Origin of the sequence: Sorangium sp. So ce124, from assembly GCF_051525235.1 — a bacterium.
Lineage (GTDB): Bacteria > Myxococcota_A > Polyangia > Polyangiales > Polyangiaceae > Sorangium > Sorangium atrum.
In genome coordinates this window covers 10,260,172-10,317,108 of sequence record NZ_CP150312.1, presented here as the reverse complement: position 1 = coordinate 10,317,108, position 56,937 = coordinate 10,260,172, and the positions used below count along the sequence as shown (strand labels likewise).

The 56,937-nt window shown below is 71.7% G+C and carries 51 protein-coding genes (2 of these 51 cut by a window edge); 11 read left to right on the top strand and 40 right to left on the bottom strand.

Translation table 11 applies throughout. The features are described from left to right. The 3 genes from WMF19_RS38805 to ychF form a co-directional block, all read right to left on the bottom strand. Positions 1-459 carry the 5' portion of a hypothetical protein gene (locus WMF19_RS38805; protein ID WP_272102758.1) on the bottom strand. 180 nt of this gene lie to the left of the window's left edge, so only the first 459 of its 639 coding nucleotides appear in the window; the start codon lies at positions 457-459; its stop codon lies beyond the left edge, outside the window. Between the two features lie 157 nt (positions 460-616). Then, positions 617-1,021: a hypothetical protein gene (locus WMF19_RS38800; protein WP_437894967.1), complete on the bottom strand. Its 405-nt coding sequence runs from the start codon at positions 1,019-1,021 to the stop codon at positions 617-619. A gap of 177 nt (positions 1,022-1,198) precedes the next feature. Next, positions 1,199-2,290: a redox-regulated ATPase YchF gene (gene ychF, locus WMF19_RS38795; RefSeq protein ID WP_272102756.1), complete on the bottom strand. Its 1,092-nt coding sequence runs from the start codon at positions 2,288-2,290 to the stop codon at positions 1,199-1,201. Between ychF and WMF19_RS38790 the strand changes: the two genes are divergently transcribed. Further along, entirely contained in the window at positions 2,289-2,699 is a 411-nt protein-coding gene (locus WMF19_RS38790) for a hypothetical protein (RefSeq protein ID WP_437894966.1), read from the top strand. The genes ychF and WMF19_RS38790 overlap by 2 nt on opposite strands. 24 nt (positions 2,700-2,723) lie before the next feature. Here WMF19_RS38790 and WMF19_RS38785 read toward each other — a convergent pair whose 3' ends face one another. The 8 genes from WMF19_RS38785 to trxA all read right to left on the bottom strand — a co-directional run bounded on the left by WMF19_RS38785 (position 2,724) and on the right by trxA (position 10,240). Beyond that, positions 2,724-3,842, bottom strand: coding sequence for a DegT/DnrJ/EryC1/StrS family aminotransferase (locus WMF19_RS38785; protein WP_437894965.1), 1,119 nt, complete (start codon positions 3,840-3,842; stop codon positions 2,724-2,726). Beyond that, positions 3,839-4,513 (bottom strand): acyltransferase, encoded by a 675-nt coding sequence (locus tag WMF19_RS38780; RefSeq protein WP_437894964.1) that lies wholly within the window; start codon positions 4,511-4,513, stop codon positions 3,839-3,841. Before WMF19_RS38780 ends, WMF19_RS38785 begins: the two co-directional genes overlap by 4 nt. Continuing rightward, a complete protein-coding gene (locus WMF19_RS38775) occupies positions 4,510-6,165 on the bottom strand; it encodes a hypothetical protein (RefSeq protein ID WP_437894963.1) in 1,656 nt (551 codons plus the stop codon). Before WMF19_RS38775 ends, WMF19_RS38780 begins: the two co-directional genes overlap by 4 nt. Before the next feature lie 6 nt (positions 6,166-6,171). After that, entirely contained in the window at positions 6,172-6,444 is a 273-nt protein-coding gene (secG, locus tag WMF19_RS38770; RefSeq protein ID WP_272102752.1) for a preprotein translocase subunit SecG, read from the bottom strand. A 107-nt stretch (positions 6,445-6,551) separates the two neighbouring features. Then, positions 6,552-7,385, bottom strand: a complete 834-nt coding sequence (gene tpiA, locus WMF19_RS38765; RefSeq protein ID WP_437901717.1) for a triose-phosphate isomerase — start codon at positions 7,383-7,385, stop codon at positions 6,552-6,554. 5 nt (positions 7,386-7,390) lie between these two features. Then, positions 7,391-8,626, bottom strand: coding sequence for a phosphoglycerate kinase (locus WMF19_RS38760; protein WP_437894962.1), 1,236 nt, complete (start codon positions 8,624-8,626; stop codon positions 7,391-7,393). A 4-nt stretch (positions 8,627-8,630) separates the two neighbouring features. Beyond that, positions 8,631-9,656 (bottom strand): type I glyceraldehyde-3-phosphate dehydrogenase, encoded by a 1,026-nt coding sequence (gene gap, locus WMF19_RS38755; protein ID WP_437325166.1) that lies wholly within the window; start codon positions 9,654-9,656, stop codon positions 8,631-8,633. A gap of 260 nt (positions 9,657-9,916) precedes the next feature. Continuing rightward, entirely contained in the window at positions 9,917-10,240 is a 324-nt protein-coding gene (gene trxA, locus WMF19_RS38750; RefSeq protein WP_437277059.1) for a thioredoxin, read from the bottom strand. 359 nt (positions 10,241-10,599) lie between these two features. Here trxA and WMF19_RS38745 point away from each other — a divergent pair, with 359 nt between their 5' ends. Further along, positions 10,600-11,322 carry a polyprenol monophosphomannose synthase gene (locus WMF19_RS38745; protein WP_437325167.1) on the top strand — a complete coding sequence of 241 codons (723 nt, stop codon included), beginning with the start codon at positions 10,600-10,602 and terminating at the stop codon, positions 11,320-11,322. 37 nt (positions 11,323-11,359) lie between these two features. On the opposite strand, the gene WMF19_RS38740 is transcribed toward WMF19_RS38745, so the two are convergent. Beyond that, positions 11,360-12,751, bottom strand: coding sequence for a serine/threonine protein kinase (locus WMF19_RS38740; protein ID WP_437894961.1), 1,392 nt, complete (start codon positions 12,749-12,751; stop codon positions 11,360-11,362). A 156-nt stretch (positions 12,752-12,907) separates the two neighbouring features. Here WMF19_RS38740 and WMF19_RS38735 point away from each other — a divergent pair, with 156 nt between their 5' ends. Together WMF19_RS38735 and WMF19_RS38730 are read left to right on the top strand one after the other, a co-directional pair. Beyond that, positions 12,908-13,810 (top strand): slipin family protein, encoded by a 903-nt coding sequence (locus WMF19_RS38735; protein WP_272102745.1) that lies wholly within the window; start codon positions 12,908-12,910, stop codon positions 13,808-13,810. Next, positions 13,807-14,751, top strand: coding sequence for a hypothetical protein (locus tag WMF19_RS38730; protein WP_437894960.1), 945 nt, complete (start codon positions 13,807-13,809; stop codon positions 14,749-14,751). Before WMF19_RS38735 ends, WMF19_RS38730 begins: the two co-directional genes overlap by 4 nt. Before the next feature lie 10 nt (positions 14,752-14,761). Here WMF19_RS38730 and WMF19_RS38725 read toward each other — a convergent pair whose 3' ends face one another. The 3 genes from WMF19_RS38725 to WMF19_RS38715 all read right to left on the bottom strand — a co-directional run bounded on the left by WMF19_RS38725 (position 14,762) and on the right by WMF19_RS38715 (position 17,431). Beyond that, positions 14,762-15,976 (bottom strand): STAS domain-containing protein, encoded by a 1,215-nt coding sequence (locus WMF19_RS38725; RefSeq protein WP_437894959.1) that lies wholly within the window; start codon positions 15,974-15,976, stop codon positions 14,762-14,764. 274 nt (positions 15,977-16,250) lie between these two features. Continuing rightward, positions 16,251-16,868, bottom strand: a complete 618-nt coding sequence (locus tag WMF19_RS38720) for a hypothetical protein (protein WP_437894958.1) — start codon at positions 16,866-16,868, stop codon at positions 16,251-16,253. Positions 16,869-17,047: 179 nt separating this feature from the next. Continuing rightward, the gene (locus WMF19_RS38715; protein WP_437894957.1) at positions 17,048-17,431 is read right to left on the bottom strand and encodes a hypothetical protein; all 384 of its coding nucleotides are present in this window, start codon (positions 17,429-17,431) and stop codon (positions 17,048-17,050) included. A gap of 465 nt (positions 17,432-17,896) precedes the next feature. Between WMF19_RS38715 and WMF19_RS38710 the strand changes: the two genes are divergently transcribed. After that, positions 17,897-19,783, top strand: coding sequence for an APC family permease (locus WMF19_RS38710; RefSeq protein WP_437894956.1), 1,887 nt, complete (start codon positions 17,897-17,899; stop codon positions 19,781-19,783). A gap of 120 nt (positions 19,784-19,903) precedes the next feature. Here WMF19_RS38710 and WMF19_RS38705 read toward each other — a convergent pair whose 3' ends face one another. Continuing rightward, the gene (locus WMF19_RS38705; RefSeq protein WP_272102739.1) at positions 19,904-20,863 is read right to left on the bottom strand and encodes a gluconeogenesis factor YvcK family protein; all 960 of its coding nucleotides are present in this window, start codon (positions 20,861-20,863) and stop codon (positions 19,904-19,906) included. Positions 20,864-20,908: 45 nt separating this feature from the next. Continuing rightward, positions 20,909-21,208, bottom strand: a complete 300-nt coding sequence (locus WMF19_RS38700; protein ID WP_373372317.1) for a DNA methyltransferase — start codon at positions 21,206-21,208, stop codon at positions 20,909-20,911. 1,283 nt (positions 21,209-22,491) lie between these two features. Here WMF19_RS38700 and WMF19_RS38695 point away from each other — a divergent pair. Continuing rightward, entirely contained in the window at positions 22,492-23,379 is an 888-nt protein-coding gene (locus WMF19_RS38695) for a hypothetical protein (protein WP_437901716.1), read from the top strand. Positions 23,380-23,557: 178 nt separating this feature from the next. Here the strand turns inward: WMF19_RS38695 and WMF19_RS38690 are convergent, their stop codons facing one another. Further along, positions 23,558-24,478, bottom strand: a complete 921-nt coding sequence (locus WMF19_RS38690) for a transposase (protein ID WP_437894955.1) — start codon at positions 24,476-24,478, stop codon at positions 23,558-23,560. A 398-nt stretch (positions 24,479-24,876) separates the two neighbouring features. Here WMF19_RS38690 and WMF19_RS38685 point away from each other — a divergent pair, with 398 nt between their 5' ends. Together WMF19_RS38685 and WMF19_RS38680 are read left to right on the top strand one after the other, a co-directional pair. After that, positions 24,877-25,389 (top strand): hypothetical protein, encoded by a 513-nt coding sequence (locus tag WMF19_RS38685; protein WP_437894954.1) that lies wholly within the window; start codon positions 24,877-24,879, stop codon positions 25,387-25,389. 207 nt (positions 25,390-25,596) lie between these two features. Next, the gene (locus WMF19_RS38680) at positions 25,597-27,456 is read left to right on the top strand and encodes a hypothetical protein (protein WP_437894953.1); all 1,860 of its coding nucleotides are present in this window, start codon (positions 25,597-25,599) and stop codon (positions 27,454-27,456) included. A 39-nt stretch (positions 27,457-27,495) separates the two neighbouring features. Here WMF19_RS38680 and WMF19_RS38675 read toward each other — a convergent pair whose 3' ends face one another. The 7 genes from WMF19_RS38675 to WMF19_RS38645 all read right to left on the bottom strand — a co-directional run bounded on the left by WMF19_RS38675 (position 27,496) and on the right by WMF19_RS38645 (position 38,304). Beyond that, positions 27,496-28,356 (bottom strand): hypothetical protein, encoded by an 861-nt coding sequence (locus tag WMF19_RS38675; protein ID WP_437894952.1) that lies wholly within the window; start codon positions 28,354-28,356, stop codon positions 27,496-27,498. 139 nt (positions 28,357-28,495) lie between these two features. After that, positions 28,496-29,728, bottom strand: coding sequence for a hypothetical protein (locus WMF19_RS38670; RefSeq protein WP_437894951.1), 1,233 nt, complete (start codon positions 29,726-29,728; stop codon positions 28,496-28,498). A gap of 906 nt (positions 29,729-30,634) precedes the next feature. After that, positions 30,635-31,885: a serine/threonine-protein kinase gene (locus WMF19_RS38665; protein ID WP_437894950.1), complete on the bottom strand. Its 1,251-nt coding sequence runs from the start codon at positions 31,883-31,885 to the stop codon at positions 30,635-30,637. A gap of 239 nt (positions 31,886-32,124) precedes the next feature. After that, positions 32,125-33,873: an ABC transporter permease gene (locus tag WMF19_RS38660; protein ID WP_437894948.1), complete on the bottom strand. Its 1,749-nt coding sequence runs from the start codon at positions 33,871-33,873 to the stop codon at positions 32,125-32,127. Further along, positions 33,870-35,108 carry an ATP-binding cassette domain-containing protein gene (locus tag WMF19_RS38655; RefSeq protein WP_437894947.1) on the bottom strand — a complete coding sequence of 413 codons (1,239 nt, stop codon included), beginning with the start codon at positions 35,106-35,108 and terminating at the stop codon, positions 33,870-33,872. The genes WMF19_RS38660 and WMF19_RS38655 overlap by 4 nt, the downstream gene beginning before the upstream one ends. Then, positions 35,105-37,243: a hypothetical protein gene (locus WMF19_RS38650; protein ID WP_437894946.1), complete on the bottom strand. Its 2,139-nt coding sequence runs from the start codon at positions 37,241-37,243 to the stop codon at positions 35,105-35,107. The genes WMF19_RS38655 and WMF19_RS38650 overlap by 4 nt, the downstream gene beginning before the upstream one ends. Continuing rightward, positions 37,240-38,304, bottom strand: a complete 1,065-nt coding sequence (locus WMF19_RS38645) for an AAA family ATPase (RefSeq protein ID WP_437325185.1) — start codon at positions 38,302-38,304, stop codon at positions 37,240-37,242. Before WMF19_RS38645 ends, WMF19_RS38650 begins: the two co-directional genes overlap by 4 nt. Before the next feature lie 89 nt (positions 38,305-38,393). Here WMF19_RS38645 and WMF19_RS38640 point away from each other — a divergent pair, with 89 nt between their 5' ends. Together WMF19_RS38640 and WMF19_RS38635 are read left to right on the top strand one after the other, a co-directional pair. Continuing rightward, positions 38,394-38,927 carry a hypothetical protein gene (locus WMF19_RS38640; RefSeq protein WP_437894945.1) on the top strand — a complete coding sequence of 178 codons (534 nt, stop codon included), beginning with the start codon at positions 38,394-38,396 and terminating at the stop codon, positions 38,925-38,927. Between the two features lie 240 nt (positions 38,928-39,167). After that, a complete protein-coding gene (locus WMF19_RS38635) occupies positions 39,168-39,920 on the top strand; it encodes a hypothetical protein (RefSeq protein WP_437894944.1) in 753 nt (250 codons plus the stop codon). A 12-nt stretch (positions 39,921-39,932) separates the two neighbouring features. Here the strand turns inward: WMF19_RS38635 and cysK are convergent, their stop codons facing one another. After that, positions 39,933-40,889 carry a cysteine synthase A gene (gene cysK / locus WMF19_RS38630; RefSeq protein ID WP_272102725.1) on the bottom strand — a complete coding sequence of 319 codons (957 nt, stop codon included), beginning with the start codon at positions 40,887-40,889 and terminating at the stop codon, positions 39,933-39,935. Between the two features lie 55 nt (positions 40,890-40,944). Further along, positions 40,945-42,015 (bottom strand): sulfate/molybdate ABC transporter ATP-binding protein, encoded by a 1,071-nt coding sequence (locus WMF19_RS38625; protein WP_272102724.1) that lies wholly within the window; start codon positions 42,013-42,015, stop codon positions 40,945-40,947. Positions 42,016-42,514: 499 nt separating this feature from the next. On the opposite strand from WMF19_RS38625, the gene WMF19_RS38620 reads away from it, so the two are divergent. Next, positions 42,515-43,474: an NAD-dependent epimerase/dehydratase family protein gene (locus tag WMF19_RS38620; RefSeq protein WP_437894943.1), complete on the top strand. Its 960-nt coding sequence runs from the start codon at positions 42,515-42,517 to the stop codon at positions 43,472-43,474. A gap of 16 nt (positions 43,475-43,490) precedes the next feature. Here the strand turns inward: WMF19_RS38620 and WMF19_RS38615 are convergent, their stop codons facing one another. From WMF19_RS38615 to WMF19_RS38555, 13 genes are all read right to left on the bottom strand, one after another. Next, positions 43,491-44,231: a DUF434 domain-containing protein gene (locus WMF19_RS38615; RefSeq protein ID WP_437894942.1), complete on the bottom strand. Its 741-nt coding sequence runs from the start codon at positions 44,229-44,231 to the stop codon at positions 43,491-43,493. 632 nt (positions 44,232-44,863) lie between these two features. Further along, positions 44,864-45,115 carry a hypothetical protein gene (locus WMF19_RS38610; RefSeq protein ID WP_437894941.1) on the bottom strand — a complete coding sequence of 84 codons (252 nt, stop codon included), beginning with the start codon at positions 45,113-45,115 and terminating at the stop codon, positions 44,864-44,866. A gap of 138 nt (positions 45,116-45,253) precedes the next feature. Continuing rightward, positions 45,254-45,544 carry a PP2C family protein-serine/threonine phosphatase gene (locus tag WMF19_RS38605; protein ID WP_437894940.1) on the bottom strand — a complete coding sequence of 97 codons (291 nt, stop codon included), beginning with the start codon at positions 45,542-45,544 and terminating at the stop codon, positions 45,254-45,256. A 703-nt stretch (positions 45,545-46,247) separates the two neighbouring features. Beyond that, positions 46,248-47,111 (bottom strand): helix-turn-helix transcriptional regulator, encoded by an 864-nt coding sequence (locus tag WMF19_RS38600; RefSeq protein WP_437894939.1) that lies wholly within the window; start codon positions 47,109-47,111, stop codon positions 46,248-46,250. A 66-nt stretch (positions 47,112-47,177) separates the two neighbouring features. Next, on the bottom strand, positions 47,178-48,008 hold the full coding sequence (locus tag WMF19_RS38595; RefSeq protein ID WP_437894938.1) for a PP2C family protein-serine/threonine phosphatase: 831 nt from the start codon (positions 48,006-48,008) through the stop codon (positions 47,178-47,180). A gap of 193 nt (positions 48,009-48,201) precedes the next feature. After that, positions 48,202-49,773, bottom strand: a complete 1,572-nt coding sequence (locus WMF19_RS38590) for a PGRS family protein (RefSeq protein ID WP_437894937.1) — start codon at positions 49,771-49,773, stop codon at positions 48,202-48,204. Positions 49,774-49,790: 17 nt separating this feature from the next. Further along, positions 49,791-50,867, bottom strand: coding sequence for a hypothetical protein (locus WMF19_RS38585; protein WP_437894936.1), 1,077 nt, complete (start codon positions 50,865-50,867; stop codon positions 49,791-49,793). A gap of 195 nt (positions 50,868-51,062) precedes the next feature. After that, complete coding sequence (locus WMF19_RS38580; RefSeq protein ID WP_437894935.1) at positions 51,063-52,517, bottom strand: PGRS family protein; 1,455 nt, start codon at positions 52,515-52,517, stop codon at positions 51,063-51,065. Positions 52,518-52,648: 131 nt separating this feature from the next. After that, the gene (locus WMF19_RS38575) at positions 52,649-53,761 is read right to left on the bottom strand and encodes a PEGA domain-containing protein (protein ID WP_437894934.1); all 1,113 of its coding nucleotides are present in this window, start codon (positions 53,759-53,761) and stop codon (positions 52,649-52,651) included. 47 nt (positions 53,762-53,808) lie between these two features. Then, on the bottom strand, positions 53,809-54,798 hold the full coding sequence (locus WMF19_RS38570; RefSeq protein ID WP_437894933.1) for a hypothetical protein: 990 nt from the start codon (positions 54,796-54,798) through the stop codon (positions 53,809-53,811). 26 nt (positions 54,799-54,824) lie between these two features. Continuing rightward, complete coding sequence (locus tag WMF19_RS38565; protein WP_437894932.1) at positions 54,825-55,667, bottom strand: sigma-70 family RNA polymerase sigma factor; 843 nt, start codon at positions 55,665-55,667, stop codon at positions 54,825-54,827. Further along, the gene (locus WMF19_RS38560) at positions 55,664-55,963 is read right to left on the bottom strand and encodes a hypothetical protein (RefSeq protein ID WP_437853217.1); all 300 of its coding nucleotides are present in this window, start codon (positions 55,961-55,963) and stop codon (positions 55,664-55,666) included. The genes WMF19_RS38565 and WMF19_RS38560 overlap by 4 nt, the downstream gene beginning before the upstream one ends. A 51-nt stretch (positions 55,964-56,014) precedes the next feature. Continuing rightward, positions 56,015-56,937, bottom strand: partial view of a protein kinase domain-containing protein gene (locus tag WMF19_RS38555; RefSeq protein WP_437894931.1) — the 3' portion only. Its footprint extends 1,129 nt past the window's final position; 923 of the gene's 2,052 nt are visible here — the last part of the coding sequence; the start codon falls outside the window, past its right edge; it ends in the stop codon at positions 56,015-56,017.

Sequence of the window (56,937 nt, the reverse complement as noted above, 5' to 3'; positions counted from 1 at the left end):
CGACTGGTTCCAGAACCGGACGACGCCGGCCTCCAGGTTCCAGGACAGATCCACGACCTTCATCACCGGCATGAGCTGCGCGCGGAGCTTCCTCGACACGACGGCCCGGAGCTCCTCCTTCTCGCGCCGCCCGAGCTTTTCGCGCCCGCGCTTGGCGAGGTGCTCCCGCTCCGCCTCGGCGAAATGCGCCTTGAAGAGCGCCGAGGGCACCTGCCAGCGATCGGTCCTGAGGCCGAGGTTGATGTACGAGTTGAAGAAGATCTTGCCGTGATCGAGCTCGCAGTCGAGCGGATTCTCGATGGAGCACCACCCGGCGCGCTGCTCCGCGTCCTCCTCGACCGTGAGCGGCCGGAACGCGCGGAGCTGGATTCGCTCGACGAACCTGTCGCGGAACCCCTCGGTGAGCTCGCCGCGGACATAGAACTTCGAGAATGAGATGGATCCTTTGAGTGCGCCCAAATGATCGTCCTTTCGTCTCGTGAAGGGCGAAGGAGGTAGCCGAGCGGATCCAGGGGGTCAAAAAACCGGACGGCGCGCCGCGGCCATCGGCCACCATCGGCCAGGCGACGCCGACGAACGGCGACGGCCGCCAGGCGGGCTGGGCAGCGAGGCGCGGTCAGAGCGGCTGGACCAGCGGCGGGCGCAGCCAGCGGCCCGAGAACGGGCCAGTGAGGTAAAAGCGGTAGTGGAGGAAATAGGGCTCTTCGTCGGGCCCGCAGAAGACGACGGTGGATCGCAAGAAGCGGCCGAAGACGTCGTCGCCGGGCTCCGCGGACAGGCGGTGGCCGATGGCCGGCGCGGACACCGCAGGAAAGCGGGGCGGCGCGCCCTCCGAGAACCCGCGCGGCAGATCGCACGGAGCGGGCGGAACAGGCGCCCGCTCCGCGCCGACGCCCGGGTCCGGGGCGCCCGCCTCCTCGGGCGGGACGTCGGTGGAAGCCGCGACGCAGCCCGCTACGGCGCTCCCCGACGAGGCAAGGAGAACCAGCACACGCCACGCGCCGACGCTCGCCCTGGGCACCGTCCTGCCTCCGTCCGAGAAGCGCGAGTCCGCGGAGGGCCGGCGGTCGTGGCCGGCACACCGCGCCTGCGCGAACGCCGGAGGAGCAACGGCGGTGCCGCGCCGCCCGCGCAGCAGGGGCGCACCGAGCGCGCTCGCGGAGCCCGACGGCAGCGGGCGCGCTCGTGGGGCGGACGGTCAGACGTTGAAGAGGAAGTGCGCGACGTCGGCGTCCTGGAAGACGTACGTCTTGCCCTCGACGCGCAGCTTGCCGGCGGCGCGGATGGCGGCCTCGGTCCTGTGCTCGACGAGGTCGTCCACCCTGTAGACCTCCGCCCGGATGAAGCCCTTCTCGAAATCGCTGTGGATGACCCCCGCGGCCTGCGGCGCCGTACACCCGATCGGGATCGTCCAGGCGCGGATCTCCTTGGGACCGGCCGTGTAGTAGCTCTGGAGGCCGAGCAGCCGGTAGGCCTCGCGCGCGAGCGTCGAGAGCGCCGGCTCCTTCATGCCGAGGCTCTCGAGCATCTCCTTGCGCTCGTCGGGCGCGAGCTCGTTCAGCTCCGCCTCGAGCTTGCTGCAGACGGGCACGACGCCGCTGCCCTCGGAGGCGGCGCGCTCGCGCACCTTCGTCGCGAGCGGGCCCGTGCCGGAGACGTCGGACTCGTCGACGTTCGCCACGTAGAGGACCTTCTTCGCCGTGATCAGGCCGAACGTCTTCACGACCTTCCGCTGCTCGTCGTCGAAGGAGAGCCCGCGGACGGGCTTGCCGGCCTGGAGCGCCTCGAGGCACTTCTCCATGAGCGCGATCTTCGGGAGGAGCTCCTTGTCACCCTTGGCCTGCTTCCGCGTGCGCTCCAGCATCCCCTCGAGGGAGCCCAGGTCGGCCAGCATCAGCTCGGTCTCGATCGTGTCGATGTCGCGGAGCGGGTCGACCCCGCCGTCGACGTGCACGACGTCCGCGAGCGTGAAGCAGCGGACCACGTGGAGGATGGCATCTACCTCGCGGATATGACTCAGGAATTTGTTCCCGAGCCCCTCGCCCGTGCTCGCGCCGCGCACGAGCCCGGCGATGTCGACCACCTGCACCATGGCGGGGATGATCTTCTCGGTCTTGATGAACTTCGCGAGCGTCGTGAGCCGGTCGTCAGGGACAGGGACGGCGCCGACGTTGGGCTCGATCGTGCAGAAGGGGTAATTCTGCGCCTCGGCCTTGGCGGCCGTCAGCGCGTTGAACAGGGTGCTCTTGCCCACGTTGGGCAGTCCGACGATGCCAACCTCGACGCTCATGGCGCGCACGTCTAGCACAGGCAGGGTCGCGCGGCCCGACCCCGTGGGCAGCACCGCCCAGCGAGATTCCCGGTTTGCCGCGCCGCCGTCCGCCGTCAGCGCCGCGCGCGGCCGGGCGCGCGGCGCTGACGGCGAGGTGCTCGACGAACGCGCGCACCCGCGCGGGCAGGAAGCGCGACGGGAGGTACACCCGCGACGACCTGGCGGCGCACAGGGAGCCCCCGGCGAGCACCTCGCGCAGCCTGCCCGCGGCGACGTCGGGCGCGGCGAGGTGCGCGGGCAGCTCGGCCGGGCCGAGGCTTCACGCGCCGATGGTACGCTCCGGAGATCGGATTCACCGCTCGCGAGGCTCCGCGCGAAGGTGCCGCTGGACGAGGGCGCGCTGCGGATCATCGACGCGGCGCCTTGACGCCGCTGCGCCGAAGCGTCCGGCTCAGCCGAAAAACGAGGCGATAGCGGTCGCCACGCGGGCGACCTCCTCGCCTGTGAGCTCGGGAAAGATGGGGAGCGCGAGCGTGTCGCGCGCCGCCGCCTCCGCGACCGGAAGGGAGCCCTCCGGCGGGCCAAGGCGCGCGAAGCAGGGCTGGAGGTGGAGCGGCGCGGGATAATAGATCTCGGTGCCGATGCCCTGCTCCGCGAGCGAGCTCCGCAGCGGATCGCGCAGAGAGGCATCCTTCAGGCGAATGACATACTGATTGAACGTGTGCCCCGCAGCGCCGGCGTCCGGCAGCGCCAGCGGCAGATCTCGCCCCCCGAGCAGCGCGGCATACCGCGCGGCGTGCTCGCGCCGCCGCTCGAGGAGCGCGCCGAGCCGCGGGAGCTTGCGCCGGAGGAGCGCCGCCTGGAGCGCGTCGAGCCGGAAGTTGCCGCCGATGCGGGTGTGATGGTGCTTCCTCCGAGCGCCCTGCGCCCTGAGCGTCCGGACGCGCTCCGCGAGCTCGTCGTCGTCGGTGGCCACGAGCCCGCCATCGCCGAAACCGCCGAGGTTCTTGGTCGGGAAGAACGAGAAGCACCCCATGAGCCCGAGCGCCCCCGCGCGGCGGCCGCCGCGCTCGGCGCCGAACGCCTGGGCCGCGTCCTCGATGACCGGCAGGCCACGGCCGCCCGCGATCGCGAGGAGCTCATCCATGGGCGCGCAGTGGCCGAAGAGGTGGACGGCGAGGATCGCCCGGGTGCGCTCGGTCAGGGCGCGCGCCGTGGAGGCAGGGTCGAGGTTCAACGAGCCAGGGAGCACGTCCGCGAAGACCGGCGTGGCGCCGGAGCGATGGATGGCGCCCGCGGTCGCGAAGAACGTGTACGCGGGGCACACGACCTCGTCGCCCGCGCCGACGCCGAGCGCCATCAGCGCGACGAGCAGCGCGTCGGTGCCGGAAGAGACGCCGATCGCGTGCCGGACGCCGAGGTACGCGGCGCACTCCGACTCGAAGGCCTCGACCTCCGGACCGAGGATGTAGTGGCCGCTCCGGAGGACGGACTGGAACACGGCGGAGAGCTCGTCCTGCAGGGCGAGATCGCCGCGGGCTCGATCGAAGAAGGGAACAGGGGCGGTCATCCGTCGGTGTCCTCCGCGGAGAGGGGATCGCGGTAATGGCGCGTGGCCGCGGCGCGGGGCCGGGCGAGCGGCGCGTCCTCGTCGAGGTCGAGACAGCGGACGATGTCGCCGCGGCGCTCGTAGCGATAGCCGCTCTCGGGGCAGCGCAGGAGGCCGTCGCGCGAAGCGACGAGCTTGTGGCCGTGGCGGCTCATCCAGCCGGTGCGCCGGGCCGGCACGCCGGTGACGAGCGCATAGTCGGGCACGTCGCGCGTGACGACCGCGCCGGCGCCGACGAACGCATGGCGCCCTATCGTGATGCCGCAGACGATGGTGGCATTGGCGCCCACGGTGGCGCCGCGACGGATGCGCGTCGTGTCGAGGAACGCGCGGCGGTCGATCGGGGCACGCGGGTTGACGACGTTGGTGAGCACCGCGGACGGGCCGAGGAACACGTCGTCCTCGACCAGCGTGCCGTCATAAAGAGACACGTTGTTCTGGATCCTGACGCCATCGCCGATGACGGCGGTGCCCGCGACGAAGACGTTCTGGCCTAGGACGCAGGCGCGGCCGATCCGCGCCCCCGCCGAGATATGGCAGAAGTGCCACACCTTCGTCCCCTCGCCGATGTCGCAGGGCTCGTCGATGCACGCAGACGGGTGCGCGAAGAAGGGCTTTGCAGGCTCGCTCATGGCGCCCTGTCCGCGGGGCCGCTGGGGCCACCCTCCGTCAGCGCACCCAGCGCGCCGCCTGCCGGAGGCACCGGCCAGATCCCCCAGGCGCCGCGCGTCGCGAGCGGCGGGCCGGCGAAATCGATGACGGGCGGCCTGACGCGCCCGATGAGGTAGGCGGCGCCCAGGCCGGCGGCGCGGCGCGCGAGCGAGGCGGGGGCCTCGAAGCTCGAGCGGACAGGCGGATCACGGGGATCGATCGAGCGATCGGGGTACACCCCCTCGGGACGCCCGAGGGCGGCGAGCGCCGCGAGGTGGCCATAGTCGACGACCTCGAGGAGGAGGGGCGCGGAAGGAGGCGTGAGCTCCGCGGCGGCGCGGCCGATGGCGACCTCGTCCCTCCGCGGGTTGAAGTGCTCGCGGCGCAGGTGCGGCCGGAAGAAGGCGCCGAGGGCGAGCACCACCAGCAGCGCGCCGCCGAGGGCGCGCCGCGCGCCGGCCGAGGCGCCCCGGAACGCGCGCGCCGAGAGATCCCCGACGGCAAGCGCGAGCAAGAGCAGCGCGAGGAGGGTCGCTCGCTCGGGGTGGTGGGTGGGCGCGCCGTCGCGCACGAGGGCGAGCGAGAGCGCCGCGATCTGGAACGCGGCGACCGCGCCGGGGAGCGCGTACGGACGGGCCGCGCGAAGGAGCGGCGGGAGCGGGCGCGCTGCCCCCGGCGCAGCGCCGCGGCGGGCGCGCCAGGCGACGAGGGCGATGGCGATGGGCCACACGAAGAGCTCCGGCTCCTCGCGGACCATCGCGGCAGGGTACGCGAAGAGCCGCAGCAGGGCGCCGTCGCCGCCCGGGCCGATCGCGTTGCGGTAGGAGGCGACGCGGGCGAGGAAATGCAGCGCGTCGCCGTGGGCGGCGCGGTTCCACGCGATCCACGCGGCGGGCCCGGCGAGCGCGACGAGCGCGGCGAGCACGAGCTTCGCCTGCGCGCCGCGGCCCTGGCCGAGGCGGGCGGCGGCGAGCAGCGCCATCGCCGCGAAGGCGACGGCGACGGACCAGGGCTCGTAGCGGGAGAGCGTCGCGAGCACGAGCGCGAACGCGCCGAGGAGGGCGCGCCCGGCCGGCGGCGCAGGCCCGGCCGGCGGCGTGACGAGCGACGCCACCGCGAACAGCGAGAGGGCGGCGGTCGGCAGCTCGGGGACCGTCGCCACGCCGAGGCAAGCGCTCCAAGGAAAGGCGCCGGCGAGCAGCGCGCCGGCGAGCGCGGCGCGGCGGTCGCCCGTGATCCAGCGGGCGGAGAGGTGGACGAGCGCGGCCGAAGCGAGGCCGAGGGCGAACGCGATGGCGCGGGCGATCTCGAGGGTCGGCGCGAAGACGCGCCCAAGAACGCAGAAGAGCGCGCCGTTGAGCCAGAAAGGGACAGGCAGCCAGCTCGTCCCCGTCGGGTCGAGCCGGGGCGCGTGGGCCCACGCCTGCGCGAGGACCACGCGCGCGAAGTCGTCGTCGCTCACCGCCCGGAAGCCGAGCGCGAGGACCAGGGCGGAGACAACCGCCTTGGCGAGGGCGACGAGGGCAAGGTCGCGCGCGAAAGGGACGGAGACGGCCGACGCCGCATCCACGGACGACCCCACGTCGAGCGCCCTGCCCGCTTCCCTCCCCGGCGCGGGGGCGGGCCCTAGCACGCGAGCCTACTTTTCCTGGGACTTCTCGAACTCGCGCAGCTCGCGGTCGCCTGCCGACGAGAGGTAGGCGAGCGATACGCTCGTCGCCATGAAGACGGCGGCGCAGACGGCCGTGAGGCGGGTCATGAAGTTGCCTGCGCCGCGGCCGCCGAACACCTGCGCCGTCGCGCCGCCCATGGCCGAGCCCATCCCGCCCCCGCGGCCCTGCTGGAGGAGCACGACGAGGATCAGGAACAGACAGACGAACACGTGCACGATGTTGAGGAGCGTGTGAAGCATCGGCGTCTTTCAGCTGGGTGAGTCTGGCCCGCGCGAGGGGCCCAGGGGGGCAAGTGGGCGGCAGGACAGGCCGGCGCTCCCGTGGCGAGACGGGAGCGGCCTGCGATCTACCCCTGTTCCGCGCGCTCCGCCAGTCGGTGAGCGGCCTCGACGATCTTGGCGAAGCCAGCGGCGTCGAGCGAAGCCCCTCCGACCAGCGCGCCGTCGATGTCGTCCTGGGCGAGCAGCGCCTCGGCGTTGTCGGCCTTGACGCTGCCGCCGTAGAGGATGCGCGTGACGCCCGCGAGGTCCTCCGAGGCCTTCGCGAGCAGGCCGCGGATGAACGCGTGCACCTCCTGGGCGTCCTCGGCGCGCGCGACCTTGCCCGTCCCGATCGCCCAGACCGGCTCGTAGGCGATGACGCCGAAGCCGGGCTGCTTCGCGAGCTCGTCGAGGACGGCGCGGACCTGCCGCTCGACCACGGCGAGCGTGTCACCCGCCTCGCGCTGCTCGAGCGTCTCGCCGACGCAGACGATGGGGCGCAGCTCGGCGGCCATCGCCGAGGCGACCTTCCGGGCGACCGACTCGTCGGTCTCGGCGAACAGCTGCCGCCGCTCGCTGTGCCCGAGGATCACCCAGGTCGCGCCTGCGTCCTTGAGCATGCCCGAGGAGACCTCGCCGGTGAACGCCCCGGAGACCTCGGCGCTCATGTTCTGCGCGGCGATGCCGATCTCGCTCTTCGCCTCCGCGAGCTCATGAGCCACGGCGGCGATCGCCGTGAACGGCGGAGCGACCACGACCTCGGCCCGGGTGAGCTCGCGCGTCGCCTTGGCGACGGCCGCCGAGAGGGGACATGCGTCCTGGCCCCCGGCGTTCATCTTCCAGTTGCCGGCGATGAGCGGACGACGCGAGGCCGCCCGCGAGGCGGCGCCCGCCTCTCCGGGCGCGCCCCCATCGTTCACGGGCTTCACTCGCTCACCTCGGCCGACCGGAGCGCCTCGACGCCCGGGAGACGCTTGCCCTCGATGAGCTCGAGCGAAGCGCCGCCGCCGGTCGAGATGTGATCGAAGCCCTTGGCGATGTGCTCGCCGGCCTGCTTGACCGCCGCCGCGCTGTCGCCGCCGCCGACCACCGTGAAGCCGGTGGCGCCGCTCATGATGCGCGCGACGTCGAACGTGCCCTTGGAGAAGGCGGGCGTCTCGAAGAGGCCCATCGGGCCGTTCCAGAACACCGTCTTCGCCCTCTCGATCGCCTGACCGAACAGCTCGATCGAGCGGGGGCCGATGTCGAGCGCCATCGTGCCCTCGGGGATCGCGTCGACGGACGCGGGCTCGCCCTGCGTCGCGTCGATGCTCGAGGCGACGACGGCATCGACGGGCAGGAGGAGCTGGATGCCCCGATCGCGCGCCTTGCTCATGATCGTGCGCGCCAGCGGGAGCTTGTCCTCCTCGATCCGGCTCTTCTGCAGGTTCTTGCCCTGCGCGGCGAGGAAGGTGTTCGCCATCGCGCCGCCGATGCACAGGGTGTCGACCACGTTGAGGAGCGCCTCGACGACGTCGATCTTGTCGGAGACCTTGGCGCCGCCGAGGACGGCGACGTAAGGCTTCTCCGGGCGATCGACGAGCCGGGTCAGCGCCTTGAGCTCCTTCTGGAGGAGGAGGCCGGCGGCGCGCTCGCGCATGAGGCGCGGCAGCGCGTGCACCGACGCGTGGGCGCGGTGCACGGCGCCGAAGGCGTCGTCGACGTAGACGTCGCAGAGCTCGGCGAGCTGGCGCGCGAAGCCCTCGTCGTCCTTCTCCTCCTCCTCGTGGAATCGGAGGTTCTCGAGGAGGCAGATCTGGCCCGCCCGGAGGTCGTAGATGACCTTCTTGGGCGAGTCGCCGACACAGTCGTCCGGCAGGTGGACCTCGTAGCCCGTGAGCTCACTGAGCCGCCCCCCGCACGGCTCCAGCGAGAGCCCCTCGGTCTTGCCCGGCTTCGGGCGGCCGAGGTGCGACGCGAGGATCACCTTCGCGCCCGCCTCCATGACGAGCTTGATCGTCGGGATCGCCTCGCGGATGCGCGAGTCGTCCGTGATCTTGCCCGTCTTCTTGTCGAGCGGGACGTTGAAGTCGACGCGGATGAAGACGCGCTTGCCGCTGAGGCCAGCAGCGCCCGCGGCGGCGGCGAGGTCTTCGACGGAGCGGATTCCGGTGAGCTTCACGGCGCTAGACGCCCTTCCTCGCCACGAGCTGCGCGAGGTCGATCATGCGGTTCGAGAAGCCCCACTCGTTGTCGTACCACGAGAAGATCTTCGCGAAGCGATCGCCGAGGACCGTCGTCATGGTCGCGTCGAACGTGCTGGACGCCGGCGAGCCGATGAAGTCGCCCGAGACGAGCTCCCGATCGGTGTAGTCGAGGACGTCCTTCATCGGCCCCTGCTCGGCGGCCTGCTTCATCGCGGCGTGGATGCTCTCCTTCGTGACCGGCTTCTCGGTCTCGAGGGTGAGGTCCACGAGCGAGACGTCGACCGTGGGGACGCGGACCGCGAGCCCGTCGAACTTGCCCTTGAGCGACGGGATGACCTCGGAGAGCGCCTTCGCGGCGCCGGTGCTCGAGGGGATCATGTTGACCGCGGCGGCGCGCGCGCGGCGCAGGTCGCCCTTGCGGTGCGGGATGTCGAGCAGGTGCTGGTCGTTCGTGTACGAGTGGACCGTCGTCATCAGGCCGCGGACGATGCCGAAGTTGTCGAGCATCACCTTGGCGATGGGGGCGAGGCAGTTCGTCGTGCAGGAGCCGCACGAGATGACCGTGTGCTTCTGCGCGTCGTAGAGCTCGTCGTTCACGCCCATCACGACCGTGAGGTCGTGGCCCTTGGCCGGCGCGCTGATGATCACGCGCTTGGCACCCGCGTTGATGTGGCCGGCGGCCTTCGCCTTGTCCGTGAAGAGGCCGGTGCACTCGAGGACGATGTCGACGCCGAGGCTCTTCCACGGCAGCTCGGCCGGATCCTTCAGCGCGAGGACCTCGATCTTCTGGTCGCCGATGCTGATGTACTTGTCGCCTGCGCCGACCTTCGCCGCCTTGAACTCGCGGTGGATCGAGTCGTACTGGAAGAGGTGGGCGAGGGTCTTCGGATCCGTCAGGTCGTTGATGGCGACCAGCTCGATATCCTTCACGCCGCGCTCGTAGAGCGCGCGGACAATGCAGCGTCCGATGCGCCCAAAACCGTTAATTGCGATCTTCGTCGCCATCACGAACTCCTGGGAAAGTGGCCGGCGCGAGTCGTAGTCACCTCGCGCGCGACGGTCAAGCAAAGCCTCAGCCGCGGGGCGCCGGCGACGTGGAGCGCCGGCGGCGGCGGGGCCGCGGCCGGCTGGCCGGAGCGGCGCCTCGCCGGGAGGGCTTTCGGTCGATATTTGGGGTGGTTTCGGTCTGTGGGAAGGGGAGCGCCGGCGCGCTCGGGCTCTGTCGCGCCGGGCTCTATCGCGCCGGCGTCACGCGCGGCCGCGGATCAGACGCCGAGCTCCTTGAGGAGCTTCTCCTTGCTCGCGACGCCGGTGTACGAGCCCGCCTTCTCGCCGCCCCGGAACAGGATGCACGTCGGAACGGCGCGGACGTTGTATTTCTGGGCGAGCTTGGGCGCCGCGTCGATGTCGAGCGAGCCGACCTTCAGCGTGCCCTGGGACTCGGCGGCGATCTTTGCGACGATCGGCGCGAGCTGCTTGCAGGGTCCGCACCAGGTAGCCGTGAAGTCCACGAGCACGGGGATGGGGGAGTTGAGGACCTCGGACTCGAAATTCTCGTTGGTGAGGGTGAGGACGTGCTCGCCTGCCATGATTGTCTCCGTCGGTGCCGCGCTGTTCATGTTCGGGGCCGCGCGGGTGGTGCGCGGGGCGCGCCCCGTGAGTTGACCGAGGCCGCGCCAGCCTATCGGCCCGATGCAGAGCGGACGCCCTGTCGGGAAAGGAAAGTACCCGGCGCGCACGCCTCCGGCAACCCACAAGGCGCTCGCGGCGCACCCCGCGGAACCTTCCGCCTGCGCCATCGTTTTGGTAGATCGCCCGGCGGAGCGCCCCTGCTGGCCGACGCAGCGGAGGCCTGAGGGCGAGCGGACGCCCGCGAATCCGGCGCGCGGCGCTGCACGGTGCGCACGACCACGCGTGCGAGCGCCCGCTCGCGCGGCGCCGAGCCAGGATGGCCCCCCGAACCCTCATCATCACGCCGACGTACAACGAGCGAGACAACCTCGCCGAGTTCGTGAGCTCCGTCCTCGCGGCGGCCCCGGACGCGCACGTGCTCGTCGTGGACGACGCGTCGCCCGACGGGACAGGCGCCCTCGGCGACGAGCTCGCCGCGCGCGACGGGCGCGTCCGCGTGCTCCACCGCGCGGCGAAGCGCGGGCTCGGCACGGCCTACCTGGAGGGCTTCCAGCGCGCGCTGGACGGCGGCTATGACGTCGCGCTCGAGATGGACGCCGACCTCTCGCACGACCCGCGCCACCTGCCGGCGTTCCTCGACGCGATCGCCCGGGGCGCCGACGTCGTCCTCGGCTCGCGCAACATGCCGGGCGGCGGCGTGGAGGGCTGGGGCCTCGGGCGGCACGTGCTCTCGAAGGGCGGCTCCCTCTACGCGCGGGCCATCCTGGGCGTCGGCATCCGCGACCTCACGACCGGCTACAAGGCGTTCACGCGGCGCGCGCTCCTCTCGCTCGATCTCGGCAGCGTGCGCTCGAACGGCTACGCCTTCCAGATCGAGACGACCTACCGCGCGCTGCGCAAAGGGCTCCGCGTGGTCGAGGTGCCGATCGTGTTCGTCGACCGCCGCGCAGGCCGCTCGAAGATGAGCCGCCGGATCTTCGCCGAGGCGATCGTCGAGGTCTTCCGCCTGAAGCTCGACGCCGCGCGCGGCCGCATCTGATCGCGCGGCCCCGCCGGAGCGCGAGCGCGCGCTGGGCTCAGCGTTCCCCCGCGCGAGGCGGCCGCGACCCGGCGTGCGCGCGGCCCTGCTCGTCGGCCTCCAGCTCGTCGAGCTCCTCGTCCAGCGCGACGTCGCCGTCGTGGATGCGCGAGCGACCGGGGGCCTCCTGCTCCTCGAAGCGCACGCGCGCCGCCTCGGCCTGGCCGCGCTCGGCAGCGGCGTCGGGCTCCGGGCGCCCGCGGACGGCGCGGGTGGCGCGGCGCAGCGCGAGGTCGGCGACCCGCCCGGCCCTGCGCACGTTCGGCGCGGCCTTCTCGCGCAGCACGCGGCCGAACACCAGGGACAGCAGCGTCAGCACCGTCGGGACGATCACCCCGAGCGCGAGGCCGACGGCGATGCGCGCGACGGTGAGGCCGAACAGCGCGGCCACCAGCGGCAGGCCCACCAGGCCGCGATCGAGCGACGGGCGCCCCTCGTGCCGGCGCGCGCGCCGCTCCTCCTTGCGCGCGCGTCTCACCTCCCTGCGCTCGTCCTTGCGCGCGCGCTTCTCTTCCTTGCGCTCGTCCTTGTGCGCGCGCCTCTCCTCCTTGTGCGCCCCGCGCTCCGCGGGCTCGCGAGCGCGCTCGGGGGGCGCGCCGCCCGCTTCGAGCCCCGGAAGGAGCGGCGCGATACGCGCGGCGCGGCGGTCCGGGTCGGGCTCCAGCATCGCGGAGAGCGCCCGGACGAGGCGTGGATCCGCGCGATCGCCGAGGGCAGCAGGCACGTCGATCGCGAGCCCTCGGTGCGGCAGGTTCTCCGGCTCCTCGCCGGTGAGCAGGCAGAGCGCGGTCGCGCCGACGGCATAGACGTCCGACGCGGGCAGCGCGCGGCCCTGGAACTGCTCCGGCGCCATGTACCCGAACGTGCCGACCACGGTGCTCCCGCCCTCGGGACGCATGCGATCGCGGACCGCGCCGAAGTCGACGATCGCGAACGAGCCGTCGGGCCGGCGGATCACGTTGTTCGGCTTGATGTCGCGGTGGATGACAGGCGGCGCGCGGCCGTGCAGGTAGTCGAGCACGCCCGAGGCGTCCCTCAGGAAGCGGAGGATGTCGTCCCGCCCGAGCACCGCGCTGCGACGGCGCATCGCGCCCAGGCTCTCGCCGTCGATCTTCTCCATCACCAGGAAGAGCGCTCCGTCCTCCTCGAAATGATCGAGGTAGGCCGGCAGGCTCGGGTGCGAGAGCGACGCGAGCACCCGGGCCTCGCGCTCGGCGAGCTCCACGCTCTTCCAGCTCGAGGCGCCGCGGATCTGGAACCGCTTGATCGCGACGAGCTTGCCGAGCCGCTTGTCGACCGCCTCGAGCGTGTGCCCCTGAGCCCCTTCGCCGAGGGCGCGCGTGATCACGTAGCGCCCGTCGCGCAACGCCTGGCTCGGCTCGGCACCCATCGAGGGAGCGAGAGTACACCGCCCGGGCAACGACACCAGGTCGAAGCCGCGCCTGGGCGCCCGCGAGCGCGCGCGAACGTCCGGACGTCCGGACGCCCGCCGACGCGCGCGCCGCTCGCGCGGCCCGCGCCATGCGCTCTGCTAGAGTCGCGGGCGATGTCCCTGATCCTCACCGTGCTCGGGCTGTTCGCCGCGCTCTACCTGCTGTCGGGGCTGCGGCAGATCAACCAGTGGGAAGTCGCGCTGCGCTTCACGCTCGGCAAGCTGACCGGCCGCCTATCTCCCGGCGTGACGCTGTTCCTCCCGGGGCTCCAGGAGCTGCGGCGCATCGACACGCGGATGAAGAACCGCGATCTCCTCCAGCAGATGGTGATCACCCGCGACAACGTGACCACGATGGTCGATGCGGTCGTCTATTACCGCGTCGTCGATCCGGAGAAGGCCACGCTGGCCGTCGAGAACTACGAGACGGCGATGAAGGACCGCGCCAAGGTCGTGCTGCGCGACGTGGTGGGCGAGACGCGGCTCGACGAGCTGCTCGCGCACCGCGAGGAGGTCGCCGCCAAGGTGCGCTCGCAGGTCGAGGCGGTGGCGGCCGCGTGGGGCCTGCACGTGGAGATGATCGGCCTCCAGGACATCGCGCTGCCGCCCCAGATGCAGGAGGTGCTCGCGAAGGGCGCGATCGCCGAGCGCGATCGGCGCTACGTGGTCATCAAGAGCGAGGCCGACGTGGAGAGCGCGAAGAACTTCGCGGAGGCGGCGGGCATCCTCGCGCGCTCGCCCGGGGCGATGGAGCTGCGCCGCTTCGAGGCGCTGGCGAACCTGAGCCAGGGCAACACCAAGGTGATCTTCGACCTCGCGAAGCCGTACGACGACGTGCGGCACGCGGCGGTCGCGATGGCCGAGGCGGCGGTCACCGAGGCGAAGCCCGTGCGCGTGCAGCAGGGGCAACGCGCGGTCGACGCCGAGGCGCAGCGCGAGGCCGAGGCGGCCCTCGAAGAAGAGGCGGCGCTCGAGGAGCAGCGGACGGCGCGGCGCGGGCGCATGGGCGGGGCGTGATCCCGGCGCTGACCGCGCTCAAGGCTGCGGTCGCGGCGCTGCTCGAGGCGCGCGGCGAGCGCGGGCTCTCCGCCCTCGTCGTCGGCGGGGAGCTCGCGCTCGCCGCCCCGCCCCAGCGGTGGACGCTGGGGTCGCGCGAGGTGAGCGCGTCGCGCCTCGCGCTGGCCGTCGACGCGCCCGAGTTCGCGGCGCTCACCGCGGATCCGAGCCGCCTCGCGGCGGTGAAGGAGGCGTTCGCGAGCGCGGTCCGCACGCCGGAGACGGAGCTCGCCGATCTGTCGCTGGTGCTGCGCCTGCCCGGCGTCGGGCGCGGGTGGAGCCATATCTACCGGGAGGCCGCCCTCCCGGCGGCGCCGGAGCGGCCGGCTCCGGACGCGGTGCTCGGCGGCGCGGCGGCCCTGCTCGAGGCGTCGGGCGACGCGCGGGGCGCGGCGATGCTCCGCCGCGCGCGGCTCGAGGAAGCGCAGGTCGCGGGCGGCGGGGGCGCCGCGCTGGTGCGCTGCGTGGTGCGGCTCGAGCCGGCGGATCGCGCGGCGCTCGACCGCGACGGCGAGCGCGCGGAGCGGCTGCGGCGGGCGGTGCGCGACGCGGGGACGCGCGCCTCCGCGGCGATCGCGTCCGTGGAGCTCGCCACGGCGCTCTACCCGCTCGGCGGAGCGGCGGCGCCGGAGGCCCGGCTCGCGCGGGCGCTCGCGGCGCGCGGCGCGGTGGCGGTGACCATCCGCGGCGATGACGGGCCGGAGGGCGAAGGCGTGGAGCTCGCGGTCGTGGCGTCCGGCGAGCTCATGCGCGTCCGGATCACGGCGGCCCCGGAGCGCGATCACGGCGGCTGGAGAGCCGAGGCGATCCGCGCGATCACGGTCGCGGCCGGAGACCTCGCGAGGCCGGAGCGGACGGAGGAGCTCGCCGCGCTGCTCTGCGGCGGCGGCGAGCTCCCGTGACGCGCCCCGGTCAGCCCCGCGCCGGCAGGCCGGGCGTCGCGGCGCCGTTGCGCGGGGAGCTCTCCGGGCGGGTCATGCTCCGGATCGCATGCTGGAGCGCCGCGCGCAGATTACGTTGCGTGTTGAGCTGCGAGAGGTCGAGCCCGAGCGCGACCATCGTCTGCGCGACGTTCGGCTTGATGCCTGCCACGATCCCGTCGGCCCCGAGCAGCCGGATCGCCGTGACGAGCTCGATCAGGTGGCTCGCGACCTTCGTGTCGACCACCTCGACGCCGGTCAGGTCGAGGATGGCGAAGCGCGCCTGCTTCTCCACGATCTTCGAGAGCAGGCTATCCATCACGTCGGCGGTGCGCATGCTGTCGACCGTCCCCACCATCGGCAGCGTGAGCACACCGTCCCAGACCTCGATGATCGGCGTCGAGAGATCACGAATGACCTTCTGTTGCGCCTCGATCTGCTGCAGCTGGGCGCGCAGCTCCTCCTCCGTGCGCCTGGACTCCGAGATGTCGAACGACAACCCGAGCAAGCCGCACACGGGCCCGCCGTCTCCGTCCCGGAGCGGGGTTATCCAGTTGTCCCAGTAGATATCGTTCGTGTCGGTGCGAAAGCGGCGCACCGTCCCGTCGAACCAGCTGTTCATGTCGGAGTCGACGTCGGGCACATCGATGGCGGACGCTCGTGGCTGCTTCCCATAAAGCTCGATCCAGTTGACTCCCAGGAGCTGCCCGGGTTTGAGCCCGGCGTTCGGGAGCGCTTTGCCGTCGTGATAGAAACAGATTCCATCGCGATCGAGGGCCCAGAACGCCAGTTTGTCCACGTGGTTGACGAGGCTATCCAGGATGCGCGCCTTGTTGCGCGCGCTCGCCAGCTCCTCCTCGGCGAGCTCGGGTGCCGCCCGGAGCGATCCGAAGACCGCGCTGCGCTCAGGCGAACGCTTCGCGTTGCACACCATCGGACGGTACGCCCCGCGCGCATCGCGAAGGCGGACGCGAAATGAGACGGGTTCACCGGTCTGCTCGAGCTTCGCCCACGCCGCGAGCAGCGCTGCGCCATCCTCCGGGTGAGCGAGCTCTGCGAACGTGACGCCTCGCTCGCTCGCAGGGCCGATGACCTCCCGCAAAACATCGTTCTCGTGGAGCAGTCCGCCCGCCACCGAGGCAACGAAGAGCAGCTCAGGACAGCGGGCGAAGAATTCCGCAAACAGGGTGTCCGAAGTAACATTCATCACACGAGCACTCTCCCCTGGAGCTCAGAAAGGCAGCAGGGTATCGCACGCGACGCTCTCGGGGGAAGAGACTCGGCCGCAGCGGCTCATGGCGATGAGGGCACGTACGACGACATCTACAACGACGTATGAAAGAGGACGACGATACGCGCAGCGCAGGCGACTCGGGGCATGAGAGCACCCACTCTTTGCTGGATTACGGTCGCTGGTTCGTCGCTGATCGCCAGGTCGAGCTCAGGGATTGGCAGGCTGCTGCGACGGCGAGCCCCTGCGCTCACCGATCCGCCGACAGCTCGGCGAGCCACGCCGGATACCCCTTCGATTCAACGGACGTAAGGCCGAGATCGGGCACCTCCACGAACACCGCGCGGCCAACGGCGTAGAGCGATTCGAGCAGGATCGCTGGTGGACCGAACGCTTCGAGGCCCAGCGACCACGCGGCCGGAGCAGCCGCGCCCTCGCCTTCCGCCACAGCGACGCGTGTCAGCTCGACAGCACATCCGGCTCTGGGGCGCCCGCCGTCCATCACCTCGACGGCGCGTCCGCCCACCAGCCCGAACACCCTCACGCGGCGCTCCTTCGTGAGGGTCGTCCACGCGCTGTCATCGGCGTCCGTCGACGAGAGGGTGAGCTTCGTCCACCCCTCCAGCTCACCCAGCACCGTGGGAGAGAGGTGGATGGGGCCGAAGGCGCAGCCCCGGAACTTGATCTCCAGGCTCGTCGGCCGACCGCCGCGCTTCTTGATTCCGAGATCGGCGCGCCGCAGGCGCCGGTAGCCGTCATGCCGGGGCGCCTCGGAGGACGCACCCGAGAACCACGACACGAGCCGCGCCGCCCGAGCGTCGTCTGCAGGCAGGAACCAGCGGACCTCGATGCTCTCCCGGATATCCATGGCATCCTCCCGGCCGCGCGCTGGCGGCGCGTCGGCACCACCACCTCCATGATGCCAGAAATGGGGACAGGTGTGCCGCCGGCGCGGCGAAGGTAGGATCTCGGGTCAGGCTGCCTTCTGCCGGAGCTCGCACGGCTGCTGGCGGTCGAGCGCCCCTGCACGCCGCGGCGCGTCCCCGGCTAGACCCTCGACGACGCCCTGAACGAGTCCGACACGACCTTCTTTGCAAAGTCGACGATCGGCTCCCTGGGGACGTTCTGGATCGCGTACTTGACCGCGTAGCCGCCGGCGAGAAGGGTGAGCTGGCGCAGGATCTTCGAGCTGGCGAGCACGCCAATCGCAAACGCTGCTCCGCCGATCGCGATCGGGACGACGTACGGGACGTCCTTGACCTTGGCCTGGATGTTCTTGGCGAATTTCAGCAGCATGTCGAGGCTCACCGCGCCCTCGCCGCCCTGCGTCTGCGGCGCGCCAGGCTCGTGCGAGCCGGACTCCTGCGAGCCGCTCTCGTAGATCCCGTTCTTGTACCCGCCCGAAGTGTACTGTTCGTTACTGATGCTCATAGCGCTCTACCTCGTCCTGAGATGATCAGCCACGGAAGTGGCGATAGCCCCCCCCGGCGCTATGCGAAGCACATACCAGCAGGAAGCGCCGGAGCGGCCGACGCGCAGCAACGGTGAGCCCGCGCGGCTCGCGCCAGCAGCAGGCGAGCCGCTTGCGCCAGCGGCGAGCGCGCTCACAGGCGAGGGCGCCCGCCTGCGATGAGGCAACTTGGCCGGGCGTGGCAAATGATCCCACCTCGATCGGTTCGCACGCCATCGCGTCGCATCGGAGGAGAGGCTGCCCGTGCAAACGTCGAATGCGACGGGCTGCGCCCACGCTCATGGAGACGACGCCCGTGCTCGATCAGCACCGCTGACGAGCGCTCGGCGCGAGCTTGGAGCACCGGTTGCACGCCGCGGCTCCGACCGACGCGCGCGCAACGTAGCTCGCTCCCGGCACACGCCTTGCGTGAATCGCCTGCACCCATGTCGCTCACGACGGTGCTGTTCGGCCGGCGGCTGGCCTCGGATGAAGAGGAGAAGGAACAGATCGGCCCGCTCTCCGGGATCCCGGTCCTGGGCCTCGACGCGCTCGCTTCCGCGTCGTACGGCCCCGAGGCCGCGCTCACCGTGCTCATCCCCCTCGGCGCGCTCGGCGTCCACTACATCGTGCCGCTCAGTGCCTTGGTCATCGGGCTGCTCGCGATCGTCTACGTCTCGTACCGCCAGACGATCGCGGCGTACCCGAACGGCGGCGGCTCGTACATCGTCGCGAAGGAGAACCTCGGCACGCGCGCCGGCCTCGTCGCGGCGGCGGCGCTGCTCATCGACTACGTGCTCAACGTCGCGGTCGCCATCTCCGCGGGGGTGGGCGCGCTGGTCTCGGCGGTGCCCGCGCTCCTGCCCCACACCCTGGTCCTCTGCCTCGCCGTCCTCACCCTGCTCACCGCGGCCAACCTGCGCGGGCTCCGCACTGCAGGCCTCGTGTTCCTGGCGCCGACGTACGCGTTCCTCGGCTGCCTCTTCGCGGTGATCGCGATCGGTATCGGGAAGACGATCCTGCACGGCGGGCACCCGACGCCCGTGGTCGCGCCGCCCTCGCTGCCGGTCGCGCTGGGGACCGCGAGCCTGGCGCTCCTCTGCCACTCTTTCGCGAGCGGGTGCACCGCGATGACCGGCGTGGAAGCGGTGAGCAACGGCGTCCCTGCCTTTCGCAAGCCGAGCAGCGAGCAGGCGCGCCGGACGCTCTCGTACATCGTCGCCTCGCTCGCCATCCTGCTCGCCGGGATCGCGATCCTCGCGCGGGTGTACGGCGTCACCGCCACCGAGCCCGGCAGGAGCGGCTACCAGAGCATCGTCTCGCAGATCGTGGGCGCGGTCGTGGGGCGCGGCCCATTCTACTACGTGACCCTGACCGCCGTGGTTGCGGTGCTGATGCTCTCCGCCAACACCAGCTTCGCTGACTTCCCCCGCCTCTGCCAGCTCCTCGCGCTCGATCGCTTCCTGCCCGAGCCGTTCATCCACCGCGGCAGGCGCCTCGCCTTCTCCTACGGCATCGGCGTCCTCGCCGGGCTCTCGGCCCTCCTGCTCGTCGTCTTCCAGGGCATCACCGACGCCCTCATCCCGCTCTTCGCGGTGGGCGCGTTCCTCGCCTTCACGATGTCGCAGGCAGGGATGACCGCGCACTGGCGCAGGGTCCGCGGCAAGCGCTCCCGGCTCCACCTCGCCGTCAATGCGACCGGCGCCACGGCCACGGCCGCCACGCTCGTCGTCATCATCATCTCGAAGTTCACCGAGGGGGCGTGGATCTCGACCCTGCTCGTGATCGCAGCCTTTCTCATCTTCTGCAATGTGCGACGCCACTACAAGCACATCGACGAGGTGGTTCGCGACCGCGCGCCGCTCGATTTCACCCCACCTCCGCCGCCGATCGTGGTGGTCCCGATCAGGCGCTGGGACCTCGTGGCGCAGAAGGGGCTCCGGTTCGCGCTTCGGCTCTCGCCCGAGGTCTACGCGCTCCAGGTGCTCCTCGACGATCCTCGCGTCGAGGACCTGAGCGGCGAATGGCACGATCTCGTGGAAGCGCCCGCGAAGGAGAAGGGGGTGCCGGCGCCGCGGCTTTCGGTGGTGCGGTCCCGCTACCGGCGGCTCTTCAGGCCGCTGCTCCGCTTCGTCACCACCCTCGCGCGCGCCCACCCGGATCGGCAGGTGGCGGTCGTCGTGCCGGAGGTGGTCGAGTCACGCTGGTACCATTACCTGCTCCACAACCACACGGCGTCGATCCTCAAATGGCTCCTTCTCTTCCGGGGCGGGAAGGGCGTTGTGATCGTCAACACGCCCTTTCATCTGCCCGACGCGCCGAATGCCGCCTGATCGTCGTGCGCGGCCGCGCCGGCCCGAGGCCGCCGGGTCAACCCGGGAGCGCCGCGTGGCGGCGCGCCGCCGGTGGCCGTCGAGGGCGGGGCCAGGCGCGGCGGAGCCTGGCCCGGGGCCTCACCACCACGATCGCTGGCGGGCGAGCGATACGATCGCGGCTGAGAGCTTCTGCGGGTCGTGGCGAATCAGCTTGCCGCCGAACAGCAGGTCGGCGGGGACGAGGAGGTCGGAGGCGAGCGGTTTGTCCGGCGAGGTCACGACCGGTTCAGAGCCGGCGGAGGCGTACTCCTCGAGGCCCTCGGAGGGCCAGACGTCGTTGACCAGCACCGCGTCGAGCCGGGCCTCGCCGAGGTACATGGCGATGGTCCCCACGAAGTCCTCGACCGTGTAGCCGGGGGTCTCGTTGGGCTTCGTCATCAGGTTGCACACGAACATCGCGCGGGCGCGGCTCGCCGCGATGGCCTCGCGCACGCCCTTGACCAGGAGGTTCGGCACGAGGCTCGTGTAGAGATCTCCCGGCCCGAGGATGATGAGATCGGCGTCCGCGATCGCGTCGAGCGCCGCTGGATACGCCCGGGCCTCGGGATCGAGATAGACCGAGAGCACCGGCGCATCGAGCATGTCGGAGAGGTTGTCAATCGAGGCTTCGCCGCGGATGGTCCGGTCGTTCTCCAGGTGCATCACGAGATCGACGTGATCCATCGTGACCGGGAGGACGCGGTTCTTGACGGAGAAGATCTCGTGCAGGCGCTCGACCGTGAGGGGGAGCGAGCCGGTGATCTCCTGCACCGCGGTGAATATCAGGTTGCGCAGGGTGTGCCCGCCGAGGCTCCCCGAGCGGAAGCGGTGGCCGAGCAGCTCCTTCAGCGCCTCCGGGTGCTCGGACAGGGCGACGAGGCAACGCGTGAAGTCGCCTGGCGGCAGGAGGCCGTACTCGTCCCGGAGCCTCCCGGAGCTCCCGCCCGAGTCCATCATGGTCACGATCGCGGTGATCCGGGCGCTCAGACCACGCAGGCCCGTGAGGAGCGTGTAATGGCCCGTCCCCCCTCCCACGGTCACGATCTTCGGCGTCGCCATCGGGGAGCAGGCTACCATGCGGACGAGCGGGGCCGATACCGACCGTCAGGCCGCCGAGATCTCGGCGCGCGGCTGCGGCGCGCACTTCGCGAGGCGGCGCGACGCGACGGCGTGGTACGTGGGCGCGATCTCCGCGCTGTAGCAGCGCCTGCCTGCGGCGAACGCCGCCACCGCGACCGAGCAGAGCCCCCCGAATGGCTCCCAGACGACATCGCCTGGATCGGACGATGCGCGGATGATGCGATCGAGCAGCTTGAGGGGCTTCTGGTTGCCGTGGATCGACCGGGTGTCCTCCTTGAAGCGTTCGGGGCCGCGGACCGCGGGCTCCTGCCAGACGTTGGTCACGCCGACCTCGCAATGGAATTTCGCTCTCAGGGTGGCCCACTCTTCACCCGTCAACGGCCGCTTGCCGTCGACCGAGAAGTAGGGTCGTCCCTCGGGGCGGCCGTGCGCGTTCGCGAAGGCGGCGATCTGCTCGAACGCCGAGGCCGGGGGGTAATACCAGAGGTGGCAGCGTGTGAAGTACTTCCTCGTGGCCGCGTTCTTCACGCCGCACGCCTCGTTCGTCTGGCACAGGGGGAGGCCCGAGCGCTCCCACTCGTGCCGCAGCCAGGCCTTGAGGGGCAGCCGCACGCCGCCGCTCTGCAGGAGGACCTTGCGCACGTACTGAACGCACACCTCGCTCACCACGGGGAACTTGCGCAGCGTCCGGGTGTTCGCGTTGCCCGCGATGTGGGCGATTCCCTTGTCCCAGACGTGGCAGGTCCGGTACTCCCATCCGTGCTGCTCGAGCAGCGGGTGCACCGTCGCCCAGCCGATCTCCGTCGCCCAGAACCAGAGGGTGGCGGACGGCAAGGCGCGCTCCGACCAGACGGCGACGTGGGGCTCGTACCATGCGGCGAGCCCGTCGTGCGTCGGGGGATCGCCGGGAAAACCGGAGACGCCATAAGCACCGTCGGAGACAATCACGGTGGGTCTCGGCCAGGAGGCATAGTGCTCCAGCGCGTCGCCGAGCGTCAGGGTGGGGTGGAGGTTGGTCGATGCGCGCTTCACGGGGGGCACGCGGCCATCCAATCGAACTGCGCGGATCTGTCAACAAAACGGCGGACGTCGGCCCCGGCGAGCCGCGTGGACCCGCGCGCCAGGGGGCGCGGGCGGGGCGGGCCTCCGCCGGGGGCGTGCTTTTCCTGGCGCGCTCCGCCAGCGCCTCGGGCTCTCGCCGACCGCGCTCCCCGAGCGCCCGGATTCGGCCGATCCGTACGACATCGCCGCCCTCCTGTCGACGCTGGGCGCAACGTCAGTCGCAACGTCGGTCGTGACGGCCGTCGGACGCTACGTCGCTCGCGACGTCAGTCGCAACGTCGGTCGTGACGGCCGTCGGACGCTACGTCGCTCGTGACGGCCATCGGGCGTCGGGCGCAAATTCGGTCGCGACGGCTGACCGCCGCGCCGCCCCTGCGGTGGGCGTCGACGCGCGGATCTACGAAGACGTGCCCGGAGGTCGCCCGGAGGAGACAGCCTGTGGAAATGAGGGGAACACTATCCGCGCAGGATCGCGCACGACCCGTGTACCGCCTTCGTGCCGGTGATTGAAGAGATCGCTCGTTCGGCGTATGTTCGGTGGCTTGGTGCGCAACTTCGCTTTGCCGGCGCTCCGCGGCGATGCCCGCGATGAGGCCGACACCGGTGTGACCAACCTACGCGGGGCCATCGATTCCACACGGGAGGAAATCATGAATGCATTGAAGCGCATGAGCTCGAGAGCCGCTGTTCGCGCGCTCCCGGCCGTCGTTCTGGCGGGGTTGAGCCTGCTCGCGCCGCGCCCGGCTCAGGGCCAGACGGCCGAGGAGCCAAGCCATTTCTACTGGGCCGACACGCTCGTGACCCACATCGCACCGGTAAACAATGAATATGGTAGCAGCACGACCTATGTTTATTGGGCCGGCGTAGGAGGAGCCACGGAGTATCGGAGCCGCAGCTTGTGCGCGTCGTTCGTCACGAACGTCCTCAAGCAGGCCTATCAGCTGTCCGTCTACGACATCAACACATGGTTCGGCAGCATGAGCCCGAACGCCGCGCTGTACCACGACAGGATCATCGAGGAGGTCGGCTTCGAGCAGATCATGACCGTGAGCGAGATCGAGGCCGGCGATATCGTCGCGATCGAGTATCCGGCGGGGAGCACGGCGAGCGGGCACGTCGCCATCGCAGCAGGCGCTGCGGTGCCACGCGTGGCGACCTATCCGTTCGTCACGGGGACAATCCAGTATGCTCTCCTCGTCCTCGACTCGAGCACCACGGGCCACGGGACAACCGACACCCGGCGCAACGCGGACGGCTCCTGGCACCCGGGTGTTGGCAGGGGTGTCATGCGCCTCTATGCCAACAGCAATGGAACGATCGTGGGACACGCCTGGAGCACGCAATCGGGATCGACCTACTATGGGACGCAGGTGCGCGATATCGCCGTCGGCCGGATCACCGAGCCGTATATCGAGCTCCCTCTACCGCTGTAGCGACGCGCTCGAACCGCCCGCGCTTCCTCAGCCACCAGGCCCGCTCACGCGATCGCGGCGCCGTTGACGTGTAGCTTCACACAAATCACACGATCGTGCACGCGAACGGAGGGCGTCCGCCGCTCATTCGCCCTCGATCAGCAGCCCAGATGCCGCGTCGGCGTCCCGATCGTTCCTGTCACGACACGAACGCATCATCGTTCACGGCCACGCCGTGGAACACGCGCATCCACCACGTTTCTGCGGGAAACACCACGCTGCGCAGCCCTGCACGCCATTGTTGGAGCGCGTCACGGTATGCCGCACGAAATGCGCGGACGGCGGCAACCGCGGTTCTTCGTGCGTCTGAATACCCTCTCCCCACCGCAAACGTTGGATTGAGGCCGCGAGGCGCCTCGAAGCTCGTCGCGCGAGCGTCGGGCGACACCGTGCATGCGCGCTCGGGGCCGAGGAAATTGCGGCCATTTCGATGAATCGCGGCGCGCGCCTCGGCTTCCTTCCGCTCGAGCTCCGCCGCCACCTCGCGCCGAAAGGCGTCCGCGTCACCATCCGCCACATCTGGCGGAAGCGAGATCGCAATGGCGGCGTGCTCAGGCCATGCGGGGTTGCTCGAAGCAAAGTAGACGTCAGGACGCCTCGCCCGCAGCTCGCCACGGCCGATTTCGTTGACGAGCACCTTCGCTCCCGGCCATTCCTTCGCACGTCGCACCAGCCCCGCCTCCACCGGGTTCGCCAGTGAATATGAAATCTTTTCCACCACGGCCGCCCGCGTCAAGAGGCGAACAACGCTGGTCGCTTCGTGGCCCCAGACCGGCCCATCCCAGGTTCGGAGCACCTTGGTCCCCAGCGCCACGAGGCGATGAAACAGCTGCAGGAATCGCGGAAGTACGCCTTCGACGTCAGTGACGACGATGTGCAGGTGCGTGGACATGGCGCACAACGCATGCAGGCGAATGCCGTAGCGCCTGGCCGAAACCGCAAGTGCATAGATGATCAGCTGAGTGATCGCGGCATCTGGCCTGAAGAGGAGGTGTCGCCGCAACGCGCGTCGCGTGAGGAGATAGGTGGCACCTGCAACAATAGCGCGAGGCTGGCTCATGACTGCCGACTATGCCAAACGCGTGCCGGGGCCCGCGGCCAATGATTTCGCACACTTAATTTTTCGAGACCCTGGCGACTGCTGTTTTCCGCTGGCGCCCGCCATGACTTAGGGACCGCCCCGTAGACAACACGTATCGGGTCTCACCAAGGCAACGTCGGTCCACCAACGTCGGTCAGGCACCAAGGCAACGTCGGTCAGACCGGCCGGGCCGGCAGGCCGGCAACGTCGGTCAGGTCGACAGTCAACGGCAACGTCGGTCAGCCCGGCACGGGCCCAACAGGAGCCTCCGTTTCCGGTTGACATCTGGCACGGCGCATGGATCAACCACATTGCGCGCGTTCATGGTTGTCGACCTCGTGCGATGCTCTCGCCCGCCATGCTGCTGGAGAACTCCCATGCACCGACCCCTCCTCGCCCAAGGCCTCGTGCTGTCGCTCTCGCCGTTCGGGTGCTCTACTAGCCCGGAAATTCCTGAAGCGTACGGCATGGCGGTCATGACCGTGAACGGGGAGAGCTTGGTGCTTGACACGGGGGATAGCGGCAAGCTGCCTGTCCCCGGATTCGACGACAGCTGGGACGTTGACTGCTCCCGCCTCAATGGCGAAACCAATCTGGAGCTGGTGGATCACTCGAAGGAAAGGAGGGGCTTCTACTACCTCGATCTCCATCTGCTCGGCAGCAAGCGCAAGGGCGGCGACGCTGCTGTCGTGAACATGCGAATGTACGTCGACGATGCGCTTTTCTATGGCTCTTGCCGTGCGACGCTCCGGACATCGTCCGAGGACTCGCACGAATGCAGGTTCTCTTTCGCTGACTGTGGCCTGAACTCGCTCGGCGCTGCCCAGGACGTTGTCCCAGCGCGCCTCGAGTTCGCGTCATTCCACTTGAAATGGTGCTTCGTCCCGTGAAGGGGCGGGGCGCGGTATGTCCGAGGACAGCTCCTCCGCGGCGCGTCGTGGCTCGAGACGACTGACGCCGCTCCACAGGGCGTCCCCACAGAGCGCGAGGCGCTCGCACCGGGCGCGAGGTCGGGCACTGCGTGCCGCAATGAGGCTTGGCGGAGTGCCCCGAGGCGGCGCTGGCCGGCGCGTCTGCCCGCAGGTACACCTCGATCCATGGTCGATGCGTCTCCCCGGCGGAGGTTCAGCGCCGCGTTCGTTCGGTGGTCTCGCCGGGTCCGGCGGCGGCTCGCGCTCGATCTGGTCCTCACCGGCGCCGCCGCCGGGATGATGCTCGGCGCGGTAGGCGCAGCGGTCGCCTGGCACATGCGGCAAGGCGCGCTGCGCCCCTGGATGGCCGCGGGCGGCGTGCTCGGCGCTGTGGCTGGCGCAGCGGTGGCGCACCGGCGCCGGTGGACTGACCCGAATGTCGCGTTGTTTCTCGACGGCAAGCTCGGCTCCGCCGAGTCGGTCTCCACGGCCGTTGAGCTCGCAGCGGCCGAGGACGCGACGGACGGCGAGCCCGGCGCCGGCGCATCCGCGGCCCGCGAGGTGGTGTTTGCCCACGCGGCGGCGGCCCTCGATGCCGCAACCGCCCGGCAAGTCCGCACGCCCCTGTGGCGACGCTGGCATGCCGGAGCGCCCCTCGCGGCAACGGCCATTGGCTATCTCAGCTGGCTCCCCCTGCCACCTGCGCCCGCTGCGGCGGCGCCCCCACCCGGGGCAGAGCAGGTGCGCCTCGCCGAGATCGCCGGCCTCGAGCGGGTGGTCCGGCTTGCCGAGATCGACGCTCGGGACGCGGAGCAGCACGATCGGCTGAAAAAGCTCTCGGACGACGCGAAGAGGCTCCGCGAAAAGCTGAAGAGCGGCGTCGAGCGCCGCGAAGCGCAGGCCGAGCTCGGCAGGCTCCGCGACGCGATCACGGCCGAGCGGCTGTCGCTCGGCGAGGGCGAGCAGCGTCATGGGATGGAGTCGGCGCTCGGCAAGCTCGGAGAAGACCCTCAGCTGAAGCGGGCTGCAAAGGCGCTCGGCGATCGCGACCTCGTGGCGTTCGACGAGGAGATGTCGCGGCTCGCGAACAAGCTCGAACGGGACGACCGCGAACGGGCCAGGAAGGTGCTCGAGGAGGCCGCCGAAGCCGCCAAGAGGGCCGGCGCCCCCGGCGTAGCGGAGGCGCTCGAGGAACAACGCAAGCTGCTGGATCAGCGCGGCAAGCAGGCCGACGCGTTGAGGGAGCTGGCGGAGGCGCTCGGCGACGGGCTCGGCGACGAGGGGCGCGACGCGCTCCGCGAGCTCGCCCGGACGGGCAGCGACCGCGACGCGCGGCGGCTTGCTGGCAGCCTCGAAAAGGCGCTCGAAAAATTGAGCATCGAGGAGCGCAAGCAGCTCGCCGAACGCTTGAAGCAGCGAATGGCGCAGTCCCCGGAGAGCGCGCTCGGAGAGCCCATATCGAAGGAGCAGATGCGCGAGCTCGCACGGCAGCTCGAGACGCCGGACGGACGGCAGCAGCTCGAGGAACAGCTGCGCCGGATGGCCCAGGAGGGGAGCCCGAGCAGCGAGGAATCGAAGCGCCAACGAGCGCTCGACGATGCGCAGCGCGGGGCGGGCGAGGCCGAGGGGCAGCTCGGGGGGACGCCGCTCCCGATGCCGATCGCAGGCGGGTCAGGCCAACCGGGGTTGGGCAGCCAGGAGCGCGGACAGGGCGGGCAGCAGGGGTCGTCGGGGGGCGGGGACGGCAAGCAGGGGCCGGCGCAGCCAGGTCACTCGGAGGGCGGCGGATCGGGCAGCCACGAAGGGCAGACCGGCGCGATCGCCGGGGGTGAGCTGCGCTCACGCGCCAGCGCGAGGCTCAACCCGGGTAGGCCGATGCCGGGGATCGTGACGGGCCGAGCAGCCGGGCGCGCCGGAGACACGGCCAACGTGCGCGGCGAGAGCGCGCTCGGTGTCGTGGGTCCCCAGGAGCTCGGCGGTGTCGAGCGCAGCGATGTCCCCGAAGAGTACCGCGAGCAGGTAGGCCGTTACTTCCAGCCGCGCTGAGTCCGGGGACGAAATGTGGAGCGCGCAGCGGCCACCGGCCTAGAAGCTCGCGCCCAGCAGCAGGCCGTTCGCCTCTCCGCTCACGAACGGCGCGGCATACAACCGGGGGACCCCGGCCTTGGTGACCGGCGTGCGGCTCGACGCGGAGAACGCGTACAGGGCCGTCCCCGCGAGCACCACGCCACCGCCGAGGAAGCTCCAGAACGAGACGTTGGCGAGCGTTGTCTGGGCGTCGCGCAGGTCGGTGCGCCTCGCGCTGCCGAACGGCTCCGTCGCCGCGGACTCGCCCTTTGCCGTGGAGAGGATCGCGAAGGTCACGCCCGACGCGAGCCCGAGCAGCCCGACGGCCCCGCCCGCGACCACCAGCGGAATGTTCGGGCCCGAATCGAGGCTGAGGGCGATGCTCTGGTCCGAGCCCCTCGCCACGAGCAGCGAGGTCGACGTCCTGGCGCCAGCGCGGCGTGCGTCGATCGTGCGCTTGCCGGGATCGACGAACACCTCGGTCGCGAGGGGCGAACGCCCGACGAGCTTGCCGTCGATGAGCACCTCGGCATCGTCGACGTTCACGCTGATGCGAAGCGCTCCGACCTGCGACCGGGCGACGGCGAGCCGCTTCTGTAGGAAGCTCTTCTTCTCGGCCTTCTCGCCGAGCGGAAAGGTATTGAGCGCGTACAGGAGGTGCTCGGCCGCCTCGCGGGGCTGGTTCACCTCCAGCTCGACATTCCCGAGGTTGCCCGCCACGTCAAAGCTCTGCTGGAGATCCCACGCCGCCTGATAACGCGCCTCGGCCTCGGCGAATCGCGCTTCATCGTAGAACCTGTTCCCCTCCCGGTAGAGCTGCGCCGCGCGCTCGCCCGCGCGCGACGTCGCAGGCGGGGCGTCGGTCGGAGAGTTCGGCATCAGCCGAGCCTCGCCCGTCGCGCTCGCGACGCTCGGCCCCAGAAGAACCGCCGCGCACGGGAGGAGTAGAGACAGGTATTTTAAGAATGGCTTTCGCATGGTGGCTGGCGGGAGAAATGCAATCCGGAGAGGCGACGCCTCAGGGGAAGGGACGCGGGGGAGCGGTCGTCCCCGGGGGCGTTGTGGGCGACGCAGAGGGCGCGGACGGCGGGACCGGTGGTGGGATCGGAGGGCTAACAGCCGAATCGTAGATGTCGTCCGCCGCGGTCGCAGGCTTGGTGGGACGCTTCACCTGCGCAGCAGGACGGGTTGATGACGGACGGGCGGCGACCGTGGCCGCCGAGTGTGCGGGCGGCGCGCTCGGCTCCGCCGAGGGCGACGCCGTCGGAACCTCGGGCACGGCGGGAACGGGTCGCTCAGCGGTGGGCGGCGGCTCGATCGCCGCCGGAGGCGGATGTTCGGGCTGCGCGCTCGGCGTGGGGGTCGCGAGGCCGGCGGGATCGGGCGTGGGAACGCGGCCGCCCTCGGCCAGCGTCGGGTCCTGCCCGCTCGTCGGATTGGCCGCACGCCACAGCACCCAGAAGCCTGCGACCGTCGCGCTCCCCAGAAACACGAGCAGCGCGAAGAGCGCCAGCGTAGCGCGGCGGCGGCGCGCCGCGAGCACCGCCGCCGCGGCCGCTGCGGTCACCGCGGCGGCGTCGGGCCGCGCAGCGGCCGGCTGCAGCCCCGCTCGAGAAGCGGCGGCTGCTGGCTGGAGGGCGGCTGTTCCCATCGGCCTCTGCTTCCGGGACGACGGCCCGCGCGGGCCGGACGACTCGTCTTCGGGCGGCGGCCAGACGCCGCTGCCGACACCGACGCGGGCCGTGCGGACGCCACCGGGACGCGCGCCGCCCTGCCCATCGGGAGCCCCCGGGGGGCCCGGCAACCCCTGCACAGGGATCCTGCGCATCGTCGGCCGGTTCCGTTCGTCGACGCCCTTCAACAGCGACGGCGCTACCTGGATCTTCTGCTGATCCATCGCCTGGTGCTCGCGATTCGGGGGCAGCGTGACCGGAGGAACATACACCTGCTTGTCGCTCGGCCCCGCCTCGCGATCCTGGCGGCGCCGCGGCCTGGGCTCGCCCCACTGCACCATCCGCTCCGCGGGTGGCGCTGCGGGGCCGGTGTTTCCATCTTCAGGTCTGCGGCGCGGCTCCTGCGTAAGCGCTCGCTGTTGCGCCGGCGAGGGGTGCTCTTGCGATGCAAAATTCGGCGTGTCGTACCCGCGCGGCGGCTGCTGCGGCAGCGTCGGTTGCTGCGGCGCGGCGTCGCCCGCAGCGCCCTGAGCAGCCGGCTGCCCTGGCGAGCTCTTGTTCGCGTTCCTGTTGGTCATGCCTGCCCCTCTCGCCACGCGCAAAAGGCGCGCTGCTGCCCAACGTGGGCAGCAGCGCATCGAGCCCTCGGTGCAAGACGTCGCGCTGTCATGGGCGCACTCCCGAGGTGATCTGCCTCGACCGCTGCACTGCAGACGGCGTGGCGGGTGCCGCGACAGCGCTCCGACGAGCCCGGGGGCACGGGAGGCCAGCGTCGAACGTGCGCTGGCCCGCGCACGATACCTCGGAGCTCGCTCGGGGACAGGGCCACGGCATGGACCCGAAGATACTCCACCCGGCCGCCACCACCACGCACCCAAGCGTCACCACCCCCTCCGGAGCGATGCCAGGGTCGCCCGACGGGAGGGCACGGGCATCGGGAGCCGGCGCCGTCATGGACGTGAAGGTGCCGGCTCCTGATGCTCGAAGGCTCCGATGTTGCGAACCATGACGTCGCGCGAGGCGCGGCTCCGCGGCTCGACGGCGCGCAAAGTCGACTCTGGCCACCTTCTTGCTTCCTCACCGAACCACGCGAGTGTTGCTCACTACTACGCCGCCAAACTTTCTGTGTGCCATGGCATCGATTTTTTGCACCCAGATCGATGGCCCGCACCCAGGTTGAGCCTCTCTCCTGCCTCCTGTCCCGCACCCAGGTTGAGCTTGGCCCTTGGCCCTCACCCAGGTTGAGCTGCCTTGAGGTTGAGCTGCCTTGCCTCGGAGCTGCCTCGTGGCCCACACCCAGGTTGAGCCTTCCAGGGTTGAGCCTTCCATCCACCACGCCGAGGTTGACCCCTCCGAGGTTGCCCCTTCCGACCCAGGTCGGCCCTCTCAGCCTCAGCGCTCCCATTCCGCAGCCCGCATCGTAGCGGGTTCGTCGCGCCGGGTGACGTTCCTGGCATCCGCGGCGACGACGCCGTACACGCCTGTCAGCCCACGAAGCTCACCAGCAACGCCAGGGTGAAGCCGAAGAGCACCACGCTCACCACCAGCAATCCCATGGCCGCCCAGCTGGCCTCCGGGCGCGCGGGCCGTCGCGCGCGGCGCGCCCTGCTTCTGTGCGCCTCCGAGGCGCGCTGCTGCGCAGCTCCTGGGGTGGCCTGCGCAGCCATGTCCAGCGCCGTCAGGCCGAACGCCTTCACGGTCGCGCTCAACGTCGGTGGGAGCACCGGCGCCCGGACCGGCGGCAGCGTAAGGGGCGCCGTGCGCTGCCAGTACGACCCCGACGGTACGACCGACCCACCATCCACCCCGCTCGATAGCCCCGCGGCGATGCGCGACAGCTCCGCCGCGAACGCCGCAGCGTCCGGGAAACGGAGCTCCGGACGCTTCTCCAGCGCCCTCATGATCGCGCGGTCGAGCTCCGGCGGCACCGGTCGTGGCGCATGGCTCGACGGCGGCGCCGGGACCTCGCTCGCATGGGCGCGCACGAGCTCGTGGACGCGCCTCACATGCTCGAACGGATCGCGACCGGCGACCAGCGTGTAGAGCACCACGCCGGCCGCATACACGTCGGTGCGCGCATCGACGGCGAGCCCGCAAGCCTGCTCGGGCGAGAGATAGCGCGGCGTACCGACGAGCACCCCCTCCTCCGTCTGGTAGAGCGACGGGGCCGGCGCGCGCCCATCGCCGCGCGGAGCGACCACCTTGGCGATCCCGAAATCGAGCACCTTCACCACGCGCCGCCCCTGCGCGTCCGCGTCGCACACGAAGAGGTTCTCGAGCTTCACGTCGCGGTGGACGATGCCCGCGCCGTGCGCCGCGGCGAGGCCCGCCAGCGTCTGCGTCACGAGATCGAGCGCCTCCACCGCCGGCAACGCGCCGCGCGCCGCGAGCTCCTCGCGCATCGTCCGGCCATAGAGCCGCTCCATGACGAGGAACGTCCTCCCCTCGGCGGTCCGCCCGAAATCGGTGACGGTCACCAGGTTCGGGTGGGCGAGCCGCGCCAGCGACTGCGCCTCGACGCGCATCCGCTCCACGAGCCGCGGCTCGCGGTTCAGGTCGCGGTGCAAGAGCTTCACCACCACCGGCTTGTCGAGGCCCACGTGCGCCGCCTCGATCACCTCGCCCATGCCCCCTCGCCCCAGCCGACGCACGGGCCGGTACGGCGTTCCATCCAGCAAGGTATCGCTCAGCTCAGGCGCCGCGCATCGGCAGTCTTCGTGCGAAGGCAAGGCCATCCTCTGCGGGTCGAGGTGGTGCCGCCGTCGTCACACGACGCGAGGAATCGAGATCCCCATCTCGCTCCCGGACCTCGAGCGCGCGAGCGCTCTTTTCACACGCTCGCCCCATGACGCCCAAGATTTCAACAGATCCGCGCGCAGCGCATCCTGCTGCATTCCCCGGTCGCGATCCAAATTTCCACACAAAGAGACGTGCACGTACGATTTCGGAGCGCGCCGCGATCGCGCCCCCGTGATCAGGCGGCGGTGCCCGCGGCGCTCCCTGGCCCGCCGTGCTCGGGCGTGGCCGCGTGCGGCGGCGCTGCCTGCTCCGCCGCGAGCGCCGCCTCGTCTTCCCGGGCGAGGAGCGCGTCCGTCTCGGCGAAGGCCGCTTCGCGTTGCGCGACGACGGCAGCGCAGCGCGCGCGGGCCGCGGAGAGCAGGCCGAGCCCGACGGCGACCCAGCCAGCTGCGGCCGTGTACCCGGCGGCGATGACAGATCCTGCATCGCCCTGATCGGCCTTGGAGAGCATCACGAACGCGTAGAACGGCGACGGGGCCGCGACGAGGAGAGCGCTCTCGCTCGTGTCGAGCTCCGCGACGAGGCCCGCGATGGCGGCGACGATCCATGGGCCGACCGCGATCGTGAAGAGCAGCGTCAGGAGCAGCGCCCGCGTCACCAGGGGCGAGGCGATCCGCGCGCGAAGGAACGCGCCGAGCCCGACGAGGAACACGTAGACGGCGAGCGCGTAGACGGCGACGTGCTGCACCTGCTGCGCCTGGATCTCCGGCGTCGCGACGGGCGCGCCGAGGCTCAGCCGGTGCCCGATGAGCCAGAGCGCGGCGATGGCGGGGACCCCCACCGCGAGGAGGAGGTACGCCGAGCGCATCACGCCGGGGCCGAAGAAGCGACGCAGCCGGCTGGCGCGGCTCCGAGCCCAGTGAACCTCGACGCGGCGCGATGGGCCGATCGGCTCGCCGGCAAAGAGGAACACGCAGAAGATCAGAAACGAGAGCGCCGCGCACACGCCCGCGACGATCGCGGGCATGCGATCGGAGGGGTCCACCGAGAGCGCCGGCACCGCGACGGCGGCGGTCGCCACGGGCGCGCAGACCGCGAACCACGCCTTCAACCCGGAGGAGCGATCGTCGCTCTCGCTCGTGAGGTTCGCGACGGTCACCTGGTACAGGAACCACGCGGGCATGCCGATCGCCGCGATCGGCAGGAGGATCAGGAAGAGCACGTAATCGAGGCCGAGAGGTGCGCGCTGGTAGGCGATCGGGAGCCAGATGGGCGGCCCCTCGGGCACCTCCGGCCAGGCCAGGTGGGCCGCGTACGAGAGCCCCGAGCCCCCCGCCGAGAACAGGCCGATCGACAGCGGGAACGCGAGCAGCAGCGTGACGAGGATCGCCGCGCGCAGGCTCGCCATCTTCGAGCTGATCGCCAGGCCGAAGGCCACGCTGAGCAGCGCGATCAAGAAGAGGAACAGGAAGGCGATCACCACCTCCATCGCGGTGATCCCGCCGAACAGGAACGGCAGCGCCCCGACCGGCGCGAGCATCACCACGTACATCGAGATCGCCGTGTAAGCGGCGAGGAACTTGCCTCGCGCGATCTCGCCGGGCGGGATGCCCGTCAGGAGCACCGCCTCCCAGGTGCGCCCCTCGCGCTCCGAAGCGATGCTGTTCGCGGCGACCGCCGGCCCGACCAGCGCCACCACGAAGTACGCGAGCGAGAAGAAGACCTGGAACAGGATCACGCCCGTCTTCGCAGGCGCGATTTCCTTCGCCGCGATGCCGCCGATGGTCGCCACGAGCAGCGCCATCAGCACGGCCAGCACCAGCAGGATGATCGGCGTGCGAGCGAGGCGCGCCGCCTGCTTGAGCTCGCGGATCCAGATCGGGTTCGGCTCGCGCAGGACGTGCCCCACGCGATGCCGCGCCCGATCGACGAGCCGCTGCGACGCCGGACCGGCGGGCGGCGATGTGCCAGTCTGCACGCTCACTGCACCTCTCCTTGCGTGACCTCCAGGAAGATCCTCTCGAGCTCATTGCGCTCCGGCTCGACGCCGATCACGCCGACGCCGCTGCGCACGAGGTGCTGGACGATCTCGGCGATCTTCACGTCGGTGCCCACGTAGCCGACGTGAACGGCTCCGGCGACGATGTCGACGTCGGTGATCCCCGGCCCGCCCCTGACCAGGAAGGCCGCTGCCTCGGGATCGCCAAGGACCCGCACCTTGACCTTGCGCCGGGAGATCTGCGAGAGCGCCGGATAGGCCGCCTGCCCCGCGCTCGCCGGCCCAGCGGCGTGCGGCGGGTGCGGGCCGTATCCGGGCGGCGGACCGTCGGCGTGCGGACGATCGACGGCGGCCGGATCCGCCGGCGCGCCGTCGGGCGTGGCCGCCTCGGGTCCGTGCCGCGGCGGCGCATGCCCGTGCGCCTGCGCCCCGTACGCGCCCGGCACGGCGGCGTGGCGCGGCGGCGCGTGCCCGTGCGCCTGCGCCGCACGCACCGCCTCGAGGCGCGCGGCGATCTCCCCGATCGGCCCGGCGACGACGAGGCGGCCCTTCTCGAGGATGCCGATCGACGTGCACACGTCGGAGAGCTCCGTGAGGATGTGCGACGAGAGGAAGATCGTCTTCCCCAGGCTCCGGAGCTCGAGCAAGAGATCGCGGATCTCGATGCGCGCGCGCGGATCGAGATCGCTCGCCGGCTCGTCCAGGATAAGGACCTTCGGATCGTGCAGCAGGATCCTCCCGAGCTGGAGGCGCTGCTTCATCCCCTTGGACATCGTGGCGACGATCCGGTCCTGGATCTTGCCGAGGTCGGTCAGCTCCAGGACGGCGTCGACCACGTCGAGCGACGGCACCCGGAAGGCGTCCGCGAAGAACTCGAGGTACTCGCGCACCGTGATCCTGTCGTAGACGCCGGCGTGATCCGGCATGTACCCGATGCTGCGACGGACAGCCGCGGGGTCGATCGTCACGTCGACGCCGTCGATCTCGACCCGCCCTGCCATGGGCTCGAGCAAGGTCGCCATGACCCGGATCGTCGTCGTCTTGCCCGCGCCGTTCGGCCCGATGAAGCCGAAGATCTCGCCGGGGCCCACGTCGAAGGTGACGTCCTTCAGCACGTCGAGCGCGCCGAAGCGGTGCGAGAGGTGCCGGACGCGGATCGTCGGCCGAAGCCGCTCGATCTGCGCCCCGGGGGGCGGAGCGCCGCCGAGCGCCGCGCTCACGGCCGGCCTCCGTAGCCCACGACCCGCACGAGCACGCGGTCGCTGTCGATCCGCAACCCGGAGTCGCTCGCGCGCCCCTCGCCGCCGTCGAGCTGGCCGAACAGCACGGGCACGCCGGCCGGGAACCAGTCGACCGATCCGCCGGCCGCCTCCTCGATGGCCAGCCACGCGGCGCCGAGCCCCGGGGCGTCGGGCTCGAGGAGCGGCGTCAGCAGCCTCCCCCCGAGGTCGTGGACGTCCATGCCGCCGACCCGCCGCGCGGAGCCCGCGTGCAAGAGCCAGCCCTGCCCCTCGCTCCGCGCCGCGAGATCGACCCCCGCGCGCGACGAGACCCTCTCCCCGTCGCCGATGCGGGCGAAGTAGCGGGCCGCGCCCTCCGGTAGCCACAGGACGCCGCCCCGGAGGTCGCGGCCGCTCCGGTTGCTCACGACGATGTCGCCGCTCGGATCGGCGACGATCGCGATGCCGTCCCCGAGCGACGCGGCCCCGTCCTCGCGCACGATCACCGTCTGCCAGGGGAGCGCCGCGACCTTCGTCAGCCGGGCGCCGTCGCGGTCCACGAGCAGCCGGTCGCGCCGCTCGGAGAGCTCGGCGACCACCGCCGTGCTGATCACGCCGCTCGGGTCGGTCGTGCGGACCGTGAGCTCCTCCGCGCTGGCGACGAAGAAGCCCCGGAACCGGCGCACAGCGCCCTTCGTCATGCCGGCCCCCGCCTCGATCAGCGTGAGGTGCCGCGCCCGACCGCGCACCCCCTTCGCGAACAGGCCCACGCCGACGATCACCGCGAACGTGACCGCAGAGAGCACCGGCAGGTGCCAGAGCGCGCGGAGCGGCCTCCCCTGCCGCGCGGCGCGCGAGAAATTGATCGGACCGGCGAGCACCGCGTAAATGCAGAGCAGCAGCGCGGAGACCCCGATCGCCCAGCGGGAGCTCTCGTTCGGATCGAGCTCCCGCCGCACCGGCTCGAGGTCGACGCCCATCGCATCCTCCCCCGGGCGGAAGGCGACGGTGGAGCGACGGTCGTAAGCGCGGCGAGCGAGATCGGCCACACGGATCTTCACCCACGGGTCGCTGGCCGCGGGCGAGCGCGTCGGGTCGAACGCGAGCAGGTGCACCTCGCCGAGGCCGTAGAACGCCGAGCTGCCATACGGGCTCCCGCGCAGGTTGCCGCCCGACCAGCCGCAGAGCGACTCGGCCACCGCGGGGGTCGCGCTCGGCGCGGGCAGGAGCACGTTGCCCTGCTTGCCAAAGCCGCTGGAGCTGCCGGGCGGCGCGATCTCCGCGAGGGTGGGCGGCGCGATGGGCGCCCTCGCGACCTCACCGCCGACGAACGCCGCGAGCGTCGGGTGCCGCAGATCCTCGGGGCGGGCGACGGACAGCGCCAGCGTGCCGCCGGAGAGGACGAAGCCGGCGAGCGCCTCGAGCTCGGAGCCGCTCAGCCTGGACAGCGTGTCGGTGCGCATGAGCACGGCGTCCGCCGCGTTGTACAGGGCCGCCCGGTCGGGCAGCAGCGGGTCGCCGGTCGCGCTGTCGAAGCGAGGCTGCCCGACCCAGAGGACAGGGCTCGGCGTCCCCCCGGGCGCGCGGCTGGTCGATATGTACAGCGGCGCGATCGGCGCGTCGTGGAGGCCCGCGCGGAGGAGCGACCTCTCGCTGACGTCGAAGAGCACCACCGCGTGTTGCGAGGTCGACGAGAGCCCCTGCGACGACACCTGCGCTCCGCCCTCATCGAGCGCCCGCACCTGCACGTCGCCGAAAGGCGACACGTGCACCGGCACGCGCACGTCGACCGACGCGCCCGCCCCGACGGCGTACGGCGCCGACGCGACGAAGACGCGCTCATCGGAGTAGCGCTTCGACTCGACCTCGACCTCTCCCCTGGCCGCCCTGCCGCCGTTGTTCTGGATGCGCACGACGACCTGGTTCCAGCCCCAGGGTATCCCGCCGCTCGTCCCGAGCACGGGCGCCACGTCGACGACGAGCTCCGTCGCGGTCGACAGAGGCGGCGCCTGCCCGGACGCGGGCCCCGCCGAGAAGAGCGCCGCGAGCGACGCCGCCCCCGCAAGGCCCTTCGCGCCCCTCGTCAGCGACCCGCGCCGGATCGCCTGCCCCCGCGGCTCATCCACGCGCCTCATCGCCGGATCGCCTGCGCCACGGGCTCGGGGCGCGCCTCGATCGCGGAGAGGAGCGCCGCGATCACCTGATCCGTCGTGATCCCCTCCGCCTCGCCCTCGAAGGACCGGATCATCCGGTGGCGGAGCACCGGCTTCGCGACCCGCTGCACGTCGGCGAAGGCGACGTGCGCCCTTCCCTGGAGGAGCGCAACGGCCTTCGCGGCCAGCACCAGCGACTGCGCGCCGCGCACGCCGGCGCCGAACCGGAGCGACCTCCGCACGATCTCGGGCGCCCCCTCGGCCGCCGGATCGCTCGCCCGCGTGAGCCGCGACGCGTACCGCATGACGGGCTCGGCGACCGCGATGTCGCGGCAGAGCGATCGCAGCGAGAGCACGTCGTCGCGGGTGAGCACCCGCGGCGGCGGCCCGCGATCGTGGCCCGTGGTCCGGGCGAGGATCTCGGTCATCTCGTCCTCGGTCGGGCTCGGCACGAGCACCTTGAGCAGGAACCGATCGAGCTGCGCCTCCGGCAGCGGGTAAGTCCCTTCCATCTCGATCGGGTTCTCGGTGGCCAGCACGAAGAACGGCTCCTCCATCGCATACCGCGTGCCCGCGATGGTGCACGCGTGCTCCTGCATGGCCTCGAGCAGCGCGCTCTGCGTCTTCGGCGTCGCCCGGTTGATCTCGTCGGCCAGGATCACCTGCCCGAAGATCGGCCCCTTGTGCAGCGAGAAGTGGCGCGAGCCGTCCGCCGCCGCGACGAGCACGTTCGTGCCGGTCACGTCGCTCGGCATGAGATCCGGGGTGAACTGGATGCGCGAGAACGCGAGATCCAGGCAGCCGGCGATGGTCCTGACGAGGAGCGTCTTGCCCAGCCCGGGCGCCCCCTCGAGGAGGACGTGCCCTCCCGCGAGGATCCCCCAGAGCGTCTGCTCGATGACGTCGTCCTGCCCGACCACGGCCTGCCCGATCGCCTCTCGCAGCCGCGCGCTCGTCCGCTGGGCGAGCTCGAGCCTCGCCTCGAACGAAGCGGGGGCCGTACCCTGCCCGCCGTCAATACCCGCGCCTGATTCCGCCGCCATCTGGTCGCCCTCGGCCGACGACGATAGCCGGCCGCGCCCCGCGCGTCGATCGGACCTCGCCATGCTATGTCTTGCGAATGAGGATGCTTATGTTGACCTGTCGCCGTGGGCTCGCCTCGCTCTGCATCTCCGCGCGCACCGGCGCGGCGCTCATCATGGCGCTGTCGCTCGGCGCGAGCGCCTGCGCCTCGGTCGTCGGCGAGCATGAGGTGGAAACCAAGTTCCTCGTCAAGCCCACCTCGCAGTCGGTCTTCTCCGGATGGAGCGAGCTCTCCGTCTCGGAGGACCCGAACTCGGTCGACAGGGCCGAGCTCATGTACATCCGGCTGGAAGCGCGCGACAACAACGTCCCCGACCTCACCTTCATCAAGAGCGTCTCCGCCTCGGCCGTCGTCGACGGCAAGTGGACCGTCGTCGCCAAGAAGGCGCCGATGCCCACCGGGGAGCGCATCGTCCCGCTCGATCGGGTCTATCACGACGACATCCGGCACTTCTTCTACAAGAACGACGAGAGCGGCGATTACACGGTGCACGTCGACTGGGAAGGCAAGGTCGATCTGACGAAGACGATCCCGCCCGAAGGGGTATGGATGAAGGTCCTCGTCGCCGTCCGCATCGAGTGATCACGCCGCTCGCGGCGCCCCTCCTTCTCCCACACTCCTCGCGGCGCTTCCCCTGCGCCCGTCCTGATCGGCTCCTCGGCCATCCAAGCTTCCATCTCGTCGCTCGGTCCAACTGGAGAACCGAGAGCGCACCGCGCGCGAGAGCGAGGCCGGAGAAGCTGAGTTCATCCGCTGGAGCCGCGCTCGTCGGCGTGCGCCGTGCGCTCCGCACCCCGGCGCGGGCAAGGAGGTCGATCCGTCATGGCCGAGATCCAGGAGAGCTCTGTTCTGTTCTCGCTCAAGCAGCTCATGAGCCTCGAGAAGCAGCGGCTGCGCGAGGAGGAGGAGGCCGTACGGCAGCGCGCGCTCGCAGAGCAAGAGGCGCGGCGCGCCCTCGAGCGGCGCGCTCGGGCGGAGGAGGCGGCGCGCATCCGGGCCGAAGAGGAGCGGACCCGCCGCGAGGAGGAGCAGGCGCGCGAGGAGGCCGCGCGGCTCGAGGGGATCCGGGTCGCGGCCGTCGAGAAGGCCCGCATCGAGGCCGAGCAGCGCGCGCGCATCGAGGCCATGGAGAAGCAGCAGGAGCACGAGCGCAGGCTCGCCGCCCTCGCGGGAGACGCCCAGAAGCGGCGGCTCAAGCAGCTCGTCACCGGGGGGAGCGCGCTCTTCGTCGTCGTGCTCGCCGCGACGCTCGGCGTCTTCTTCGGCAAGATCAAGCCGGAGGCCGAGCAGACGCTGGCCGAGCAGACGGCCACGCGCGCCGCCCACGAGCAGCGGCTCGCGACGCTCCAGAGCGACCTCGCGGCGAGCGAGAGGAAGATCGACGAGCTCACGCTCGCGTACCAGACGGTGCGGAGCCAGGCCGAGAAGGCGGAGCTCGAGCGCAAGCTCCTCGCGGCGAAGCGCGACCGGGAGGCCCTCCAGGTCAAGGCCGCGAGGCCGGCGGCGCCGCAGGCGCCCAGGAAGGCGGAGTGCTTCTGCAGGGAAGGCGACCCGATGTGCGGCTGCCTTCCCTAGTTCCCTGGCGGTTCAGCGGGGCGCGGCCGCGCGAGCGCAGCCGACGAGCTCCTTGAAGAGCGGCGAGGTGACGTACCGCTCCCCACCGTCGGGAAGGATCACCACGATCCTCTTTCCCTGCATCTCGTCGCGCGCCGCGATCGACAGCGCCGCCGCCATCGCCGCGCCACCGGAGATGCCGACGAGGATGCCCTCGGTCTTGGCGAGCCGACGCGCGGCGTCGAAGGACTCGTCCTCGGACACGGGCACCACCTCGTCGATGAGCTCGCGTCGGAGGATCTTCGGGACGAAGCCCGCGCCGATGCCCTGGATCAGGTGCGCGCCCACGCGACCGCCGCTCAGCACGGCCGCATTCCTGGGCTCGACCGCGATCATCTTCACGCCCGGCTTCTTCTGCTTGAGCACCTCGCCCACGCCGGTGATCGTCCCGCCGGTCCCCACGCCGGCGACCACGACGTCGACCGTCCCGTCCGTGTCCTCCCAGATCTCGCGCGCGGTCGTCACGCGGTGCGCGGCGGGGTTCGCCGGGTTCTCGAACTGCTGGAGCATCACCGCGCCGGGCGTCTCTTCCACGATCTGGCGCGCCCGCGCGACGGCCTGCACCATGAGCGATCCGGGCGTCAGCAGCACATCGACCCCGAACGCGCGGAGCAGCGCGATCCGCTCCGGGCTCATCGACTCCGGCATCGTGAGGATCAGCCGGTAGCCCTTGGCCGCGGCGATCATCGCCAGCGCGAGGCCCGTGTTGCCGCTCGTCGGCTCGACGAGGACGCTGCCGCTCTTCAGCTTGCCCTGCCGCTCGGCGTCCTCGACCATCGCGAGGCCGATGCGATCCTTGACGCTGCCGCCAGGGTTCCGGCTCTCGACCTTGCCGATCAGCTCGGCGCGCAGACCCTTTCCCGCAGAGCTCAGGCGGACGAGCGGGGTGCGCCCGATCGTCGCCGCGATGTCGTCGAAGATTGAAGCCACGTGCCGCCTCCCGTGATGGCCGTTGACCAGACGGGAGCGCCGGCCAGCGGGTTAGTTAGATGGAGTAATCTTGCACGAAGATCTTGGCGTCTCGGAGATTTACCAGCACCCTGTCCCCCTCGGACAGGCCGAGCTCGGCGACGCGATCCTTGGTCAGCTCCACGGAGAGCGGCTGGCCATCGGAGAGGCGGAGCTCTGCCTTGACCATCCACCCGACCCGCGACAGCCGCTCGACGCGCGCGACGCTGGCGTCGTCGGCGGCGGGCGTCTTCGAGGAGTCGATCCGGGTGTGGACCTCGATGTCGTGCGGACGTACGAAGGCGCGCACGCTCGCGCCGTCGCCGGTTCCGGGGGGAGCGTGCACCGCGAGGGTCCCGAGCGCCGCCTGGCCGTCGCGCACCTCCCCCTTGAGCACGTTGATCGACCCGACGAAGCTCGCGACGAACTCGGTCGATGGCCGGTCGTAGATCTCCTCCGGGGTGCCGATCTGCTCGACCCGCCCCTTGTGCAGCACGATGACCCGATCGGCGAGGTCCATCGCCTCTTCCTGGTCGTGGGTCACGAAGACGCTCGTGATCCCTCGCTCCTTGTGGAGCCTCCGGATCCACTCGCGCAGCTCGAGGCGGACCTTGGCGTCGAGCGCCCCGAACGGCTCGTCGAGCAGGAGCAGCGACGAGCCTGGCGCGAGCGCGCGCGCCAGCGCGACGCGCTGCCGCTGGCCGCCGGAGAGCTCGTGCGGGAACCTGCCGCCGAGCCCGTCGAGCTGCACGAGGCTGAGGAGCTCGTCGACGGTGGTCGCGATCTCCTTCCGTGGCCGCTTCCGGATGGAGAGGCCGAAGCCGATGTTGTCGCGCACGCTCATGTGCCTGAACAGCGCATAGTTCTGGAAGACGAAGCCGATGTTCCGGTCCTGGACGCGGGTGGTCGTCGCCTTCTTGCCGTTCAGGATGACCTCGCCGGAGTCGGGGCTCTCGAGCCCGGCGATGATGCGCAGGACGGTGCTCTTGCCACCTCCGCTCGGCCCGAGGAGCGCGACCAGCGCGCCGCTCTCGATCTCGAACGAGACGTCATCGACCACCTTGTTCGGACCGAACCGCTTCGTGAGCTGCTCGACAACAATTCCCATAAGCAACAGCTAGCCTTCCGACCCGTCGCGAGCGCGCCTCGGACAGAAAAAGTGAGGGGCCCGAGCGCGCATCAGCGTCGCCCGCCGGGCGGGTAGGCGCAACCAGATTCAGAAATACACATCGGAAAGGTGGGCGTATTTGCAAGAAGAGGGTGGGTATGCGCTGACCCCAACCTCGATCGGCTCATGCGGCCCCGACCCTGGGTCGATCCTCAACCTCGGTCGGTCCTCAACCCGGGTCGATCCACGCCGGTCGATCCTCAACCTGGGTCGGTCCTCAACCCGGGTCGGTCCACGCGGTCCACGCCGCTCGGTCCCCAAACCCGGGGCGAGCTCAGCGGCGTGACGGGGCTTCGCAGCCGGCTGCTGCCCACTCAACGGAACGGCACGAGGTGCTAGCATCGCCGCGCCGCGACGCGGCAGGCCCGGGACCGGAGGCCGCGCCGCGGCTAGACGAGGACGCGAGGCCGCGACGCGGCAAGACCAGGACGGGAGGCGGATGCGTTGTCTGGTGACGGGGGTGGCCGGATTCATCGGCTCCCACCTGGCGGAGCGGTTGATCGAGCTCGGGCACGATGTGCTGGGCGTGGACCGCTTCACCGACTACTACGCCCGCGAGCTCAAGGAGGGGAACCTGGCACGGCTGCGCGGCGAACCGCGCTTCTCGCTCTCGACGGCCGACCTCGCGACAGACGATCTCCGCCCGCTGCTCTCGGGCCGCGAGATCGTCTTCCATCAGGCGGCGCAGGCGGGTGTGCGCCCGAGCTGGGGACAGAGCTTCGAGGTCTACCTGCGCGACAACGTGCTCGCGACGCAGCGGCTGCTGGAGGCGGCCAGAGCGCACGGCCAGGTGCGCAAGCTCGTCTATGCCTCGTCCTCCTCCGTCTACGGCGACCCCTCCGGCGACACGGGGGATGTGCCCATGCACGAATCCAGCCGGACCGCACCGCACTCGCCCTACGGGGTGACGAAGCTCGCCGCCGAGCAGCTCTGCGAGCTGTACCGGCGCAACTTCGGCCTGCCCACGATCTCGCTCCGGTACTTCACGGTGTACGGCCCCAGGCAGCGCCCCGACATGGCGTTTCACCGGTTCATCGCCGCCGTGCTGAAGGGCGAGCCGGTCCGCGTGTACGGCGACGGCGAGCAGATGCGCGATTTCACGTACGTGAGCGACGCGGTGCAGGCCAACGTCGACGCCATGGAGGGCGGCGCGGTCGGCGTGTTCAACATCGGCGGCGGCTCGCGGGTGAGCCTCAACGACGCGCTCGGGCTGCTGGGAGAGCTCGCAGGACCCGTACGCGTCGAGCGGGGAGAGCCTCAGCCCGGCGACGTCCGGCGCACCTGGGCGGACACCGCGGCGGCGCAGGCGGCGCTCCGGTACGTGCCCCGGGTGCCCCTGCGCGAGGGGCTCGCGGCGCAGGTCGCCTGGCAGACGAGGCGGCTCCGGCTCTGCCGGTGACGGGCGCTCCGCGCCCTCACGCGCCGGCAGCGCCTCCGCGAGGGAGGAGCTCGACCACGCGCGCCGCCGGCACGCGCGCGCCCACGATCTCGTCCGCGAGGTTGACCCAGCGCACGGAGCGATCGAGGACGACGCTGTCGGACGAGATCACGCCCGCCGCCCCCGCGAGGAGGCGGTCGGGATCGGGGACGAGCGTCGCCTCGATCGAGACGGGCGCGCTGCCGAGCCGCTCCAGGATCCGCGCGCGCAGCCGCCCGGAGCTGGGGACGGCTGCGTCGAGCAGAAAGCGCGCGCGCGCCGCGCCGGCGCCGGACAGCGCGTCGCCGATCCGATCGATGGCTGCGTCGGTCTCCGCGATCGGCGCGTAGCTGCCGCGCAGCCCCGCGAGATCGCGGAGCGCCCCCTCCGGCCCGCGCACGAGCAGCCCGCCCGCGAGCGCCACCTCCAGGGTGATGATCAGGTTGAAGCCGTCGATGTTCGCCTCCGCGCCCCGGAGCGACGAGGACGGCGCGCAGCGCGCGAGGCGCGACGCCCGCTGCGCGTCCGAGCAAGCGGCTCGCTGCAGCGCGAGGCGCTGGCGTGCGGCCAGCTGGTGGTGGTCGCCGGCGGTCCGGATCGCGGTGCGCAGCGGATAGCCGCGGCCGAGGAGCCACGTCACTTCCTCGAAGGCCACGCGCAACGTCCGGACGGCATCAGGGCCGAACAGCCGCGCATCGTCCGGGTGCCCGCCGCGCGGCGCGCCGCTGTTCCAGCCCATCACGTCACCTGCCTCCGAGGTGCGCCGCTGCCACGCCGCGATAGACGACCTGCTGAGGGGCTGCTTAGAGCGACCATCGGAGGATCTCCGCGCTCGCCGCTCGACCCGGAAGGGGTCAGCAGATCAAAGGCCCGTCCGCCCGAACCCATGACAACGCACCCTGGGGAGGGTGATGCCATGAGCGCGGAGCAGCCCGCCTCTTTATCGCGGTGCCGCGCGACACGATGTTCGGTACCGTGTTCACGCGAGTCTTGTCTTGTCATTTCGTCACCTCCATTCCGGAAATCACGGCCCGCTGTGCTCGAGCTCCTCTGCCGATCTCATTCCTCCGAGCTCCCCGAATTTCTCACCAGCTCCGCTGTTTCTCGCCCTGCCCGCCCGATCTCATCGCCACCCGCCGAAGCGCGGCACACCGGCAGTGTTGGCGCGCAGATCGAAGACCACGGGTACAGAGCCTCCCGGTGCTTACCGGCCCGTGCGGCCGCAGCCCGACGGCGAAGGGAACAGACGCCTCGCCGGCCGCGCGCGAGCGACAGCTCCAGCCGTCGCGGTCGCCTTCGCGGAGCAGCTCCTCCAGCAGCCCGTGCTGGCGTGCTCTCATGAACAGGCGCCCTTGCAGCGGCGCCCGTCGATCATTCGCGCTCGTCTTCGTGCAGCGGGAGCTTGGGCCACGTCCTGGAGGGCGGCGTGAGATCCTCCACCGGCTCCCCTCGGGCGGCTCCCTCTGCTCTGCAGTGCGGGCAACAGATCTCTGGATCCCAGTCGACGTCCTCGAGACCCAGCTTCCGCAGCCACGCGAGTTCCCACATGAGCCTCGGGCTCACGTGAATCACGTTGCCCGAACGACGCGTGCCGTTGTCGCTGAACCGCCGACGCTTGGCCACGAGCGCTCCTCTTGGGATGAGGGCACCCATTCTGCCGCTGACGAAACCGTTCGCCAAGCGCCATCTCGCCGCACGCGCACACGCTCGGGTCCAGCTGCGCCCGTGACGGGAGGCAGCAGCGCGTCATCGCCGCACACGTCACCCGCCTCCTAGGCGTGCCAGCACGCAGGTGACGTTGTCCGGTCCGCCGTGCTCGTTGGCGATGTCGACCAGCAGGCTCGCCGCCAGGCTCAGGTCCCGGTGCCTCCCCAGCACCCCTTCGATCCGCGCCTCCGGCACCGGGCCCCACAGCCCGTCGGAGCAGACGAGGAAGACGTCGCCCGGCCGCGTCGCCTCCACGCGCGACTCGATCTCCACGCTCTTGTCGCACCCCAGCGCGCGCGTCACCGCGTCGGCTCGGCCGTTCAGCGCCTCGAGCGCCGCCAGCACCACGCCGCAACGGGCGCCGGCAGCAAGACAACGGCCCGCGGGGCAAGACAGCGCGTCCCAGCGGCAAGACGACGGCCTCGCGAGGCAGGACAACGGGCGCCGGCGGCAAGACAGCGCGCGCTCGCAGCGAGACGACGGCTGCCGGTGACACCAGGAGCGCCCGCATCGGCCGGCGCTGACGAGCATGCGAGCGCTCCGCCAGGGAGCGGATCATACGACAATCGTCAAGAGAAAAAGACGAGGAGGGAGTCGCTGTTCCTGGACTGCGCGCCGAGCGCGGGGGTTGAAGACGATCCAGCTGTCCCTCGGCCAACCCACCGCCGTGATGGCCCCCTCCGCGCTGCGGTGGTGGTCCGCCGGTTGCCCTGCCGAGCCGTTTCCGGTCTCCTCTACCTTTCTAGTTCCGGCGAGCGGCCCTGGTTCGCTGCACAATCGTCCGTCGGCTGCATTTTTTCTCTGGGACCCCGGTGACGCTGTGCGTTGGACAACGCAGCGAAGCCGGTCATTCCCACGCCCACGCCGAGCGCGATCACAGATACCCAGCTCCGCGCTGCGGGCGGCGCCGCGGTGGTCTCCGGCGGCTTCGCCGGAGGCGCCGCGCTCGCGGCCGGCGGCCCTTCCGTGCCCGGCCCGCCGAGCTCGGCTTCTCCTCGTAGTCCACCCGCCAGAAGTCCGGCCAGGGATCCCGGAGGGAGAGATTTTCTCACCCATGGCGCCCTACTCCCGGGAGCGTCGTGTTCAGGGGAGAGCGCTCTGCTTCCTCCCAATCGGACGCACTGGCAGCACTGGCAGCGCTCGTCCCCCCTCCGTCGGGCTGCAGCGGGAAGCTCGTCAGGGGGGCAGCGCGACGGGCGAGCTCTTCCCCCGCGACGGCGCGGACAGGGCGCGGTGGCCGGAGCTGCGGCAGGGGAGGCGGCGGGAGCTTCGCCTGCGGGCTCCTGGCCGCGAGTTCGGGAGACGGCACCCCGGGCGGAGGCGTGTCGAGCGCGCGGGGAGGTATCGGCGGCGACGCCGAGCTCTCACGCTGGGTGACGGGCGCGCCGACCTGGACCACCACGGTATCCTCCGCGTCCGTTCGGCGGTCGTCGTGCAACCGCCAGAGGCGCTCCCAGTACCGCGCCGGCGTGCCGGTGAAGGTCTCCAGCTGCCGCGCGAGGCCGGGCGTCATGGGCAGGTCGCTCCTCAGCAGCCGCTCCATCTCCCTCGGTTCCAACGCCGTGCACTCGGCCAGCTTCCTCCTCCACGAAGGCGTCGTCGCACAGAACGACTCGAGGACCCTTCCCGGCCAGGGGACGAGGCGCCCTCGAGTGTCTCTCAGCTCGGCGAGCGCCGCATCGACGTGACAGTCCAGGAGGCGCCGGTAACGGTCGCGCTCCCCCGCAGCCTGCGCCTTCGCATCGGTGAGGGCTGCCTCCTCTTCATCGCGCGCCTGCTCGCGCGCCTCACGAAACCCCCGCTCGCGTCCCAGCGCTTCGCGCGCGGTGACCGCGAAGCCGATCGCGACGCACGCGATCATCGCGAGCCCGATCGGCGAGACGAGCCACATTGCACCCAGCATGTCTTCCATGTTCCCTCCTGAACCGTGAGCACTCCTGTCCGATGCACAGCGGAGCCCGGCCTCGTGCTGCCCGACCTAAGGCGTCCCCTCACATCCGCCGCTCGTCGCGCCTGCCACAGCGCGCCGTCTTGCCCCGCCTCCCAGCCGCGCCAGCACACACGTCACGTTGTCCGGGCCGCCGTGCTCGTTGGCGAGATCGACCAGCAACTCCGCCGCAAAGCTCAGGTCGCGGTGGGCCTCGAGGATCCCGGCGATGCGCCGCTCGGGCACCGGCCCCCACAGCCCGTCCGAGCACACGAGGAACAGATCGCCCGGCTTCGTCGCCTCCACGCGCGACTCGATCTCCACGTTCTCGTCGGCGCCCAGCGCGCGGGTGATCGTCCTCGCCCGGTTGCTCAGCGCCTCGACCGCCTCCCGCGCTCCGTCGCCGTCCCCGAGCAGCTCGGCCAGCAGCGTGTGGTCCCGCGTCAGCCGCTCCAGCTTGCCGCCGCGCATCCGGTAGACGCGCGTGTCGCCCACGTGCGCGATGTACGCCATGCCCGGCGCCAGCAGCACGCCCGCGAAGGTCGTCGCCATGCCGCGCACCTCCTCTTGCTTCTGGCTCGCCTCGTAGATCGCCCGGTTGGCGCGCCGCACGCTCAGCACCAGCCGCACCTCGTCCCGGTCGTGCGGCGTCGCGGTGCCGTAGGGCCAGGTATCCTCCAGATCTCCCTGTTCCTCGAAGCAGCTCTTGACCACCTCGATCGCCATGCGGGACGCGACCTCGCCGGCCGCATGCCCGCCCAGCCCGTCGGCCACCATGAACAGCCCCAGGCACGGCAGCACCGCGAAGCTGTCCTCGTTGTGACTGCGCCGCCGGCCCACGTCCGAATGCGCTGCTGCCTCGATGGCGAGCTGTGGATACACCTTCGTCCTCCTCGCGCGCTCGTCGTCAGGACGAGCCGAGCCATGGCGCGCCGTCGACAGCGGCGCGCGGTTCCCTCGATGTCCTCAGGCCGCGCGCGCTCGGCCTTCGCTACGTCGCGTAGCCTCCGTCCCACGCCGCTCCGCCGCTGCGGCTTGGCTCCGCCACAGCAGCAGCAGCGCTCACGCGCTCACGTCAGAACGCCTGCACCTCGGCCTTCACGCCCGCGGCGCCCTCGCCCTTCGTGTTCGCCCCCGGGCCGCCGATGCCCGCTTCGCCCACCTCGATCGTCGCGCCTTGCGTCGGCGGCATCGCGCCCTTGTACGCGATCCCGATCGCGTGTCCGCCCAGCCCGCCGCCGCCAAGGCCGCCTCGGCCGCCTTTGCCCCCGGCTCCTCCGGCGCACGCGTCGTTCAACGCGGTCGCGCCCTCGGGCTTGGTGCCTCCGGGGCCACCCGCTCCTCCTTCGCCGCCTTCCTGCCCGGCTCCCCCTTTGCCCCCCGCTCCCCCGCTTCCCGTCTTCAGCGTCACCTCGTCGAAGCTCAGCGTCGCGTTCAGGCCGATCAACGCGATGCTCGAACCGCCCGCACCGCCGCCTCGCCCGCCGGCCCCGCCGCAGCCACCGGCGCCCCCCGAGCCGCCGCTCGCGCCGCCGGCCGACTCGGCCGACGGGCACTTGCCCGCACCCGCACCGCCCACCGCGCCGCCGCCCCCACCACCGCCCTGCCCTCTGCCACCCTTCGGGCCATCGCGGCCGGCGGTGCCGGTGTAACCGCGGGCGCTGATCTCTCCGAGGCCGGTCGCGCCAGCGCCAGCATCGACGTTCGAAGAAGCCCTTGAGCCCTGGGTGCCATTCGTGCACGTCTGTTGTGGCGTACCGGCGAGGCTTTCGCCCCTGCCGCCGTTCTGTGCATGACGCGGCAGGCCGTCATCCCCGCGGCCGCCAGAATTGGGATCGCCAACGCCGCCGATGCCCCCGTAAGAATCATCGCACGTGTCTTCGGGTGTGCCGCAGTCGTTCTTCACGCCGCCCGTCACCACGATCTCCGCCGAGCACGCGTCGCCGCCAGGATTCCCGTCATCACCCTTCATCGCACGCGTTTCGTACGGAGCTCCTTCTGCTCCGGGCGCCGCGTCCCCCGCTTCCAGCACGCACCGCGCGAGCTCCACGCTCACCTCTTCCGCCACCGCCGCGATCGACGACATCCCCGCGAGCGACCCGTCAACCCGCTCGATCCCGCGCGCCTGAACGTGCACGTCCTCCAGCCGCACGCTCGCCTCACCTCCGCCCCCGCGCACCACCAGCGGGATCTCTCCAGCCCTCGCCGTCAGCACCGTCTTCCTCGGCTCCCCGGCCCAGGCCCACCCGTTCGCGCAGGCCAGCCCGCCGTAGATCGTCACGCCCTGCGTCACCTCCACCGCTTCGTCGAACGTCTCCGCGCACGCGTACACGCGCCGCGTCCTGTTCTCCTCCGCGAGCGCCAGCGCCGCCCGCAGCGTCTTCAGCGGCGCCCCCTTCGTCGCGGCGTTCTCGTCGCTCCCGGACGCCGACACGAACGCGCCGCACGCGTCGTCCACCGCGCTCGCGTTCTCGCGAGGCACGCATGCGGGAGGCGTACGTCCATCGTACCTCAGCCAGTCGTGGTGCACGCACGTGAGCGTGCCCTCGCAGTCATCCCCCAGGTGTCCCCACGGCGCTTCGCACGCCACAGCGACGAGCGCGACGCCCGCCGCACCCACAGCCCAGAACATCGGATGATGCCCCATCTTCCCCTCGTTCGAGCTCATTGCCACGCCCCCGAGAGCAACACTCCGGCCGTGTTGGCGCGCAGATCGGGGACCACGCGAACAGCGCTCCCCGGCGCAGACCCCGTGCGTGGCCACAGCGCGACGGCCAGGGCCGCCAGCGCGACGGTGCCGGATGCGATGTACGTCACCCCGGCGACGTCACGGAGCCGATCGCTGCGCGCCGTGGTGCGGGCGAGCTGTGCGCACCGATCGGCGAGCGCGCTCGGTGCGTCCAGGCATCCAGGACCGACCCTCAGGATGGCCTCGCGCTCCGCGCGAGCATCCGCGCTCGCCGCGTTCGAGGCCAGCGTGAAGCCGACCCCCACCCCGAGCCCCACCACGCTCGCCGCGCCCAGGGCGATCGCCGGCACCCAGCTCCGCGGCTCCTCGGCCTGCGCCCCCGCGGCGGACCCGTTCGTGTTCGCCTCCCCGTTCATCGGCGCGCCCACAGCCCCCCGCGCCGGCGCCGGCTTTGGTTTCAGGTCGATCGTGATCTCCTCTGTCGCCCCCGGCACCGTCGCCAGCGGCCTCACCGCGTCCTCGTACCCCGCGCGCCGGATCACCAGCAGGTGCTGCCCGGGATCCACGTAGAGCTCATCGGTCACCTCGACCGGCACGCGCTCGCCGTCCACGAACAGCTCCGCGTCCGGCGCGTTCTTCACCCGCACGCGCACCGTCCCGACCTGCGCCTTCGCCGCCGATAGCAGCGCCTGCATCCGCGCAAGCCGCTCCGCCTCGATCTCCGGCCCCGCCGCGCGCACCCCGTACGCCAGGTACTTCGCCGCGGACGCGGGCTTGTCCAGCTGTAGCTGCACCTGGCCGAGGTTCGCCGCGATGTCGTACGTCTTCAGCCGGGTCCACGCCCGCAGATACGCGAGCTCCGCATCCTCCAGCTGGCCCGCCGCGTGCGCTCTACGGCCCTGCTCGAAGTCACGCACCGCGCGGTCACGTTCGCTCTCCGCGCTCCACCCCGGCGCGGCTTGCTTGTCCTCGCCACGGGCGCTCGTCGTCGCTGCCGTGATGCCGAGCAGCACCGACATCGCCAGCGACCCCATGTGCAGCGCTCGCTTCACGATCGCTCCCTCTTCCACGCAACGTCCGCCATCCACGTGCTCGCTCCTGGCTCGCCGCGCTCGGCCTCGCGCCGCGCGCACACGCCCGCCGTTCGTCGCGCCTGCCACGGCGCGCCGTCTCGCCCTTCACCCTCCTGCCTCGCTCGGCGCGGCGGCGTCCTCTTCGCCGCGGCCACCGCACCGAGCCGCGTCACCTCAGAACGCCTGCACCTCGGCCTTCACGCCCGCAGCTCCCTCGCTCTCTGCCTTCGCGCCCAGCCCGCCGGTGCCCGCTTCGCCCAGCTCGATCACCGCCCCTTGCACCGGCGGCGCCGCGCCCTTGAACGCGATCCCCAGCGCGTGACCGCCGCGACCGCCGCCTCCTTGACCACCGAGGCCTCCCTTGCCACCGGCCCCGCCGGCGCATGCGTCGTGCAGCCCGGTCGCACTCTCAAGCTTCTTTCCGCCGGGACCGCCGGCGCCTCCTGCACCGCCCTCCTGGCCGGCGCCGCCCTTGCCGCCCGCTCCGCCGCGCCCCGTCTTCAGCGTCACGTCCTCGAAGCTCAGCGCCGCATTCAGGCTGATCAGCGCGATGCTCGATCCGCCCGCGCCGCCGCCTCGACCGCCGGCACCACCGCAACCGCCGGCTCCGCCCGAGCCGCCGCTCGCGCCGCCCGCCAACGCTTCGTCCGTGCACTTGCCTGCGCTCGCGCCCCCCTTCGCGCCGCCACCTCCGCCTCCGCCCTGCGCGGTGCCGCCCTTGGTGCCGTCGCGGCCGGCGGCGCCGGTGAAACCGCTGGCGCTGATCTCGCCTAGACCGGTCGCGCCCGCACCAGGGCCGCCATCGGAGCCGTTCTCGCCTGCGGTCCCGTCGGTGCACACCGCCGGCGCTTCCTCTTCTCCCGCGCCGCCGTTCAGCTTCGCACCTGGCGTGCCTTTCGACCCGGCCCCGCCGCTGTCCGCTTGACCGATGCCACCGGCACCGCTGAGCGAATCGTCGCTCGCGTCCTCCGGCGTGCCGCAGTCGTTCTTAACCGACGCCCCGCCGAACGTTCGGTCCCCGAAGCACGCCTCCACGCCCGGCTCCCCGTCCTCGCCCCCCATCGCGCTCGTCTCGTACGCGGCTCCCTCTGCGCCCGCCGCCGCATCGCCCGCCTCCAGCACGCACCGCGCAAGCTCCACGTTCACTTCTTCCACCACCGCCGCGATCGACGACGCTCCCGCGAGCTCCACGTCACCCGGCTCGATCCCGCGCGCCTGCACGTGCACGTCCTCCACGCGCACCTTCGCCTCAGTTCCGCCTCCGCGCACCACCAGCGGGATCTCTCCTGCCTCCGCCGTCAGCACCGTCTTCCTCTGCTCGCCGGCCCAGCCCCATCCGTTCGCGCAGTCGAGTCCTCCGTAGATCGTCACGCCCTGCGTGACCTCCACCGACTCCTCGAACGTCTCCGCGCACGCGTACACACGCCGCTTCTCATTCTTCTCCGCCAGCGCCAACGCGGCTCCCAGCGTCTTCACCGGCGCCTCCTTCGTCGCGTCGTTCTCGTCGGCGCCCGACGACGACACGAACACCCCGCACGTGTCGTCCACCGCGGCGGCGGGGTTCTCGCTCGGCACGCAGTCCGAAGGCGTCTCGATGATCCTCCAGCGCCCCCGGTACTCCTCACACATCAGAGTGACGGTGCAATCGTCCGCGAGGTTGCTCCAAACCGCGTCGCAACCGCCTACGCCCACAGCAATCCCCAACACACCGAGTAGACAGTGGCTTCGTCGTCCTCTCATCGCTTCCTCGCTCGAGTTCATCACCATGCGCCTACCAAGGTGATTTCGACACCCGACGCGTAGAACCGCGGAACCGCGAGCACACGCGTGGCAGTTCCGGTTTTCTTGTCACGCGGCCAGATGGCGTAGGTCACGGCGGACAGAGCCAGCACGCCCGAGGCCACATAGGCCACGCGCGCAGCATTGGCGAACGCGTCGGTGCGCGATGCTGCGTCATGCAGATCCTCGCACACAGCCGTATAGGCGCCCGCGGCGTCGATGCACGCTCCTGGAGCATTCCAGATCGCAGCTTGCGGGGCCGCGATGTCCGCTCTCGCGTTGTTCGACGCCACCGTGAACCCCACCGCCACCCCGAGCCCCACCGCGCTCGCCGCCCCCAGCGCGATCACCGGCACCCAGCTCCGCGGCTCCTCCACCCTCGCCCCCGTCCCTGCCGCGGGCGCCTTCGCCTTCTCCTTCCCGACCACCGGCGTGCCCCCCGCAACCGGCGCGCGCCCCGCCATCGGCGCCTTCGCCTCCGGCGCCTTCGCCTCAACCGCCTTCATCGCCACGGGCACCGTCTCCCGCACCCCCGCCGCCGCCACCACCCGGATCGCCGTCTCCTCGTACCCCGCGCGCCGGATCACGATCCGATGCTCCCCGGGCTCCACGTACACCTCGTGCTTCACCTCCTCCGCCGGCACGCGCTCGCCGTCCACGAACACCTCCGCGTCCGCCACGTCCGTTCCCTGAAGCCGCACCGTCCCCACCTGCGCCTTCGCCTCCTCAAGGAAACCCCGCATCCGCGCGCGCTGTTCGGGCTTCACCGACGGCGGCGCCGTCCTCAGGGCGAACGCGAGGAACGCAGCGGCAGACCGCGGCTTGTTGAGCTTGAGCTGCACATGCCCGAGGTTCGTGGCGATGTCGAACGTCCTCACCAGCGCCCACGCCTTCAGGTACAGAAGCTCCGCCTCCGCCCACCGCTTCTGGTCGAAGGCAAGGTTGCCGTCTCGGTAGAGCTGCGCCGCGCGCGCGTTGTCGCCGGCCGCGTCGTCCTCCACCGGCGCGGGCGGCGGGCTGCCCTGCGCGCGGGCCGCGACCGGCGCGAGGAGACAGGCGGACAGCGCGCAGCACGCGACCGCCGTCCAACGCATCGTCAGGTTCCTCATGGCGTCTCCCATCGTTCATCCACCCCGGCGGCTCAATCGAAGATCCGCTGTTCATCCGGACTGCGCGGGGACGGCGCCGGCGCGCCCTCCGCTCCGCGCTCTTCCCGCGTGCCCCGTGGGCTCGCAGGCGTCTCCAGCGCGGGCGCCGCGGAGCCAGTCGCCCTCGGCCTCGGCGCCGCGGTCGCGCTCGGCCTCGGCGCCACGGGCTGCGGCGCGGCCTGCCCTCGCGGGCCGCTCTCCTGCGATGCGGCCGCGGCCCCATCTGGCGCCCCACTTGGCGCCACCGGCGCGCTCGCAGCCGGCGCTCCCGCCGACTCCGCAGCCGGCGCCCCGGCTGCGTGCGCAGCGCTCGCCCCTGGGGCACCTGCGTTCTCGGCAGCCCTCCCCGCGGTCTCTCGGGCCGCCGCCTCGCCCTCCGCCACCCCGCCTGCGCCGCGAGCCGCCTCTCCCGCACCGCCGCCCGCTCCCCACCCGGCTCGCAGCACCGTCACCCCGATCGCCAAGAGTACGCCCATCGCCAGCACCCACGCCGCGCGTTGCCGGCCCGCCCGCCGCTCCGTGCGCCGCGCCGCCGCGACCTCCGCGAGCCGCGGCGCCGTGCGTCTCGCGCCCGCGCTCCCCGTCGCCTCGTCTCCCTCCGTCGCCTCGCTCCCCGCCCCCTCGCTCCCTCTCTCCTCGACTCCCCCGCCCCGCCCCCCATGCCACTCCGCGAGGATCTCGCTGTCGATCACGATCGGCTGCCGCTTCGTCACCGCCAGCCCCTCCGGCATCGACACGCTCGGCGCCCCCGCGTCCGCCAGCGGCGCGCGCTGCTCCGGGTTGCGCGCACCGCCGCCCCGCCTCGCCCCCTCCCGCGGCGGCGGCACGCGCCGCGGATCCTCGATGTGGACCCGCTCCATCTCCACCGTCGGGTGCAGCGGCGCCGGCGCCACCTCGCCCACCGCGTAGGCCTTCGCCTCGTCCTCGCCCTCGCTCTGGATCGCCCGGGGCACGCCCGCCGCTTCGCCGTGCTGCTTCGCCATCGCCTCGCTCCCTGCACCCGCGCGGCCTACCGCCCGCGCGACCCGGGTCCTCGCTTCCCCGCGCGTTCCGCGCCTCCCGTGCCCTCCGCGCCTCCACCCGCGGGCCCATCGCCCCGCACCCCGCGCAGCACCGGCGCGCCCCACGGCTCGCCCCGCGGCGGCGGCATCTCCTTCACCCCCCGCTTCCAGAGCGCCTTGCGCAGCCGCTCCCGGCCACGCTCCAGCCGTCGCCGCACCGTGATGTACGGCACCCCGAGGAACGCCTCCGCCTCGCGCATGTCCATCCCGTCCACGAACACCGCCCCGAGCGCCCGCTGCTCGTCCTCGGGCAGCTCGGCGAACGCCTCCCCCAGCGCCCGGATCGCCCCCACGTACGCCACGCGCTCCGCCGCCTCCTCGTCGGACACCGGCCGCCGCATCGCCGCCACCCCCGCCACGACCCCCACCGTCGCCAGCGCGTCGCAGAACTCCTGGAGCCGGCCCTGGATCTCCTCCGGGCCGTCCCGCAGGAGGTCGAACCCACCCTGGTGGTGCTCCGACAGCGCCGCCATCGCCCGCCGTATCGCCACGTCGCGCCGCCGCGCCTGCGTCTCCGCGCGGATCAGGTCCAGCATGCTGCCGTCCATCCGCGCGCGCGCGTACCCCTCGAACGAGACGCCCTGCGCCTCGTCGTACCGGCGCACCGCCTCCACCACGGCCGCCGAGCCCGCCGCGGCGAGCTCGTCCCGCTCGACAAGCCCCGCGTACCTGCGCGCGTACCAGCGGGCCTGGGCCTCGACCATCGGCAGCGCGCGCTCGACAAGCGCCCGCTGCCTCGGCGTGAGCAGCGGCAGCACCTCGGCGTCCTTGCCCTCGCGCTCGCCGGTCACGCGCCCTCCCTCCCGCCGCCCGCCGCGCCCCCCTTGCGGTCGTGGCCACGCTCCGCCGGCGCGCCCTCGCACGGCACCTCCCCGCTCGACGACGGCACCGGCCGCGCCATCAGCTGGCGCAACAGCGCGACGGAATAGGGGTTCTTGACGAGCTCGTCCTCCATCGCCTCGCGCAGCTGCGCGAGCATCGCCTCCGGCACGAGCCCGCGGTACGGCGCGAGGCTCCGCTCGATCGTCTCCGCCACCACGCGCTCCGCGCGCAGCCGCTGCTCGTCGTTTCGATCGTCCTGTGACATTCCGGCCTCCTCTCCGCGCTCGCACGCTCCAGCGCCCTGCCCTGCACATCCCTAGAAGATCGGCGCGTCTCCGAAGGGCGCAGCCCCCTGCCGCCCCGGCTTGGCCGTCGCCGCTGGCCGGCGCGCCGACCCGACCGGGCTTGCCGACCTGACCGGAGTTGCCGACCTGACCGGGGTTGCCGACCTGACCGGGGTTGCGCCCTCCGCTGCCGACCTGACCGAGGTTGCGCCCGCCGGCGCCGGCGCCGCCGGCCTGGCCGGGGTTGCCGACCTGACCGAGGTTGCGCCCTCCGCTCCGACCGGGGTTGCGCCCTCCGCTCCGACCGGGGTTGCGCCCTCCGCTCCGACCGGGGTTGCGCCCGCCGCCCCGACCGAGGTTGCGCCCTCCGCTCCGACCGAGGTTGCGCCGGCAGCCGCCGTTGCGCCGGCAGCCGCCGTTGCGCCGGCAGCCGCCGTTGCGCCGGCAGCCGCCGTTGCGCCGGCATCCTCCGCCGAGGTCGCGGGCGTGCCCGGCGGCGCGAGCCACCTCACGGCCAGCGCGCTCGCCGCCGAGGAGGCGAGCACCAGCGCGATCAGCATCCACGGCGCCATGCGCACCTCGCGCCCGGCGCGCGCTCCCTCTCCCCGCTCCCCGGACCCGCGCTCGCCCTCCGCGGCCATCAGCCGGAGCATCGGGCTCGTCGTGCGCACCGCCGGCGGCCGGTACGACCCCGGCGGCGGCGGCGCTGAGGGCGACGAGCGCGACGCCCGCTCCGCCACCTCCATGATCTCCGTCCCCCGCGCCGTCCTCCCTTGGCTGCCCGGCGCGCGCCCGTCCCCCTCGCGGCCCGCCGGCCACGGTCCAGGCCCGAACGCCGCCGCCCGGACGCTCTCCAGATCCATCGGCGCCGTTCCGCCGGGCCCCAGCGCGGGCGCCGGCGACGTCACCACCACCCTGGCCGACGGCTCCCGCCGCGGCACCTCGAGCGTCGGCC

Bases quoted from the DNA above. Each gene is read 5' to 3' on its own strand.
- WMF19_RS38640 (WP_437894945.1), top strand. From the start codon at position 38,394: ATGTTGACCTGTCGCCGTGGGCTCGCCTCGCTCTGCATCTCCGCGCGC.
- WMF19_RS38710 (WP_437894956.1), top strand. From the start codon at position 17,897: ATGTCGCTCACGACGGTGCTGTTCGGCCGGCGGCTGGCCTCGGATGAA.
- WMF19_RS38675 (WP_437894952.1), bottom strand. From the start codon at position 28,356: ATGCCGAACTCTCCGACCGACGCCCCGCCTGCGACGTCGCGCGCGGGC.
- WMF19_RS38715 (WP_437894957.1), bottom strand. From the start codon at position 17,431: ATGAGCATCAGTAACGAACAGTACACTTCGGGCGGGTACAAGAACGGG.
- WMF19_RS38665 (WP_437894950.1), bottom strand. From the start codon at position 31,885: ATGGCCTTGCCTTCGCACGAAGACTGCCGATGCGCGGCGCCTGAGCTG.
- WMF19_RS38745 (WP_437325167.1), top strand. From the start codon at position 10,600: ATGGCCCCCCGAACCCTCATCATCACGCCGACGTACAACGAGCGAGAC.
- WMF19_RS38590 (WP_437894937.1), bottom strand. From the start codon at position 49,773: ATGGGGCATCATCCGATGTTCTGGGCTGTGGGTGCGGCGGGCGTCGCG.
- secG (WP_272102752.1), bottom strand. From the start codon at position 6,444: ATGCTTCACACGCTCCTCAACATCGTGCACGTGTTCGTCTGTCTGTTC.
- gap (WP_437325166.1), bottom strand. From the start codon at position 9,656: ATGGCGACGAAGATCGCAATTAACGGTTTTGGGCGCATCGGACGCTGC.
- WMF19_RS38635 (WP_437894944.1), top strand. From the start codon at position 39,168: ATGGCCGAGATCCAGGAGAGCTCTGTTCTGTTCTCGCTCAAGCAGCTC.
- trxA (WP_437277059.1), bottom strand. From the start codon at position 10,240: ATGGCAGGCGAGCACGTCCTCACCCTCACCAACGAGAATTTCGAGTCC.
- WMF19_RS38580 (WP_437894935.1), bottom strand. From the start codon at position 52,517: ATGTGTGAGGAGTACCGGGGGCGCTGGAGGATCATCGAGACGCCTTCG.
- WMF19_RS38650 (WP_437894946.1), bottom strand. From the start codon at position 37,243: ATGAGGCGCGTGGATGAGCCGCGGGGGCAGGCGATCCGGCGCGGGTCG.
- WMF19_RS38735 (WP_272102745.1), top strand. From the start codon at position 12,908: ATGTCCCTGATCCTCACCGTGCTCGGGCTGTTCGCCGCGCTCTACCTG.
- WMF19_RS38790 (WP_437894966.1), top strand. From the start codon at position 2,289: ATGGCGCGCACGTCTAGCACAGGCAGGGTCGCGCGGCCCGACCCCGTG.
- WMF19_RS38785 (WP_437894965.1), bottom strand. From the start codon at position 3,842: ATGACCGCCCCTGTTCCCTTCTTCGATCGAGCCCGCGGCGATCTCGCC.
- WMF19_RS38625 (WP_272102724.1), bottom strand. From the start codon at position 42,015: ATGGGAATTGTTGTCGAGCAGCTCACGAAGCGGTTCGGTCCGAACAAG.
- WMF19_RS38680 (WP_437894953.1), top strand. From the start codon at position 25,597: ATGGTCGATGCGTCTCCCCGGCGGAGGTTCAGCGCCGCGTTCGTTCGG.
- WMF19_RS38615 (WP_437894942.1), bottom strand. From the start codon at position 44,231: ATGGGCTGGAACAGCGGCGCGCCGCGCGGCGGGCACCCGGACGATGCG.
- WMF19_RS38600 (WP_437894939.1), bottom strand. From the start codon at position 47,111: ATGGAAGACATGCTGGGTGCAATGTGGCTCGTCTCGCCGATCGGGCTC.
- WMF19_RS38780 (WP_437894964.1), bottom strand. From the start codon at position 4,513: ATGAGCGAGCCTGCAAAGCCCTTCTTCGCGCACCCGTCTGCGTGCATC.
- WMF19_RS38705 (WP_272102739.1), bottom strand. From the start codon at position 20,863: ATGGCGACGCCGAAGATCGTGACCGTGGGAGGGGGGACGGGCCATTAC.
- WMF19_RS38685 (WP_437894954.1), top strand. From the start codon at position 24,877: ATGCACCGACCCCTCCTCGCCCAAGGCCTCGTGCTGTCGCTCTCGCCG.
- WMF19_RS38740 (WP_437894961.1), bottom strand. From the start codon at position 12,751: ATGGGTGCCGAGCCGAGCCAGGCGTTGCGCGACGGGCGCTACGTGATC.
- WMF19_RS38670 (WP_437894951.1), bottom strand. From the start codon at position 29,728: ATGACCAACAGGAACGCGAACAAGAGCTCGCCAGGGCAGCCGGCTGCT.
- ychF (WP_272102756.1), bottom strand. From the start codon at position 2,290: ATGAGCGTCGAGGTTGGCATCGTCGGACTGCCCAACGTGGGCAAGAGC.
- WMF19_RS38570 (WP_437894933.1), bottom strand. From the start codon at position 54,798: ATGGCGAAGCAGCACGGCGAAGCGGCGGGCGTGCCCCGGGCGATCCAG.
- WMF19_RS38720 (WP_437894958.1), bottom strand. From the start codon at position 16,868: ATGGATATCCGGGAGAGCATCGAGGTCCGCTGGTTCCTGCCTGCAGAC.
- WMF19_RS38690 (WP_437894955.1), bottom strand. From the start codon at position 24,478: ATGAGCCAGCCTCGCGCTATTGTTGCAGGTGCCACCTATCTCCTCACG.
- WMF19_RS38645 (WP_437325185.1), bottom strand. From the start codon at position 38,304: ATGGCGGCGGAATCAGGCGCGGGTATTGACGGCGGGCAGGGTACGGCC.
- WMF19_RS38560 (WP_437853217.1), bottom strand. From the start codon at position 55,963: ATGTCACAGGACGATCGAAACGACGAGCAGCGGCTGCGCGCGGAGCGC.
- WMF19_RS38725 (WP_437894959.1), bottom strand. From the start codon at position 15,976: ATGAATGTTACTTCGGACACCCTGTTTGCGGAATTCTTCGCCCGCTGT.
- WMF19_RS38575 (WP_437894934.1), bottom strand. From the start codon at position 53,761: ATGCGTTGGACGGCGGTCGCGTGCTGCGCGCTGTCCGCCTGTCTCCTC.
- WMF19_RS38620 (WP_437894943.1), top strand. From the start codon at position 42,515: ATGCGTTGTCTGGTGACGGGGGTGGCCGGATTCATCGGCTCCCACCTG.